The 57,671-nt window shown below is 35.1% G+C and carries 51 protein-coding genes (2 of these 51 cut by a window edge); 34 read left to right on the top strand and 17 right to left on the bottom strand.

Going from position 1 to position 57,671, the window contains the following annotated elements:
* A protein-coding gene (gene fahA / locus BUA03_RS11145; RefSeq protein ID WP_066076862.1) for a fumarylacetoacetase crosses the window boundary here: on the top strand, window positions 1-1,112 show its 3' portion. It extends 172 nt beyond the left edge of the window; only the last 1,112 of its 1,284 coding nucleotides appear in the window; the start codon falls outside the window, past its left edge; its stop codon occupies window positions 1,110-1,112.
* Window positions 1,113-1,217: 105 nt separating this feature from the next.
* Here fahA and BUA03_RS11150 read toward each other — a convergent pair whose 3' ends face one another.
* Window positions 1,218-1,565: an SdpI family protein gene (locus BUA03_RS11150; RefSeq protein ID WP_066076864.1), complete on the bottom strand. Its 348-nt coding sequence runs from the start codon at window positions 1,563-1,565 to the stop codon at window positions 1,218-1,220.
* 341 nt (window positions 1,566-1,906) lie between these two features.
* Between BUA03_RS11150 and BUA03_RS11155 the strand changes: the two genes are divergently transcribed.
* The 11 genes from BUA03_RS11155 (at window position 1,907) to argH (ending at window position 14,804) form a co-directional block, all read left to right on the top strand.
* The gene (locus BUA03_RS11155; protein WP_066076867.1) at window positions 1,907-3,091 is read left to right on the top strand and encodes a hypothetical protein; all 1,185 of its coding nucleotides are present in this window, start codon (window positions 1,907-1,909) and stop codon (window positions 3,089-3,091) included.
* 477 nt (window positions 3,092-3,568) lie between these two features.
* The gene (locus tag BUA03_RS11160) at window positions 3,569-4,186 is read left to right on the top strand and encodes a GNAT family N-acetyltransferase (protein WP_082854276.1); all 618 of its coding nucleotides are present in this window, start codon (window positions 3,569-3,571) and stop codon (window positions 4,184-4,186) included.
* A 139-nt stretch (window positions 4,187-4,325) separates the two neighbouring features.
* Window positions 4,326-5,519 carry an argininosuccinate synthase gene (locus tag BUA03_RS11165; protein WP_066076870.1) on the top strand — a complete coding sequence of 398 codons (1,194 nt, stop codon included), beginning with the start codon at window positions 4,326-4,328 and terminating at the stop codon, window positions 5,517-5,519.
* A 245-nt stretch (window positions 5,520-5,764) separates the two neighbouring features.
* The gene (gene argC, locus BUA03_RS11170; protein ID WP_066076874.1) at window positions 5,765-6,742 is read left to right on the top strand and encodes an N-acetyl-gamma-glutamyl-phosphate reductase; all 978 of its coding nucleotides are present in this window, start codon (window positions 5,765-5,767) and stop codon (window positions 6,740-6,742) included.
* 78 nt (window positions 6,743-6,820) lie between these two features.
* Entirely contained in the window at window positions 6,821-7,963 is a 1,143-nt protein-coding gene (locus BUA03_RS11175) for an aspartate aminotransferase family protein (RefSeq protein ID WP_066076876.1), read from the top strand.
* Window positions 7,964-8,109: 146 nt separating this feature from the next.
* On the top strand, window positions 8,110-9,306 hold the full coding sequence (locus BUA03_RS11180) for a glutamate-5-semialdehyde dehydrogenase (RefSeq protein ID WP_066076879.1): 1,197 nt from the start codon (window positions 8,110-8,112) through the stop codon (window positions 9,304-9,306).
* Between the two features lie 185 nt (window positions 9,307-9,491).
* Window positions 9,492-10,253 (top strand): glutamate 5-kinase, encoded by a 762-nt coding sequence (gene proB / locus BUA03_RS11185; RefSeq protein WP_066076882.1) that lies wholly within the window; start codon window positions 9,492-9,494, stop codon window positions 10,251-10,253.
* Between the two features lie 122 nt (window positions 10,254-10,375).
* Window positions 10,376-11,371: an N-acetylornithine carbamoyltransferase gene (locus tag BUA03_RS11190; RefSeq protein ID WP_066076885.1), complete on the top strand. Its 996-nt coding sequence runs from the start codon at window positions 10,376-10,378 to the stop codon at window positions 11,369-11,371.
* Complete coding sequence (gene argB / locus BUA03_RS11195; protein ID WP_082854277.1) at window positions 11,368-12,213, top strand: acetylglutamate kinase; 846 nt, start codon at window positions 11,368-11,370, stop codon at window positions 12,211-12,213. Before BUA03_RS11190 ends, argB begins: the two co-directional genes overlap by 4 nt.
* A 96-nt stretch (window positions 12,214-12,309) precedes the next feature.
* Window positions 12,310-13,380, top strand: a complete 1,071-nt coding sequence (locus BUA03_RS11200) for a M20 family metallo-hydrolase (protein ID WP_066076888.1) — start codon at window positions 12,310-12,312, stop codon at window positions 13,378-13,380.
* A gap of 143 nt (window positions 13,381-13,523) precedes the next feature.
* Window positions 13,524-14,804, top strand: a complete 1,281-nt coding sequence (argH, locus tag BUA03_RS11205) for an argininosuccinate lyase (protein WP_066076891.1) — start codon at window positions 13,524-13,526, stop codon at window positions 14,802-14,804.
* A gap of 246 nt (window positions 14,805-15,050) precedes the next feature.
* Here the strand turns inward: argH and BUA03_RS11210 are convergent, their stop codons facing one another.
* The 6 genes from BUA03_RS11210 to ytxJ all read right to left on the bottom strand — a co-directional run bounded on the left by BUA03_RS11210 (window position 15,051) and on the right by ytxJ (window position 21,237).
* On the bottom strand, window positions 15,051-16,043 hold the full coding sequence (locus BUA03_RS11210) for an L-histidine N(alpha)-methyltransferase (RefSeq protein ID WP_245792624.1): 993 nt from the start codon (window positions 16,041-16,043) through the stop codon (window positions 15,051-15,053).
* 48 nt (window positions 16,044-16,091) lie between these two features.
* On the bottom strand, window positions 16,092-17,585 hold the full coding sequence (locus BUA03_RS11215; protein WP_066076893.1) for a BCCT family transporter: 1,494 nt from the start codon (window positions 17,583-17,585) through the stop codon (window positions 16,092-16,094).
* 4 nt (window positions 17,586-17,589) lie between these two features.
* Window positions 17,590-18,957 carry a mercuric reductase gene (locus BUA03_RS11220; protein WP_066076896.1) on the bottom strand — a complete coding sequence of 456 codons (1,368 nt, stop codon included), beginning with the start codon at window positions 18,955-18,957 and terminating at the stop codon, window positions 17,590-17,592.
* Window positions 18,958-18,977: 20 nt separating this feature from the next.
* Window positions 18,978-19,259, bottom strand: a complete 282-nt coding sequence (locus BUA03_RS11225; protein WP_066076899.1) for a DUF427 domain-containing protein — start codon at window positions 19,257-19,259, stop codon at window positions 18,978-18,980.
* Window positions 19,260-19,274: 15 nt separating this feature from the next.
* Window positions 19,275-20,414, bottom strand: coding sequence for an ergothioneine biosynthesis protein EgtB (egtB, locus tag BUA03_RS11230; protein ID WP_066076902.1), 1,140 nt, complete (start codon window positions 20,412-20,414; stop codon window positions 19,275-19,277).
* A gap of 433 nt (window positions 20,415-20,847) precedes the next feature.
* Window positions 20,848-21,237, bottom strand: coding sequence for a bacillithiol system redox-active protein YtxJ (gene ytxJ / locus BUA03_RS11235; protein WP_066076905.1), 390 nt, complete (start codon window positions 21,235-21,237; stop codon window positions 20,848-20,850).
* Between the two features lie 143 nt (window positions 21,238-21,380).
* Between ytxJ and clpB the strand changes: the two genes are divergently transcribed.
* Window positions 21,381-23,984 carry an ATP-dependent chaperone ClpB gene (clpB, locus tag BUA03_RS11240; RefSeq protein WP_066076908.1) on the top strand — a complete coding sequence of 868 codons (2,604 nt, stop codon included), beginning with the start codon at window positions 21,381-21,383 and terminating at the stop codon, window positions 23,982-23,984.
* Between the two features lie 801 nt (window positions 23,985-24,785).
* On the top strand, window positions 24,786-25,655 hold the full coding sequence (locus BUA03_RS11245; protein WP_066076910.1) for a DUF808 domain-containing protein: 870 nt from the start codon (window positions 24,786-24,788) through the stop codon (window positions 25,653-25,655).
* 111 nt (window positions 25,656-25,766) lie between these two features.
* On the opposite strand, the gene BUA03_RS11250 is transcribed toward BUA03_RS11245, so the two are convergent.
* Both BUA03_RS11250 and BUA03_RS11255 read right to left on the bottom strand, forming a co-directional pair.
* Window positions 25,767-26,768, bottom strand: coding sequence for a PorP/SprF family type IX secretion system membrane protein (locus tag BUA03_RS11250; protein ID WP_066076913.1), 1,002 nt, complete (start codon window positions 26,766-26,768; stop codon window positions 25,767-25,769).
* 17 nt (window positions 26,769-26,785) lie between these two features.
* Window positions 26,786-31,171, bottom strand: a complete 4,386-nt coding sequence (locus tag BUA03_RS11255; RefSeq protein WP_082854279.1) for a PKD domain-containing protein — start codon at window positions 31,169-31,171, stop codon at window positions 26,786-26,788.
* A gap of 1,037 nt (window positions 31,172-32,208) precedes the next feature.
* On the opposite strand from BUA03_RS11255, the gene blaOXA reads away from it, so the two are divergent.
* The 3 genes from blaOXA to BUA03_RS11270 all read left to right on the top strand — a co-directional run bounded on the left by blaOXA (window position 32,209) and on the right by BUA03_RS11270 (window position 34,034).
* Window positions 32,209-33,030, top strand: a complete 822-nt coding sequence (blaOXA, locus tag BUA03_RS11260) for a class D beta-lactamase (protein ID WP_066076916.1) — start codon at window positions 32,209-32,211, stop codon at window positions 33,028-33,030.
* 306 nt (window positions 33,031-33,336) lie between these two features.
* The gene (locus BUA03_RS11265) at window positions 33,337-33,684 is read left to right on the top strand and encodes a DoxX family protein (protein WP_066076919.1); all 348 of its coding nucleotides are present in this window, start codon (window positions 33,337-33,339) and stop codon (window positions 33,682-33,684) included.
* Window positions 33,684-34,034, top strand: a complete 351-nt coding sequence (locus BUA03_RS11270; protein WP_066076922.1) for a DoxX family protein — start codon at window positions 33,684-33,686, stop codon at window positions 34,032-34,034. Before BUA03_RS11265 ends, BUA03_RS11270 begins: the two co-directional genes overlap by 1 nt.
* Before the next feature lie 433 nt (window positions 34,035-34,467).
* Here the strand turns inward: BUA03_RS11270 and BUA03_RS16950 are convergent, their stop codons facing one another.
* Window positions 34,468-34,875: a hypothetical protein gene (locus BUA03_RS16950; RefSeq protein ID WP_245792625.1), complete on the bottom strand. Its 408-nt coding sequence runs from the start codon at window positions 34,873-34,875 to the stop codon at window positions 34,468-34,470.
* A 182-nt stretch (window positions 34,876-35,057) separates the two neighbouring features.
* On the opposite strand from BUA03_RS16950, the gene BUA03_RS11280 reads away from it, so the two are divergent.
* On the top strand, window positions 35,058-35,990 hold the full coding sequence (locus BUA03_RS11280) for an NAD-dependent epimerase/dehydratase family protein (protein WP_066076925.1): 933 nt from the start codon (window positions 35,058-35,060) through the stop codon (window positions 35,988-35,990).
* Between the two features lie 252 nt (window positions 35,991-36,242).
* Here BUA03_RS11280 and BUA03_RS11285 read toward each other — a convergent pair whose 3' ends face one another.
* Window positions 36,243-36,875, bottom strand: coding sequence for an SDR family oxidoreductase (locus BUA03_RS11285; RefSeq protein WP_066076928.1), 633 nt, complete (start codon window positions 36,873-36,875; stop codon window positions 36,243-36,245).
* A gap of 206 nt (window positions 36,876-37,081) precedes the next feature.
* On the opposite strand from BUA03_RS11285, the gene BUA03_RS11290 reads away from it, so the two are divergent.
* Window positions 37,082-37,969, top strand: coding sequence for a carbon-nitrogen hydrolase (locus BUA03_RS11290; RefSeq protein WP_066076930.1), 888 nt, complete (start codon window positions 37,082-37,084; stop codon window positions 37,967-37,969).
* Window positions 37,969-39,015, top strand: a complete 1,047-nt coding sequence (locus tag BUA03_RS11295; RefSeq protein WP_245792626.1) for an agmatine deiminase family protein — start codon at window positions 37,969-37,971, stop codon at window positions 39,013-39,015. The genes BUA03_RS11290 and BUA03_RS11295 overlap by 1 nt, the downstream gene beginning before the upstream one ends.
* 80 nt (window positions 39,016-39,095) lie before the next feature.
* Here BUA03_RS11295 and BUA03_RS11300 read toward each other — a convergent pair whose 3' ends face one another.
* Window positions 39,096-41,366, bottom strand: a complete 2,271-nt coding sequence (locus BUA03_RS11300) for a M1 family metallopeptidase (RefSeq protein WP_066076934.1) — start codon at window positions 41,364-41,366, stop codon at window positions 39,096-39,098.
* Window positions 41,367-41,536: 170 nt separating this feature from the next.
* Between BUA03_RS11300 and BUA03_RS11305 the strand changes: the two genes are divergently transcribed.
* The 3 genes from BUA03_RS11305 to BUA03_RS11315 all read left to right on the top strand — a co-directional run bounded on the left by BUA03_RS11305 (window position 41,537) and on the right by BUA03_RS11315 (window position 43,639).
* Entirely contained in the window at window positions 41,537-42,388 is an 852-nt protein-coding gene (locus tag BUA03_RS11305; RefSeq protein WP_066076937.1) for an aldose 1-epimerase family protein, read from the top strand.
* 15 nt (window positions 42,389-42,403) lie between these two features.
* Entirely contained in the window at window positions 42,404-42,952 is a 549-nt protein-coding gene (locus BUA03_RS11310) for a GNAT family N-acetyltransferase (RefSeq protein WP_066076940.1), read from the top strand.
* A gap of 135 nt (window positions 42,953-43,087) precedes the next feature.
* Entirely contained in the window at window positions 43,088-43,639 is a 552-nt protein-coding gene (locus BUA03_RS11315) for a DUF3575 domain-containing protein (RefSeq protein WP_066076942.1), read from the top strand.
* Here the strand turns inward: BUA03_RS11315 and BUA03_RS11320 are convergent.
* Window positions 43,636-43,872 carry a VF530 family protein gene (locus BUA03_RS11320; protein ID WP_066076943.1) on the bottom strand — a complete coding sequence of 79 codons (237 nt, stop codon included), beginning with the start codon at window positions 43,870-43,872 and terminating at the stop codon, window positions 43,636-43,638. The two genes, BUA03_RS11315 and BUA03_RS11320, sit on opposite strands and share 4 nt — an antisense overlap.
* Before the next feature lie 50 nt (window positions 43,873-43,922).
* On the opposite strand from BUA03_RS11320, the gene BUA03_RS11325 reads away from it, so the two are divergent.
* The gene (locus tag BUA03_RS11325; protein WP_066077197.1) at window positions 43,923-44,408 is read left to right on the top strand and encodes a phosphoglycerate mutase family protein; all 486 of its coding nucleotides are present in this window, start codon (window positions 43,923-43,925) and stop codon (window positions 44,406-44,408) included.
* An 89-nt stretch (window positions 44,409-44,497) separates the two neighbouring features.
* Here the strand turns inward: BUA03_RS11325 and BUA03_RS11330 are convergent, their stop codons facing one another.
* Window positions 44,498-45,181, bottom strand: a complete 684-nt coding sequence (locus tag BUA03_RS11330) for an OmpW/AlkL family protein (protein ID WP_066076945.1) — start codon at window positions 45,179-45,181, stop codon at window positions 44,498-44,500.
* A gap of 145 nt (window positions 45,182-45,326) precedes the next feature.
* Here BUA03_RS11330 and smpB point away from each other — a divergent pair, with 145 nt between their 5' ends.
* Complete coding sequence (gene smpB / locus BUA03_RS11335) at window positions 45,327-45,779, top strand: SsrA-binding protein SmpB (RefSeq protein ID WP_066076948.1); 453 nt, start codon at window positions 45,327-45,329, stop codon at window positions 45,777-45,779.
* A 79-nt stretch (window positions 45,780-45,858) separates the two neighbouring features.
* Entirely contained in the window at window positions 45,859-46,908 is a 1,050-nt protein-coding gene (locus BUA03_RS11340; RefSeq protein ID WP_066076950.1) for a Fic family protein, read from the top strand.
* 49 nt (window positions 46,909-46,957) lie between these two features.
* Here the strand turns inward: BUA03_RS11340 and BUA03_RS11345 are convergent, their stop codons facing one another.
* Window positions 46,958-47,599: a protein-L-isoaspartate(D-aspartate) O-methyltransferase gene (locus BUA03_RS11345; RefSeq protein WP_066077200.1), complete on the bottom strand. Its 642-nt coding sequence runs from the start codon at window positions 47,597-47,599 to the stop codon at window positions 46,958-46,960.
* 155 nt (window positions 47,600-47,754) lie between these two features.
* Between BUA03_RS11345 and BUA03_RS11350 the strand changes: the two genes are divergently transcribed.
* From BUA03_RS11350 to BUA03_RS11385, 8 genes are all read left to right on the top strand, one after another.
* A complete protein-coding gene (locus BUA03_RS11350; RefSeq protein WP_066076953.1) occupies window positions 47,755-48,720 on the top strand; it encodes a Gfo/Idh/MocA family protein in 966 nt (321 codons plus the stop codon).
* A 76-nt stretch (window positions 48,721-48,796) separates the two neighbouring features.
* The gene (locus tag BUA03_RS11355; protein WP_066077202.1) at window positions 48,797-49,684 is read left to right on the top strand and encodes a 3-hydroxyacyl-CoA dehydrogenase family protein; all 888 of its coding nucleotides are present in this window, start codon (window positions 48,797-48,799) and stop codon (window positions 49,682-49,684) included.
* A 183-nt stretch (window positions 49,685-49,867) separates the two neighbouring features.
* Complete coding sequence (locus BUA03_RS11360) at window positions 49,868-51,088, top strand: DUF1015 domain-containing protein (RefSeq protein WP_066076956.1); 1,221 nt, start codon at window positions 49,868-49,870, stop codon at window positions 51,086-51,088.
* A gap of 37 nt (window positions 51,089-51,125) precedes the next feature.
* Window positions 51,126-51,779 (top strand): YggS family pyridoxal phosphate-dependent enzyme, encoded by a 654-nt coding sequence (locus BUA03_RS11365; RefSeq protein ID WP_066076961.1) that lies wholly within the window; start codon window positions 51,126-51,128, stop codon window positions 51,777-51,779.
* 101 nt (window positions 51,780-51,880) lie between these two features.
* On the top strand, window positions 51,881-53,242 hold the full coding sequence (locus tag BUA03_RS11370; protein ID WP_066076964.1) for an exonuclease domain-containing protein: 1,362 nt from the start codon (window positions 51,881-51,883) through the stop codon (window positions 53,240-53,242).
* Between the two features lie 24 nt (window positions 53,243-53,266).
* Window positions 53,267-54,097 (top strand): ion transporter, encoded by an 831-nt coding sequence (locus BUA03_RS11375; protein ID WP_066076967.1) that lies wholly within the window; start codon window positions 53,267-53,269, stop codon window positions 54,095-54,097.
* Between the two features lie 159 nt (window positions 54,098-54,256).
* Entirely contained in the window at window positions 54,257-55,174 is a 918-nt protein-coding gene (gene miaA / locus BUA03_RS11380; RefSeq protein ID WP_066076970.1) for a tRNA (adenosine(37)-N6)-dimethylallyltransferase MiaA, read from the top strand.
* Between the two features lie 51 nt (window positions 55,175-55,225).
* Entirely contained in the window at window positions 55,226-55,966 is a 741-nt protein-coding gene (locus tag BUA03_RS11385) for an acyl-[acyl-carrier-protein] thioesterase (RefSeq protein WP_066076973.1), read from the top strand.
* 186 nt (window positions 55,967-56,152) lie between these two features.
* Here the strand turns inward: BUA03_RS11385 and BUA03_RS11390 are convergent, their stop codons facing one another.
* Window positions 56,153-56,869 carry a response regulator transcription factor gene (locus BUA03_RS11390; RefSeq protein ID WP_066076978.1) on the bottom strand — a complete coding sequence of 239 codons (717 nt, stop codon included), beginning with the start codon at window positions 56,867-56,869 and terminating at the stop codon, window positions 56,153-56,155.
* A 3-nt stretch (window positions 56,870-56,872) separates the two neighbouring features.
* Window positions 56,873-57,671, bottom strand: the 3' portion of a protein-coding gene (locus BUA03_RS11395) for a sensor histidine kinase (RefSeq protein WP_066076981.1). The gene runs 785 nt beyond the window's last position; the window shows 799 of its 1,584 coding nt (coding positions 786-1,584); its start codon lies off the right edge, out of view; the stop codon is at window positions 56,873-56,875.

Here is a 57,671-nt window from a genome sequence, read left to right on the forward strand (position 1 = left end):
TAAATTATTTTGAAGGTATTGAATTGACCGATGATATGTTCATGCAGGATACTTTGAATGATTTTATTTCTGATGGCCAAAAAACATGGCGTTTGGTTCGAAACCGAATTGCGGAACTTTTTGATCTGACCAATCCGAAATTACGAGATAACGTAAAGCACAAAGACATTATCATTTTCAATTTAGAGGATGTTGAAATGCAGTTGCCTGTATTGATAGGCGATTACACTGATTTTTACTCCAGTAAAGAGCACGCGACTAATGTAGGGAAAATGTTTCGAGACCCAGAAAATGCGTTACTACCTAACTGGCTTCACATTCCTGTGGGATACCATGGTAGAAGTTCTACTATAGTTCCCTCTGGTATTCCGGTTCACCGCCCGATGGGACAAACCTTGCCAAATGGGGAAACTACACCCGTTTTTGGCTCTTCTCGTTTAGTAGATTTCGAATTAGAAACGGCCTTTATTACCACTGATGTCAATATAATGGGCGAAAATATAGCCGTAACAGAAGCGGAAGATTATATTTTTGGAATGGTGTTACTGAACGACTGGAGTGCGCGCGATATTCAAAAGTGGGAATATGTGCCACTAGGACCGTTCTTAGCTAAGAGTTTTGCAAGCTCCATTTCGCCGTGGATTGTGACAATGGATGCCTTGGAACCTTTTAGAACTAAAGGACCAAAACAAGAACCAACTCCACTGCCCTATTTACAACAAAAAGGAAAGCATTCTTTTGATATTAATTTAGAAGTAGCCATTCAGCCTGAAAAAGCAGAACCGACGGTGATTTCACGTTCAAATTTCAAATACATGTATTGGACAATGAGCCAGCAATTAGCACACCATACTTCTAATGGTTGTCGTGTGAATTCTGGTGATATGATGGGTTCAGGTACTATTTCAGGGCCTACTGAAGATAGTTTTGGTTCCATGCTAGAATTAACTTGGGGAGGAAAAAACCCAATTAAACTAAATGATGGGACAGAACGTAAGTTTATTAATGACAATGACACTGTTATTATGAAAGGTTTTTGTCAAAATGGCCATGTAAGAATTGGTTTTGGAGAAGTTTCCAGCAAACTACTGCCGCCGTTCGTTAGAAAATGAAATTCTAAAAAACTATAAACAAAACTCCGAATGTCTAGACTTTCGGAGTTTTTTATTTTAAAGTATGCGCCAAAACAAACTGCTAAAATCAATTGAATTTGGTATTTATTGCGTGCCAAATTTGTTATTGATCGCTCTTTCTACTCGTACTAAAAGCCCAATTACCGTCACAATCAAAAGACTTAGACCTACATTCCTATTTATCGTAGGATCAAAGTTTGTTACGAAACTAAAAACGCAGCAAGCACTCAATAGTAAACCCAGCTTAATCATTTCTTTAGACGAATAATTTTGAGCAAAATCCCATCTTTCTTGACTTTTCATTGCGTTTGCCGTTCGGTAACCATACAGAGAATTTATTTTCTTTGGTGGAAATTTAAGCATAATAAGACCCGCTACTGTAAAAGCCAGTCCTGCCATAAATGGAATTAAGAATAAAGGGTTTTCAAACATGTAGTACTAATTTTGTGTTTCTGGATAATTCACTGGCGACAATTCAAATGTACTGCTTTATTCATCATCTCAGAGCCCGGATAGAAGTGAAAAGCTTTATGCAGCAGCAGGTTAGTTTTTTGTTGTTGTAAAAGAGCGACCGTAGGAAGCTCCTTTTAGGGCTTACAAAAACAACCTGATGCCAATAAACTTGTAACGAATAGCTGGAAGCAGCTCCCTAAAAATTTGTATCGTTTTCACTATATTTTGACTAATAAAATTATCAGGTTTAATAATTTTCTTATTTTTGAAGCACTTTAAATAGTTACAAATTGATAGAAACTTGCTAAAAAGAAGTGCTTATGAAAAAAATTACGCTGTTATTATTCTTGTTTATCCTTGTTTCAGCATGCGGTGTCAAGCAAATCCAAAACTTATTAAGTTCTGGGAATTATGATCAGGCTATCGAAAATGCAGTGTCTAATTTGCGGACTAATAAAGATAAAAAAGGCAAACAAGAGTATGTCTATTTACTAGAAGAGGCTTTCGCCAAAGCAAAAGAACGGGATTTGAATTCCATAAATTTGCTTGCTAAAGACGCCAATCCCGCGCAATTGGAAAAAATGTACACGACGTATTTACAACTGAATCAACGTCAGGAAACCATTAAACCGTTGCTCCCGCTTAAGCTACTTAAAGAAGGCAGAAACGCTATTTTTCCGTTTGATAATTATAACGATCAGATTATAGATAGCAAAAATGCATTATCAGGGTATTTATATGCCAATGCTAAAAAATTAATGGCAACTACTGACAAGATGAACTTCAGGAAAGCGTATGATGACCTGGAGTATTTGAACCAAATAAATCCAAATTACAAAAACGTGATACAACTGCTGGAGGAAGCACAATTTAAAGGCTCTGATTATGTCTCGGTGTATACCAAAAATGAAACCAACATGATTATTCCTATTCGGCTTCAAAATGACCTATTGGACTTCAGCACATTGGGATTAAATGACAAATGGACTGTTTACCACAGCAAGAAACAAAAAGGAATTGAATATGATTATGGAATGGTAATCAATTTTCGCCAAATATTTATTTCGCCAGAGCAAATTAAAGAAAGGGAATTTGTGAAAGAACGTATCATAAAAGAGGGTGTCAAAAAACTGATTGACGCCAATGGAAAAGAAGTCGTTGACGAAAAAGGAAAAGTAGTTATGGTAGATAATCTTAAAACAGTGACGGCCAGGATTTATGAATTCAGACAATTTAAATCGTGCCAAATTACCGCTAAAATTGACTATTTGAATTTTAGAAGCAATCAATTGCTACACTCTTTTCCGATTAGCAGTGAGTTCATTTTTGAGAATATTTACGCAACGTACAAAGGAGACCGACGTGCTTCTGACGACAACTACTACTCTTATTTTGACAGAAATCCAGTTCCCTTTCCTAGTAGCGAACAGATGGTTTATGATACGGGAGAAGACTTGAAAGCTAAAATTAAAGACATTATAAGCCGCAACCGCTTTAGAAATTAGTCTCCAAAAATAAATACTCTTGTATCTAACTCCTTGATAAATAAATTGATCAAGGAGTTTTTTTTGTTTTTAATTAAATCAACAATTCATTAAAATTTTGTTAGAAAAATAAAAATAGGTGATGAGTTTTAAAAAATAGTGTACTTTTGTTTCAATGAATAATACCAATATAAATATAACTCCTATCTCACGGACAAACAGACCTGCTACTTCTCCCGAAGTACGGACACTATCAGTATAGTTTCCTCAAGTGCTCTGATATTTTTATTCCTATTTTATTCTTTCTCGTTTTGAAATCACATTTATTTCCCAGTTGGATAGTACATTCCAAGATGATTCCTTTATTTTTACTAATTAATTGTTATTCAATTTATTGGACCACAAACTCGTATTTTACTTTTAATTTTAGTGGGAGGAATAATGCGTTTCAAAACAAACTGATAACTCATTTTTTAACTCAAAAATTCAGCTCTTGAAATGAATATTTCTATCATAACAACTCAGGAAGAACATTATAAATATTCGCAAGAAATATGCGAAACAATAGAATTATCTGCCCTTTTGAGAGGTACTGGAATTGCTAAAAGAACTCCAGAATACATCAAAAAAAAGATGGAAAGTAAGGATGCTGTTATCGCCTTAGATAATGGAAAATTTGCCGGCTTTTGTTATATCGAAAGTTGGCAACACGGTAAATTTGTGGCCCATTCTGGACTGATTGTGCATCCAGATTATAGAAATTTAGGTTTAGCAAAAAAAATCAAATCATTTGTTTTTGATTATTCATTAGACAAGTATCCAGAAGCTAAAGTATTTGGAATCACGACAGGATTAGCAGTAATGAAAATCAATTCTGATTTAGGATACAAACCAGTTCCTTTTTCAGAATTAACGAATGATCCCAGTTTTTGGAAAGGGTGTCAAACCTGCACCAATTATGAAATTCTAAAAAGCAAAGAAAATAAAATGTGTTTGTGCACCGGAATGTTATATGATCCGAAAGAAAAACAGAAAGATCCTTCAAAGCATCCTTTTAATGTCCGGATCTGGAACCGGTTAAAAAAAATAAAACAAGCTATTTTCTTGGAAGATTAATCCCATCACTAACCCTCCCCGAAGAGAAGGGAGTCAAGAAAGAAAAAGCAACAAATAAATAGGAAGAACAAATAAAATTCCCCTCGCCTATTAAGGCTCGCCACTGCGGGAAAACTGGGAGGAAAAAAATAATATAATTATGAAAAAAGTAGTATTAGCATATAGTGGAGGATTAGATACCTCCTACTGCCTGAAATATTTGAAGAATGAGAAAGGTTATGAAGTTCATACCGTTCTTATCAATACAGGAGGATTTGACGAAGCCGAACTAGCAGCAATTGAAGAAAGAGCCTACGATTTAGGAAGTGCGCAACACACTACCCTTACCATTGTAGATAAATATTATGATAAGGCTATCAAATATTTAATTTATGGCAATGTGCTAAAAAACAATACATATCCGCTATCTGTGAGTGCTGAACGTGTGTTTCAAGCTATGGAAGCGATTAAATATGCCAAATCGGTTGGTGCTGATGCAATTGCTCACGGAAGCACTGGCGCAGGAAATGACCAAATCCGATTTGATTTAATTTTTCAAACCATCGCTCCCGAAATAGAGATCATCACTCCTATCCGTGATTTGAAATTATCAAGACAGGAAGAAGTGGCGTATTTGCAAGCAAATGGAGTAGAATATTCGTGGGAGAAAGCACAATATTCCATCAATAAAGGACTTTGGGGAACGAGTGTTGGCGGCAAAGAAACATTGACCTCAAACCTTCCGCTTCCAAGTGAAGCATATCCTTCGCAATTGCAAAGAGAGGGCGAAGAAAAAGTGACTTTGCACTTTGAAAAAGGAGAATTGGTAGGGATCAATAACAAAATGGATACGCCTGTAAAAAATATCATTTTACTGGAAAAACTCGCAAGCGCCTTTGCAATTGGCAGAGACATGCATGTTGGCGATACGATAATAGGAATAAAAGGGAGAGTTGGTTTTGAAGCTGCTGCGCCGTTAATTATTATCAAAGCACACCATTTACTGGAGAAACACACCCTTGGAAAATGGCAACAGCACTGGAAAGAACAGTTGGGAAACTGGTACGGAATGTTGTTTCATGAAGGCCAATTTCTGGATCCAGTGATGCGAAATATCGAAACTTTCCTTGAAGACACTCAAAAAACGGTAAATGGAACGGTGACAGTAGCGTTAAAACCGTATCATTTTACGTTGGACGGAATCGAGTCGGATAATGATTTGATGAACACTGGTTTTGGTCAATATGGCGAAATGAACAATGCGTGGACCGCTGACGATGCTAAAGGGTTTATCAAAATTTTAGGCAATGCGCAAAACATATTTTCATCTGTGAATAAGGAAACGTACGTGTAAAATAGTATGTTTTTTTAGGAGCAGAGATACTGTGTTTTTTAAGAAAATTTGTCCCGCTTTTCGTTGCAATCTTTTCCTTTTTTAAAATAAAAAGGAAAAGGATTTTCACTTCAATCGGGGCTAAAAATCAAGTTTTAGTTTTCAAAAGAAATTTGGATAATCTTTTAAAAAATTATGAATTTTTTACTAAAGGTGACTTGATTCCTTACTTGTTCAAACAATAAAAATATTTAAAAAAAGAGATAATGATACATGTTGGAATAATAGGTGGATCCGGTTATACAGCGGGAGAACTGATTAGAATATTGATGTTTCATCCCAATGCCACAATTGATTTTGTTTTCAGCACTACCAATGCTGGAAAACCACTATCAGTGGCACACCAAGATTTACTTGGGGATATTGAAATGAATTTTACCAACACTATTAATCCTAATGTAAATGTGGTATTCCTCTGTTTGGGACACGGAAAATCCAAAGCATTTTTAGCACAAAATCAATTTGCAGCGCACACTAAAATTATCGATTTAGGAAATGATTTCCGTTTGACAAAAGACGCAGTATTTCAAGGAAAATCGTTTGTTTATGGTTTACCAGAAATAAATAAAGCGACCATAAAAAACGCTCAGTTTATTGCCAATCCAGGTTGTTTTGCTACTGCAATTCAGTTGGCACTGCTGCCTTTGGCACAAGCTGGAATGCTAACTACGGACGTTCATATCAATGCTACAACAGGAAGCACTGGCGCTGGAGTTACCCCTTCAGAAACGACACATTTTAGTTGGAGATCCAATAATATGTCGCATTACAAAGCTTTTGAACACCAACATTTGGGCGAAATAAACCAAAGCGTAAAGCAATTGCAAGCCGATTATACTAATGAATTAATATTTATACCGAACAAAGGAGATTTTGCCAGAGGAATTTTCGCCACATTGTATACAACCATCGAAGAAAGTTTAGAAGAAATAGTGTCAGAATATGAAACTTTCTATGCCGATCAGCCCTTTGTAACCGTTACGACCACCGCCATCAATATGAAGCAAGTACTTCAAACGAACAAATGCATTATTAGTTTACTAAAAAAAGGAAATCGGTTGTTGATCACCTCCGTAATTGATAATTTGACAAAAGGTGCTTCAGGACAAGCAATTCAAAACATGAATTTGATGTTTGGATTGGATGAAACGACAGGATTGAAATTGAAACCAAGTGGATTTTAGAAAAGTTTATTCGGTTAATCGATTAACTGCTTAATATATTAATCAGATAACTAAACAATTAAACAAAAATAAATAACAATGAACTTATTCAACGTTTACCCCTTATTTGATGTAACCCCAGTAAAAGGACTGGATTGTATCATTACAGATGATAAAGGAATAGAATATTTAGACCTTTACGGTGGCCATGCCGTCATTTCGGTAGGTCATACGCATCCAGAATATGTGGCAAAACTAAAAGATCAATTGGATCATTTGGCCTTTTATTCCAATGCGATTCAAAATCCAATTCAAGAGGAATTAGCAACTAAGCTCGGAAAACTTTCCGACTGCGAAGAGTATGATTTATTCTTGTGTAGTTCTGGAGCTGAAGCCAATGAAAATGCGTTGAAACTAGCTTCTTTTGTGAATGGCAAATCAAGAGTGATTGCTTTTAAGAATTCGTTTCATGGAAGAACTTCTGCAGCGGTTGCTGTAACCGACAATGAAAAAATTAATGCGCCTTTAAACAAGCAGCAAAAAGTTACATTCTTGCCGTTTGACGATGTTGTTGCCTTAGAAAACGAATTAAAAAAAGGAGATGTTTCCTCTGTTATAATCGAATCCATTCAAGGTGTAGGCGGTTTAGACCAAGCTTCGACAGCCTTTTTTCAAGCCTTAGAGCACTTGTGTAAAACGTACGATGTAGTTTTGATTTTAGACGAAGTGCAGGCTGGTTATGGCAGAACGGGTAAGTTTTTTGGTTTTCAACACCATAACATCAAACCGGATATTATTACGATTGCAAAAGGAATGGGAAATGGATTTCCTATTGGAGGCGTTTTAATAGGCAATCATATTGCAGCCGTATACGGAATGTTAGGAACTACTTTTGGTGGAAACCACTTATCATGCGCTGCTGGAATAGCGGTTTTAGATATTATCGAAAAAGAGAAATTGATGGATAATGCCATAGCTATTTCTGCCTATTTTCAGGAACAAATAAAAAGTGTTCCTGAAGTTGTCCAAGTAAAAGGAAGAGGTTTAATGCTGGGAGTAGAATTTGATTTTGATGTAAGTGCCTTACGAAAAAAACTAATTCTTGAAAAATATATTTTTACAGGAAGCGCCAGTAATAAACACTTATTAAGAATCCTTCCGCCATTGACAATCAAGAAAGAAGCAATAGACACTTTTATTAAAGCTTTAAAAGAAAGTTTAGCCGAATTAAGATACTATTAGCGTGCGTGAGGGATAGTAGTGGAGCTCTTTTTATAATTAGCTTTTTAGCTAATCATAAAAAAGCGGGAACGAATAGCCCGACCCCAAGTGGAGAGGAGGAACGACGAAGCAACTTGGGGTCACGCCCAAATAAAAAATAGAAGAAAATGAAAACAATATTATCTGTAACCAAAAGAAATTCAGTTTTAAGCAAAATGGCAGCACTTCTTGAGCAAGAAAGAGCCAATCTAAAAGCAGTGAATCAGCAGGATTTAAACAATTATTCTGGTGACGACTTGGCTATGGAAAAAAGGTTGCTGGTTGATGACGCTAAGATTGATGGAATGATTTTGTCGCTGCAACAATTGACAATTCAGGAAGATCCTGTAGGGAAAGTAAGATTTGATTTTACTCACGAAAACGGATTAAAGATTTACAATAAAACAGCTGCTTTTGGAACTATAATGATTATTTACGAATCCAGACCTGACGTAACTGTTGAAGCGGGTGGAATTGCTTTTAAATCAGGAAATAAAATTCTTTTAAAAGGCGGTAAAGAATCTTTACTGTCCAATTTAAAAATTGTCGAATTATGGCAACAAGCGTTAAAAGACAATGAAGTTGCTGCTGACTGGGTAGAATATTTGAATTACAACCGAGAAGAAACGCAAGCATTCTTAGAGCAACCAACACAAAAGGTCGATTTAATTGTACCTCGCGGAGGTGAAAAATTAATTGCTTTTGTCAAAAAACACGCTACTTGCCCGGTGATCGTAAGTGGTCGCGGAAATAATTTTGTATACGTGAACGCAGAAGCTGATTTAGACCAAGCACTTGCTATTATAATTAACGGAAAGACCTCAAATATATCAGTTTGTAATGCTTTAGATAAAGTATTGATTGATACTAATCTGGAGAATTGGGAAGCATTCACCAAGAAATTAATCACCGAACTGCAACAAAGAAACGTCATTGTTTTAGGCGATATAAGTATTTCAAAAATAGCTAATGTACCAGAGATTGAGTCAGATTTGATTTGGTATGAAGAATTTTTAGATTACAAAATTGTAATTGGAATTGCCAATTCAAATCAAGAGGCGATTGACAAAATTAACAAGTATTGCGGCGGACATTCGGCTTCCATAATCACAAAAAATGATTTCATTGCGCAAGAGTTTATGGACAATGTGGATACTGCGGCCGTGTATCAAAACGCTTCCACCCGCTTTACGGATGGCGGACAATTTGGTCTTGGAGGCGAACTGGCAATAAGTACTGATAAACTGCATCAACGTGGACCAATAGGTTTGCAACATTTAGTTACTAATAAGTGGTATATTTATGGAGATGGGCAAATCCGATAAAAGATTTTTGATTGCAGATTAACGATTTTAGAATGCAGATTTAGAATGTAGATTTTTCTTGTCAGTTCGAAGCAGTCGAGAACAAATTAAGTATATTACAGTAGTAGTTAAACACCAATAAAACTTTTATGAACTTCGAGTTTATAAAGGAAAAATAAAACTTTTTACCCTTTGTGGTTAAAATTATGGCTAAAAAAAGAATTTTATTAAAGTTAGGTAGCAATACCTTAACCAAGGAAACCAATCATATTTCGAGAGGAAAAATTGAGGATATAGGTATACAAATCGCTGCTTTACAGGAGGAGTATGAGTTTATCATTGTAAGTTCAGGTGCGATTGCTGCAGCCAAACAATTTGTAAAACTAGAAAATCAAGACAAAGATGTGTTTGTCAAACAAGCGCTAGCTTCAATTGGTCAGCCTCACTTGATGCGGATTTATCATGAAAGTTTCAGTGATTTAGGATTACTGATTTCGCAGTGTTTACTTTCGTATTCGGATTTTGAGAAGGAACAATCCAAGGTCAACATTGTGAACACGATAAATGTATTGGTAAAAAACAGTTACATACCAATTATCAACGAAAATGATACGGTGGCAACTGACGAAATTCAGTTTGGTGATAATGATAAATTAGCGGCGTTAACAGCCGTTTTATTGAAGGTTGACATTCTGATTATTGCTACAAATACGAATGGGATTTACACCAAAGCATCTTTAAACAATACCGTTCCAGAAACTATTTCGTTAGTAACTGATTTAAAAGTGTTGGAAAATGAAATTGGGGATTCGAAATCCTCTCACGGAACTGGCGGCATGCAATCTAAAATTGAAGCTGCAGCAATTGCTAAGGCAGGTAATGTTGAGACTTGGATTGTCAATGGATTAGAAGATAACTTTATTTTGAACGCATTAAAAAACGAAATTCCTTTTACACAAATAATATAATTTCCCCAACCCCAAGAAGGAGTTGAGCAATAAACTTAAAAGTATAAACAAAATTCTCCTTAGCCCGTTTCGGCTCCCTCTCCTTCGGAGAGGGCTGGGGAGAAAATAAAACAAATAACACAATGAACTACATATCGATACAAAACATAGATTCACTTGAAAAATGGGTAAAGGAAGCCTTGAAAATCAAGAAAAAACCACTTAAAAATAAAACCCTAGGAAAGAACAAAACCCTAGGAATGTTGTTTTTCAATTCTAGTTTAAGAACACGTCTGAGTACCCAAAAAGCAGCTCTGAATTTAGGAATGAACATTATGGTAATGAATTTTACCAATGAGGGCTGGACATTAGAATTTGAAGACGGTGCTGTCATGGACTCAGGTGCATCAGAACATATTAAGGAAGCCGCTGCAGTCGTTTCTCAATATTGCGATATTATTGCTATTAGAGCCTTTGCAGGTTTGATAGATAGGGAAAAAGACAATGCCGAAACCGTCCTTTCTGGATTCTTAAAGTACGCTACAGTACCAATTATAAATATGGAAAGTGCCACAGGACATCCTTTGCAGTCCTTAGCGGATGCGATTACGATGGCCGAGCACACGACGGCACACCGACCAAAAGTGGTTTTGACTTGGGCGCCTCATCCTAAAGCTTTGCCTCAAGCAGTTGCTAATTCGTTTGTGGAAATGATGCAGTTACAAGAGGCTGATTTTGTAATTACACATCCTGAAGGTTATGAATTGAATCGAGAAATTACCAAAAATTCAAAAATTGAATACGACCAAAATAAAGCGTTTGAAAATGCTGATTTTATCTATGCCAAAAACTGGAGTAATTATACCGATTATGGGCTAATTACTAATTCCGATCCCAATTGGACTGTAACTACTGATAAAATGAAACTGACAAATAATGCTAAATTCATGCACTGCTTGCCCGTAAGGCGTAACGTAATTGTGATGGATGAAGTTTTAGATAGTGAAAATTCAATTGTTATCGAGCAAGCCACTAATAGAACGTATGCTGTGCAATTAGTGTTACAAAAAATATTGGAAAGCCCCCCAACACCCCAAGGGGGAACGAAAACTGAAAAGTCTAAAAAAATTAAAAAATGACAATTCCATCTCAAAACTCCAGTATTCCAGTTTCAGCTCCCTCTCCTTCAAAGGGTCCCGACAATTCGGGAGAGGTGAGGATCATAAAAATAGGCGGTAACATCATTGATAATCAGCGTGAATTATCTCAGTGTTTAGCTGATTTTTCAAAAATTAAGGGTTCTAAAATTTTAGTTCATGGAGGCGGAAAATCAGCTACTAAAATGGCCGAAAGCATTGGTTTAATTCCCCAAATGATTGAGGGAAGACGCATCACCGATGCCGCTATGCTAGAAGTTGTTGTAATGATTTATGCCGGACAAATTAACAAAAATATCGTTGCGCAATTACAGGCAAATTCAACAAATGCAATGGGGTTTTCAGGAGCTGATGGGAATTTAATCCAATCCGAAAAGAGGAACCATCCTAGCATCGATTATGGTTTTGTAGGAGATGTCAAAAAAGTAAATATTGATTTGCTGACCAACTTACTTTCGAGCGGAATCGTTCCTGTCTTTTGTGCCATAACACACGATGGGAAAGGACAATTATTAAATACAAATGCTGATACGATTGCCAGCGAATTAGCAATTGCTTTATCGGATTTTTTTGATGTAACTTTGAATTATTGCTTTGAGAAACCCGGTGTTTTATTTGATGCAGAAGACGATTCTTCCGTTATTTTGACCATCAATCAAGAATTATATTCCAAATTAAAAGCCGAGAAAGCGATACACTCCGGCATGATTCCTAAGTTAGACAACTGTTTCAACAGCCTGTCTAAAGGAGTTCAAAAAATAAAAATTGGGCATCACAGCATGTTGCAAAATGACGATTCAATTTGCACAACGATAGAATTATAAAATGTTAAACACAAATTTCACAATTTCACACATATTAAAAACTTGTGCCCTTGTGTCTTCGTGGCAAAAAAATAGCGCCCTTGTGGCAAATAAAACATGAAAAAAGTCGAAACTCTAAAACAAGAAGCCATTGCGTTATTAAAATCGCTAATTGAAACTCCCTCCTTTTCAAGTGAAGAAGATCAAACGGCACTTTTAATCGAAAATTGGTTTACTCAAAATAGCATCCCTTTCGAAAGAGAGAATAATAATATTTGGGCTTTCAATAAATATTTTGACAAGACAAAGCCAACGGTTTTACTCAATTCACACCACGATACGGTAAAACCCAATCAGGGCTACAGTAACAATCCCTTTGAAGCTATTGTTAAAGACGGTAAATTGTTCGGCCTAGGAAGTAATGATGCTGGTGGCTGCTTAGTTTCTTTGTTAGCAACTTTTACCTACTTTTATTCTGATGAAAATTTGCCTTACAATATTGTTATGGTCGCTTCTGCAGAGGAGGAAAGCAGTGGCAAAAAAGGATTAAACAGCGTGTTAAAACATTTACCACCATTGGATTGCGCCATTGTAGGCGAACCCACATTAATGCAATTGGCCATTGCTGAAAAAGGACTGTTAGTTCTCGATGTTACCGTCAAAGGAACACCAAGTCATGCCGCACATCAAAATGATGACAATGCACTTTACAAAGCAATTCCGGTAATGGAGTGGTTCAAAAACTATACTTTCGATAAAATTTCAGAACAATTAGGTCCTGTAAAAATGACTGTCACGCAAATCAACGCCGGGAAACAACACAACGTAGTTCCATCAGAATGTGATTTAGTTGTAGACATTCGTGTCAACGATTGCTACTCAAACCATGAAATATTACAAATTGTAAAAGAATATGTTCCTGCCATAGTTACGCCACGTTCCATGCATTTAAACGCATCCTCAATCCCTACAACTCATGGATTAGTGCAAGCTGGAATTTCATTAGGAAGAACAACCTATGGCTCTCCTACCCTTTCGGATCAATCTGTTTTGAGCTGTAAATCTTTAAAATTAGGTCCCGGCGATACACTGCGGTCCCACTCTGCCAATGAATTTATATATTTGAAGGAAATCGAAGAAGGAATTGATTTGTATATTAAAATTTTGACAGATTTTTTTAAGCACTAAAATAAATTGGAGCTCCTTCCCGCTATCCGTTGCAATCTTTTTATTTTTAAAGAAAAAATAAAAAGGATTTTCACTGCTATCGGGGCTAAAAACAATCAGCAAGAACAATTTACGAATCGTTCTTACAACAAAAAAATAAAACTATGAAACTTTGGGAAAAAGGAATACCAACCGATAAACAAATTGAGCACTTCACTGTCGGAAACGACAGAGACCTGGATTTAGTTCTTGCCAAATACGATGCATTAGGCTCGATCGCTCATGCAAAAATGCTAGGCCAAATTGGACTTTTAACAGCATCAGAGACCGAATCGCTAGTCTTAGCTTTACAAGAAATCATCGCAGATGTCGAAAAAGGCAATTTCATAATCGAGGATAGTTTTGAAGACGTACATTCTAAAATCGAATATTTATTGACAGTAAAACTAGGTGATGCTGGGAAAAAAATTCACACCGCCCGTTCTCGTAACGACCAAGTTTTAGTGGACGTAAATTTGTACCTTAAAGATGTTGTTATAGATTTTAAAAGTCAAGTAAAAAGCCTTTTTGATTTGCTCATGGAATTGGCTGAAAAGCATCAAAATGTGCTTTTGCCAGGATACACGCATTTACAAATTGCAATGCCATCTTCTTTTGGAATGTGGTTTTCCGCTTATGCTGAGACATTGATTGATGATATCACAATGTTGAATGCCGCATTAAAAATTGTGGATCAAAATCCATTAGGTTCAGCAGCAGGTTACGGAAGCTCCTTTCCCATCAACAGAGCTTTCACCACAAAAGAATTGGGATTTGAAACTTTAAAATTCAATTCAGTTGCTGCGCAAATGAGTCGTGGAAAATCAGAGAAAATAGTCGCTTTTGCCATGAGCAGCGTCGCAGCAACTTTGTCTAAATTCTCTATGGATGTTTGTTTGTATATGAGTCAAAATTTTGATTTTATCGCTTTGCCTTCGCATCTTACGACGGGTTCAAGTATTATGCCTCACAAAAAAAATCCTGATGTTTTTGAATTGATACGTGGGAAATGCAACAAAATCCAAGCCTTACCATACGAAATCACTTTGATTACGAATAATCTTCCAAGTGGCTATCACAGAGATTTACAATTACTGAAAGAAGGTTTGTTTCCAGCCATTCAAAACCTGAAAGCGTGTTTAGATATCGCAATTTTTGCGATCAAAGACATCAAAGTTAAAGACAACATTCTGGCCGATAAAAAATACGATTATTTGTTTACCGTAGATTCCTTAAACGAAATGGTTGTGGCGGGAATACCTTTCAGAGATGCTTACAAGGCAGTCGCGGAACAACTGGAAAACGGCACCTTTGAAGCCCCTAAAGAAACCAGACACACGCACGAAGGAAGTATCAATAATTTATGTTTAACAGAAATAAAAGAAAAGATGAAGATAGCCTACTAGATGTAATAACCTCATCATATCAAAAAGCACTATAAATAACAGTACTTTTTTCATTTATAACTTCAAAACGAAACTAAATTTTACGAGGGCTATTTATAGAAACGAAATCAAAATATATAGCTTGAAAACTTTTTTGGTTAAGCAAACAAAATCAACTTTAAAAAAGTAAAACTAGATTCCATTTAAACTAAAAAAAGAGCTTTTAAACTTGCAAGAATAACAACTGAATTTATCCAATATTTCATTTTATTTCCGCTCTAAAATATAATTAGCAAAATACGCTTTGCTATCTGTTATTTTACCTTTGATTGTAAAATCAGTTTTGCTTAAAATGGAGTTTAGAATGCTATCATTATACTTTCTGGATATTTCCATCAATATCTTTTCGCCTTCGAAAAAATCAAAACTTTTATTGATTTTAGCAATGTAAACCTGTTGCGCTTTGGTACTAACTAAATAACTTTTAGCAATTCCGTCGCTCTCTTTATACTCAGGTTGATGTTTAAAAAATTGTAAATCAAAATTGGCTTCTAACTCCCTGTTTATTCTATCTAGCAAATTTAGGTTAAAAGCCGCTGTAATTCCTTGGCTATCATTGTAAGCAGGAAGCACTATGGAGGCCGGTTTAATTAAATCCACTCCTAAAAATAACTTATCCTTTTTTTGTAAATTATCACTTAATTTCGACAAAAAATCAGTAGCAACGGCATCAGACATATTTCCAATATTCGAACCTAAAAACAGAATCACTTTTGGATGCTTATTTTCTTTTAATAATTCTAAAACCTCAAAATAATCACCGTGTTTTTTCTGTATTGATAGGCTAGGTAATTCCTTGTTTAGATCCACTTTTAAGTTGTCTAGAGCGCTTTGCGAAATATCTACTGGCATGTAATCGAACCTATAGTTTAATCGGTCTAGTTCTCTCAAAAGTTCTTTAGTTTTTAAACCATCTCCCGCGCCAAGTTCTATTAGGTCAAAATAGATATCAGGGTCGAGTTGTAAAGATTTTATAATTGCGTAGGTTTGTGTTTTAAAAATTTCATGCTCCGCTCTTGTTACATAGTACTCTGGTAAATTCATGATTTTTACAAATAGAGCATCTCCTGATTTATCATAAAAATACTTTGAAGGCAAGAATTTTTCTACAGTGCTTAATCCTTGATCAACTTCTTTTTTAAGTTGGTCAATCATAGTACTAGTATTTTCTATTTTGTTTACAGTGTTTGTCTCTTTCATCTGGTTTTGATATCAATGGTTTAAAATGAGAAATGCTTAAGTACGAACTCAAGACTTGTATCTATCACTGAGCGCTTCTTTCTTTACAATAGTATTTTTAAAAAACATAAAAACGATATAGCCATATAAAAAGCTAAAAGGCAGAGCCATAATGACCAATAAATTGCTAATCCCATTAAGGAGCTCAGTAGTTCCAATAGCGGTAAGTCCAAGTGCGGTAGCTGTAATTATAAATCCCCATCCCAGTTTATGCTTTTTAGAAGGGTTTTCGTTTCCTTTATCGCTGAACATTCCTAATACGAATATGGCCGAATCAACAGAATTTATTATGGAAATAAGCACCAATAATCCAGCGATAAAAAAGGTAATATAATGAAATGGAAAATGCTCTAAAAAAACAAATAATGAACTGAAAACATCATTAAATTGTGTATTGTCATCTGTGGTAATTATATCGAAAGCCGAATTTGCAAATACGGAAAACCATATTACGGTAGCTAGTGTTGGAATAAAAATAGTGGTGATTAAAAACTCTTTTATCGTTCTACCTTTAGATATTCTAGCGATAAAAATTCCAGTGAATGGAACCCAAGCTAACCAAAAAGCCCAATAAAAAACGGTCCATTCTTGTGTAAAGCTTGGGGCAGTTTTATAACTTCCAAATGACAAGCTCATTTCAAAAAAATGAATTACATAATTATAAAAAGCTAAAGCAGTTTGATACAAAAAAGTGTTAAAATTCAGAAAAAAACCAATAAACAGCATAAGTATAATTGAAAATGTAAAATCGAAATCAGCTAAAAATTTGATCACCTTGTTTATTCCTGTCAATGCCGAATAGGTTGCTACAATTCCAATAAAAACAACCATTAACAATAAAAAATTAGTTCCATAAGTGACTTTAAAAGCATATTCAATGCCATTTACAACTTGTGCAGTTCCTAATCCTAATGAAGCTATAACACCCGTTATTGTAATCAATATAATGAATATTGAGGCAATGTATTTTACGGTTTTACTTTTAGCATAAGGCACAATGGCATCTAATAGAGTAGGCACTTTTTTTACATAGAGATTGTAAGCCACAATCAAACCAAATAAACTGTACATAGCCCAAGGTGTGAAACCCCAATGAAAAAAAGTGTATTGTAAAGCCGTGACCTTACTATTAGCGGTGGCAACCGGAGGATTGTTTAGATAATAAGTTGGCTCTTGAACTGCTCGTAACAACAATCCCGAACCCATGCCAGTACTATACAAAAGGGCAACCCAACTGAAATAAGAAAAAGCGGGTTTTTCATCTCCTAAACGCTGCTTGCGCAAAGGCAGAAACAAAATAACCACAGCTGCAATAACGGTGATCAAGCCAACCCATAAATAATAGGTGCTAAAGACAGTTAATAAATTTTGGTTTACCTTATTCAACACTTGCGTTAAAAATGCTGGTGCAAATAAACCAGTCAGAAAGAAAAAAAAACTAAAAATTGACCCATAAAATAATAAGCTATTGGGTCGAATATAACCATACAATTTTGTAATCAAAATATTATTCTTTAGTGGTTGGTTGTAGGTCTTCTAACATGGTAGGTATAAGTTCGCTAACTGTAGGATGAATATGAATTGCATCTCTAAAGATTGTGTAAGGCTGTTTTGCATACATTAGATTAGTGATTCCACTGATGATTTCGTCACCACCAACACCTAAAACGCAAGCTCCTAAAAACTGATTTGTTTTAGCATCAATAATCGCCTCCATAAACCCTTTTGTCTCTCCCTTTTCTTTGGCGCGACCTACTTTATCCATTGGCCTTTGCCCAATTAAAATGGAGAAACCTTTCTCCGTAGCTTCGGCTTTTGTCATCCCTACTCTTCCTAATGGTGGATCAATAAACAATCCGTATGTAGTAATTCTGTCACTAATTTTTCTTTTTTTATCTCCAAGGATGTACTCCTCTACAATTTGGAAATCATTGTAAGAGGTATGCGTAAACGCACCTTTTCCGTTACAGTCGCCTATCGCAAAAATACCTGCTATGTTCGTTTTGCAATAATCATCTACGGTAATATATCCTTCCTCATCATACATAATCGAGGTGTTTTCTAACTGTAATGTATCGGTATTTGGTGCCCGACCTACAGCTAGCAGTAAATGAGTACCCGTAATTTCTTTATCGGCTCCATTTATTTTTACTAGAATTTCAGTACCATCCTGCGTCACATTTATTTCTTTCGCATTAAACTCTATTGCTATATTTTCCTCCTGTAAAATTTCGGCAATTGCGTCGCTTACATTTTCATCTTCCTTACTAATGAGTCGATCCCCGCTTTCAATAATTGTTACTTTGCTACCAAAACGCTTAAACATTTGACCAAATTCCAATCCAATATAGCTACCGCCAATAATTATTAAATGCTCAGGTAATTTTGTCAACTCTAAAATATCGACATTGGTTAAATAATCTACCTTCGAAAACTCTTTGGGAATAATTGCTCTTGCTCCCACATTTATAAAGATTTGCTTTGCAGTAATTTTATCATCGTTAATCGCAATTTCATAATTGGAAATAAAATGAGCTTCACCTCTAAAAAGCGTAATTTTATCATTGCTGGAAATACTTTTCTCAATTCCTTCTCGGGAACCTTTTACTAACGTATCTTTTCGAGCTTTTATTTTTTCAAGATTAGCTTTTGCACCAGCTGGAATCTCGATTCCCATTTCTTCACCATGCAAGCTATCCCACATTCTGCGTGCACTGGCCAAATACGCTTTTGTAGGAACGCAGCCATTGTTGACGCAAGTTCCACCTAAAAAACTTTTTTCAATAAGTGCTACAGTTCCCTTTTTTGATAGGCTAAATGCCAAAGGTACTCCCGCTTGCCCGCTACCGATAATTATAAAATCAAACTTTTTCATCTGCATTATAAATTAGAAATCTATTCCTTAACCGACACGTTTTTCCAGAATGCTACATGATTCTTTATTTCCTTAGCCGCGTCTTTTGGATTTTTATAAGACCAGGCTGCATTTTCACTAATTTCATCATTAACTTTTACAGTGTAATAAGAAGCTTCTCCTTTCCAGGGGCAGGTGGAATGATGACTCGTTTCGCTCAAATAATCACTATTGACACTTTCTAACGGAAAATAATAATTCCCTTCTATGACCACAGGATGCTCACTTTGAGCAATCACGACATTATTAAATATTGCTTTCATACTATTAATTTTTAATTATTTTGCTAGTCGTAAGCCGCTAAATTGCCAACGCATATCTGGAGGAAAAAAGTTGCGATATGTTTTTCGACTATGTCCTTCAGGAGTTGCTACCGATCCACCTCGAAGAATCATTTGATTGACCATAAACTTACCGTTGTATTCTCCTAGCGCGCCGGGTGATTTACTGAATCCTGGATAAGCTAAGTAGGCACTATTTGTCCATTCCCAAAGTTGTCCCCACTGGAATTTATCACTTGCAATTTCCCACTCAAATTCGGTTGGTAAACGGCAACCTTTCCATTCGCTATAGGCAAAAGCTTCATAAAAACTAATATGCATAACAGGCACATCAGGAACTACTTTCTCTAAACCATTCAAAGTATAATTCCACCATTCACCATCGATTTTGTACCAGTATAACGGCGCTTCAATTTTATTGCTATTTATCCAACTCCAGCCGTCATCATGCCAAAAATTGAAATTTTGATAGCCTCCAGCCAAAATAAAATCAAAATATTCTTGATTGGTTACTAGCGTATTACGAATTTCAAAATCATTTACATATACTTTGTGACTCTCTAACTCATTATCAAAACAAAAACCCTGTTCTTGATGCCCTATTTCATATAAACCAGCGTCAATCTTGAAAAAATCAGCTGCGTGAGTTTCAACTTTAGTTTTAAAACGATCTTGATATGCCGGAAAAGTAGGTTGGTTTCCTAAGATATATTTAATGTCGTAAACCAAAAGTTCTTGATGTTGTTCCTCATGATTGATTCCAATTTCTACTACAGCTAAAATAGCTTTACTTGGATTTGTATTTAAAAAAGTAATTACAGCATCAGTGACATACTTTCTATAGCTGTAAACTTCTGCAACCGAAGGTCTAGACATTAAACCCCGTGCAGGACGCAAAACACGTTTACCGACATTATTATAATAGCTGTTGAATAAAAAATGAAAATCCTCATCGTAAAGAACATAATTTTCGTCATATTTTGTCAATACAAATTCTTCCCAAAACCAAGTAGAATGAGCTAAATGCCACTTTGGAGGAGATACAAATTCACTCGCTTGAAGCGAATAATCCTCGATAAGTAAAGGTTTGCAAAGCTGTTCTGAATTTTGTCTTATTCTTAAAAAACGATCAATCATAAGATCCCATATTACATATTAACTTAATTAGATGTAAGTTAACACAATAACTCTCCTTTAAAATTACATTTTTAAGAGTATTATTTATATAATTACGATTTAATTTCCTGACTATTTAACTCTGAAAAGGTGTATAAAATTTGTTTTTAGGAATTTTGGTGAGCAAAGATTTTAGAATAATGAAGATACATGCATTTGATTAATTTATTGCCTGTAAAAATTTGATTATCCTTTTAAAGCTACCTAAAAATAGCTATACAATTTATAGAAGCAAAAGAACATGCGTAAACGCACAAAAAACCTTTTTAAAAAAGGATTTAAGCTGCGAAATAATAACTGAAGTTTATTAAAATTTTAATCTAAAAAGCCACGAATTCACTAATTAAATTAATAATTAATGAACTCGTGGCTTACAAGCTACAGTTTTTAAAAACTATACTTTACCCTTCAAAGCCTCTGCATCAATATCGCTATGGGAAACATGATAAATGGCTTTTCCTTCTTTAATCAAAATCAATTGTGGAGATTGATGCGGTACGCCAAAACGATTTGCAATTTCATTAGAAATATCACGATGCGCTATTAAGTCTAAAAAATAAGGCGTAACTTTATCTGAGCTATTAAACTCATTTTCAAATTGTTTCAGCGCCATCCTACTTACGCTGCATCGCGTACTGTGTTTAAAAATCGCTACCGCTTTTTCATTCGAAATGGCACTAATTTCATTCAGTTGCCCTATATCGGTTAGTTCTTTCCAGTCGATTTTTTTTTCATTTGAATCGTTGTCGTCTGAACTATTAAAAATATTTTTAAAGAAACTCATAATTGTCTTGTTTTAAGACATTTTGACTTTAAAACATGATAAAAATCATGAAATTTCCGTCAATTTGTCTGTATTATTGTATTGGAATATAAATTGAATGTTGGATTGCAAAGTTAGACAAATAACATAAACAATATAAAGTGATGAACATAAATAAATTTACCATCAAATCTCAGGAGGCCATTCAGCTTTCGCAACAATTGGCACAAAGCCAAGGACAACAACAAATAGAAAACGAGCATATTTTTAAGGCAATTTTTGAAGTCGATGAAAATGTAGCTCCTTTTATTTTAAAAAAACTCAATGTAAATGTCCCCTTATTTCTCCAAATATTGGATAGTACGATACAGAGTTTTCCTAAAGTTTCTGGTGGCGAAATAATGCTTTCCAGAACAGCAAACACCACGCTAAATGAGGCGGAAATTATTGCCAAAAAAATGAACGATGAATTCGTATCAATAGAGCATTTAATTTTAGCCATTTTTGATTCCAAAACAAAGGCTGCCCAAATCCTAAAAGACCAAGGCGTAACTGGAAAAGGATTGAAAGCTGCTATCGAAGAATTGCGAAAAGGCGAACGGGTAACTTCTGCCTCTGCCGAAGAAACCTATAATTCATTAAATAAATACGCCAAAAACCTCAACGAACTCGCACGCTCAGGGAAATTAGATCCCGTTATTGGTCGGGATGAAGAAATTAGACGAGTCCTACAAATTCTAACGCGTAGAACCAAAAATAACCCAATGTTAGTGGGAGAACCTGGAGTGGGGAAAACTGCCATTGCAGAAGGATTAGCACACCGCATTGTTGATGGAGATGTTCCTGATAATTTAAAAGACAAAATTGTATATTCTCTTGATATGGGAGCGCTAATTGCAGGTGCAAAATACAAAGGAGAATTTGAAGAACGATTAAAATCTGTGGTAAAAGAGGTGACTTCTGCCGAAGGTGACATCGTTTTATTCATTGACGAAATCCATACGCTAGTAGGCGCTGGAGGTGGTGAAGGCGCTATGGACGCCGCAAATATTCTGAAACCTGCTCTAGCTCGTGGCGAACTTCGTGCTATTGGAGCCACAACATTAGATGAATACCAAAAATATTTTGAAAAAGACAAAGCACTTGAAAGACGATTCCAAAAAATAGTAGTTGAGGAGCCAGATACTGAAAGTGCTATTTCGATCCTGCGTGGGATCAAAGAAAAATATGAAACCCATCATAAAGTCCAAATAAAAGATGACGCGATTATTGCCGCCGTAGAATTATCGCAACGGTATATCACCAATCGTTTTCTTCCTGATAAAGCCATCGATTTAATGGACGAAGCGGCCTCAAAACTGCGTATGGAAATCAATTCTAAACCCGAAGAACTCGATGTTTTGGATCGAAAAATCATGCAATTAGAAATTGAAATTGAAGCTATTAAACGAGAAAAAGACGAAAGCAAACTCAAAATTTTAGGAATGGATTTGGCAAATCTTAAAGAAGATCGCAACGAAATTTACGCCAAATGGAAATCTGAGAAAGATGTAGTTGATAATATTCAAGCCGTAAAAACAGAAATTGAGGACTTCAAATACGAAGCAGAACGTGCGGAGCGCGAAGGTGATTACGGAAAAGTAGCCGAAATTCGGTATGGAAAAATCAAAGAAGCACAAGAACGTCTAGACGCATTAATCAAAGAATTGCAAGAAAACCAGTCTGGAACATCCTTGATTAAAGAAGAAGTTACCCGAGAGGATATTGCTGAAGTTGTTGCCAAATGGACAGGGATTCCCGTAATGAAAATGCTTCAAGGAGAACGTGAAAAGCTATTGAAACTGGAAGATGAATTGCATTTCAGAGTCGTAGGTCAAGAAGAAGCTATTGAAGCCGTGAGCGATGCCGTTCGAAGAAGCCGAGCTGGATTGCAGGACATGAAAAAACCAGTAGGAACATTCCTTTTCCTTGGCACAACTGGTGTTGGAAAAACGGAATTGGCAAAAGCCTTAGCCGAATATTTATTTGATGATGAAAATGCCATGACACGTATTGATATGAGTGAATATCAAGAACGCCACAGTGTGAGCCGTTTAGTTGGTGCGCCTCCAGGATATGTGGGTTATGATGAAGGCGGACAATTGACTGAAGCCGTACGTAGAAAACCCTATTCAGTGATTTTGCTTGATGAGATTGAAAAAGCGCATCCTGATACGTTCAATATCTTGTTACAAGTATTAGACGAAGGCCGTTTGACAGACAATAAAGGTCGACTCGCCGATTTTAAAAATACGATTATCATTATGACTTCTAACATGGGAAGTCAGATTATTCAAGATAAATTTGATAATTTAAAGGGAGGTGTGGAAGCCGCAACAGAAGCCGCAAAAATCGAAGTGTTGGCATTATTGAAACAAACCGTACGACCTGAATTTATCAATCGAATCGATGAAATTGTCATGTTCACGCCACTTACCACGGAAAATATTGCAAAAATTGTGGGACTCCAACTGAAAAGTGTCACCAAAATGCTAGCACTTCAAGGCATTACTATGGACGCCACTCCAGAAGCCATTGCTTATTTGTCAGAGAAAGGATATGATCCACAATTTGGTGCTAGACCGGTGAAAAGAGTCATTCAAAGAGAGGTGCTCAATGAATTATCAAAGGAAATTCTATCTGGTAAAATAACCACTGAAAGCATCGTTTTGATTGATGCCTTTGATGGGAAATTGGTATTTAGGAATGAAAGTGAGTTGGCGCAATAAACGATTATTCTTTACTTGAAAAATCTTTGCACAAGTTGGGAACTTTGGCAAAACGCATACCAAGCACCAGTTGAAAAGCTGGTGTTTTTTTTTATGATTTTTTGTATCTGGAGCAGAAGTCCATATTTCCAGAAACAGCGATACTTCCTGCTTTCCACTGTATCTTTATGGTCTCGTTTTGAGAACGAGAACATAAAGGATGCCGTTTCTATCAGGGCTATTTAGTTCGGCTGGTTTTCATAATTTCGTTATGTACTCGTACCGTAGGTTCCTGCGTTGCTGTAAGCATTTAACGTAGTAAAGAAGAAACTTTGATAGCTATAGCAAAAAGGTCAGAAGATATTTATGTTTACTGGAAAATGGGTATTAGGAACACTTTTTTCCCAAAGACCTAAAAATTCCATAATGCAATAGAATAGACCTTATGTAGAAATGTACGTTTAAGTTGAATTAGAAATACAGTAATTTTGAAAATTCACAAAATTAAAAATTTAAAGGTAGAAGAACTGCAGCTCCTAACGAAAATGGGTTGTGTTTATCCCAAATAATTGTTACCCTAGCTCTGGAAAAAAGACGAATTAAGTACCAAGTACGACGTCCAACAGTCTGAAAAAATAGTACGTGCTACTAAATACATAAAAATCAAATTGTAGCATAATTCTAAAAAATTTCAAGAAGCTAGCATGTCACTTTTTTTTGCAGTAAAAAAGTTTTAGCTTCGCACTAGTAAATAATCAAAACGGACAAAGACTTTTTTGGTAAACAGAAACCAAAGTCAGTACCGCTTCTAAAACAATAAAAATGGCATCAGGTTTTTTCGCATTATTAGATGATATCGCTGCAATGATGGATGATGTTGCAGTTATGAGTAAAATTGCAGCAAAAAAAACAGCTGGAATTCTAGGCGATGATTTAGCCGTAAACGCAGAGAAAGCTTCCGGTTTTATATCATCCAGAGAACTTCCTGTTTTATGGGCTATTTCAAAGGGTTCATTACTCAACAAAGTAATTATTTTACCCGCAGCTTTTTTGCTGAGTGCTTTTGCACCTGTGGCGGTTATCGTTATTTTGGTTCTTGGCGGACTTTATTTAGCCTATGAAGGTGCCGAAAAAATATACGAGTACTTTTTTCCACACGCCCATGCTAAAACTGAAATTTCAGAGCAAGAATGGACAGAAGAAGAAGTTCTAGCATTCGAAAAAGAAAAAATCAAATCGGCTATCATAACGGATTTTATACTCTCTGTAGAAATAGTGATTATTGCGTTGGGAACTGTAATTGGTAAACCTATTTCATCTCAAATCATGGTTGTTTCTATTATTGCACTTATAGCTACCGTGGGCGTTTATGGAATCGTAGCCCTTATTGTAAGAATGGACGAGGCAGGTTTAAAATTGATGCAGCTCAACAAGCGCGAAGGGAGTTTTACTACTAGACTCGGAAATATATTAGTGCAAGCATTGCCTAAAGTCATCAAGAGTTTATCCGTTATCGGTACTATCGCTTTGTTATTAGTAGCTGGTGGTATCTTTGTCCACGAGATCTATTTTTTACACGATTTACTGCCGCAAGTACCGGCTATAATTACAGAATTTTTTATCGGTCTTGTGGCTGGCGGACTTGTTTTAGTTATCGTAAACTTGTTCAAGAAGATTTTTAATAAAAAGTAAGTCGCAGAAAATAAATACGCTTTGCGAAGCGCAGTACTTATTAAACAGTATCTAAACACCAGTCGAACATCTGGTGTTTTTTTTTTAGAAATACTTTAAATTGCTTTTACTTTACCTTCCCGTATAGTTCGGACAACCAAAACATTTTTTATCTAAATTAAACTGATACGTTAACGACAATTCATAAATACCACCCGTTTTTCCAATTTTAGAGGTATTTAAATCATAAGAGATTCCTAATCGCAGGTGATCGTACTGCAATCCTGTAAAAAGGTTTACTGATGTTAGCAAATGACTGTTGACTCCATTTTTAGCAAGATTCGTTACAGCAGTAGCGCCAAAAAACATTTTCTCGAATAAGATCGATGTTCCTATATCCAAGCGATTATAACGCGCTTGTTGCATATAATTAGCAGTTACAAACATTTTAGTCGCATACGGAAAGAATTGTACATCGATATAATTAGCCAATAAAAATTCATATCCCGTACTTAAAGAGAAAAAGGTATTCAAAGGTACATTTCCATCTTGAGTGAAGGAAATATTTGGTTTATTCAAGTGTTTCATAGACAAGCCAATCCACATGTTTTCAGTATTAAAAACCATTCCTGCTGTAGCATCAAAAAAGCTAACTTTATCGTTTAATAGAAGTGGATCTATAGAACTTGTATTTATAATTCCTGATCTAATATTAATCTGATCTTCTAATAGTAGATTTTGAAATGCAAATGATTTTAGCCCAAACCCAACTTCTATAGCAGGTCTAAATTCCCAATCATCACTAATTCTTACTCGGTATGCATAATTCGCATTGACTTGCGAAAAATTATAATTAGTAACATTTTCTCTTTGATTTAAAACACTAATACCAAAACCACTATTCATATTTTCGTTCCAAGTATTGATAAAAGCATAGTCTGTAGTAATTTTTAAATCTAAATCCGGCCACTGTTCTCGATGGATTATACCGGTGTACGTGGTTTCCATGAAGCCTGAAAAACCTGGATTTAAGGTTTCAGGAATTAGAAAATATTGTGTAAAAACGGGATCTTGCGCTCTCAATGTTGAGTAAAAGAAGCACGAAATAAGGATAATAAATAGTTTAATTTTCATTAGTTGATTCGTTACTTTTATTTAATTAATGTGAAAGCACCATCTTCGATTATGGTGTGGTTGTAAAATGTTTTGGCGCTAAGCTTAAAAAAGTAATTACCATTTTCGGCATCTAAACCAATAACCTTTCCGTTCCATCCTTTTATAGTTTGACCAGTTTCGCTGTATATAACACTTCCCCATGAGTCAAAAACCTCTAAAGTCATTTCTATAAACCCCAAGAATACAGGAGCAAATGAATCGTTTGTGCCGTCATCATTAGGCGTAAATGCATTAGGCATTATAAGGCTGTAGCCCTTTTCAACAAGCACTGTAGCGGTATGCACATATTGACAGCCAAAAGGATACGTAACCGTTTGCTTAATAGTGTAAGTTCCTACTCTAGTATAAACATGTTTTGGATTTTCCTCATCTGAAAAATTACCATCACCAAAATCCCATGAAATTTTTGTAAAATCTCCCGTGGCTAGGGTACTGAATAGTATAGGATCAAAAATTGAATACAAACCGTAAACATTATTTCCATACGAACTGCTTTCGAAATTAGCTTTCCCTAATACTGGTGTATCGACATTATAGGTAATATCCGCAGTACAGCCAAAACTATCCGTGACACTAAAAATGATCAAGCCGTTATTATTTGTGTTCATTATTTCATTATTTACACCAGTAACGACACCATCAGACCAACGTAATTGGTAAGGAGGAACGCCTCCTTTTACTTTTCCAATAAACGTTTGTTTTACATATTTCGTAGCACAATCAAAATCGGTAAGCACTTCAATGGCGGGTGTCAGTTGTTCGAATCGAATAATCTTCCAAGATTCTGATTTTCTACAACCATTCGCATCCGTTACCGCTACAGTATAATTTCCAGGTGGAAGATTCTGTAAATCCTCGGTTGTAGCACCATTAGACCAAAAATATGAAAATGGAGGCGCACCGCCAGTTACAACCAAGTTGATTGATCCTGTATTAGCATCCAAACAACTTAAAGGATTTGAAACATCAGCCCGTAATTCTAGTAGTAAAGGTTCAACAATGAGGAAAGTTTCTTTAATTTTACAAAATTTACCATCTGTAATGGTTACGGTATATTTTCCCGGTCCTATGTTATTTCGATCTATGCCAGCGGTTGGATCGTCCTCCCACACTAAGGTAACAGGCGCTTTCCCTCCAATAAGATTCAATCGAATGTAAGCGTCTTTTGCTCCAAAGCAGGAAATCTGTTTTACAGTTGGATTTATGGTAAAAACTGGTGCATTGTCAATGGTTACAGTAAAAGCTTTTTCACAGTTTAAGGCGTCTGTAATTGTGATGGTATAAGTACCCGCTGATAAATTATTTTGTACACGTCCCGTTCCTAAAGTACTCCATTTTATAAGGTAAGGATTGCCTGATACAAAAGGAATTCCTCCTGTGATATTAGTAATCGTGATCGAAGCATTTGCATCGTTATAACAAGCTATCTCTGTTTTTAAAAACTCCAAACGTATTTCATTGTTTTGCAGTAAAATCACTTGCAAGTTATCTGAACAGCCCGAATTATCCGTAACCGTTAAATTGTACGTTCCGGCTGCTACATTTCGTAAATTCTGATTTGTGCTGCTGTATCCATTTGGTCCCGTCCAATTATATCTATAATTAAAAACACCAGGTGTAACTTCAACTGCTCTACCACCTGTTGTACCTATATTAATTTCACCCGTAAAATCGCCAAAGCATAAAATATTCACTTGACTAACAAGTTTTACCTCTAACAGAGGCGGCTCAATAATGGTGTAAATTTCGGATAAAGTATCGCAATTATTTTTTTCTGTAACAGTAACTTTGTATATTCCTGCAGACAAATTAGTGAGATCCTCCGTCGTAGCAAGAGGGCTTCCATTTCTAGTCCATACATAGGCATAAGGCAAAGTTCCCCCTGTCGTGGTCAAAGAAACCTTTCCATCATTCAGTCCAAAACATGTTATATCATTTTTAAATCCAGAAAAACTAAATTTATCTGGCTCTCTAACCGTATAACTTCTTGTAAAAGGACACGAACCATTATCAATAACTCTTAGATTATAAATACCGGGTTTCAGACCAGAAATAGCTTGATTAGTACTAGTAAAGCCAGTAGGTCCTGTCCATGAAAAAAGATAGGATGGCCCTGTTGCAAAGGGGATACCGCCAGCTACAGCAATGCTGATAGCGCCATCATCAGATCCAAAACAAGTTGCATTTTTAATGGTTTCAGCCACATTTATCAATGGATTGACCGTTACGGTAACCGTAAAATTAGGACCAGAACAGCTTCCTGCTATGGGTGAAACGGTATAAGTTACTGTTGCTGGGTTATTCGTAGTATTGGTTAATGTGTGACTAATGCTCGTTATGGGTGATGATTGTGAAGATGCACCACTTACTGAACCTGAAGGAGTCACGACAGGGTTTGACCAAGTATAAGTAGTATTAGATGGGACATTATCAGTGCCATTAGTAGTAGGCCGAATTAAAAATGATCCACCGCTACAAATTTCGGCTGATTTTGGCGATATAATAGGAGATAATACCGTATTTACCGAGAAATTTCTTGTTTGAGTTGTCGTTCCACAGCTATTGGAAACACTAAAAATAGCTTGATAATTTCCACTTACAGCATAATTAATTGATCCCGGATTGAGCACTGTTGAGGACGACGGCGTTCCACCAGGAAAACTCCAAAGATAGGTCAGTTCAGAACTTGGAGCACAACTTTCTACCACCGTGCCTACAGGGTTAATTGTTGCCGAATTACAAAAATCTGAAATGGGATTTAAAGTAGTAACTGGCTTTTTCTTCACCTCAATTACTTCCGTTTTATATTGGTCGATACCGCAGGAATTTCGGCTTCTTAATCTAAGATAATACGTTCCTGGCGTAACAAAATTAATAACTGGATTTTTTGAAAAGGAACTGGTGTTATTTGTAAAAAACCATTGCTCAGGTCTTTTACCACAAAAGCCTTCAAAATAATTAGTGATTTCCCAATAATAACTTTCCGTTCCACAACTTTGACGCGTATCTGTGGTATTGGTGATCTGTATATCTGTTCCTGCACATGCTCTTGCAAAAGTAAAAGTCGGTTGTAAAATAGGTTCTACACAAATTGTTCTGGTAACCGTTCTTCCTATTCCACACGGTGTTTCTGCAAACAATGAAATTGTGTAAGTTCCCGGTGTTGTGTATACATGACTAGGATTAACCGCTCTTGAAATTGGAGTTCCATCACCAAAATTCCAAGTGTACACATTAAAAGTACTACAGTCATTGGTATATCCCGCAATCGTATTATTATTAAAAAAAACTGGTGTATTGGCACAAGCAATGCTAGTAACGCTAAAATCTACACGAGGCACATCTAAAATAATGATAGGACCAGCAGTTAGAAAAGTACTACCGCAGGAGGTCGTTATAGTTAATCTAACAGTATTGCCAGATGGACAGTTAAAACGTGTAAAAGTATGCGGAATAGGGAAGTTTTGTGAAGCAGACGGATTGCCAGTATTGTAATAAATAGAACTTTCAAGTTGGCCTTGAGTATAACTTCGTATGGTACCATCTCCATAATTAACAGTATAATTGGTATCTGAAGGATTGAGTGCCCACGAACCTATAGCAAAATCCATTGGAGCAACTGGAATACAAAAATTAGTAGTATTACCAGGAGCTATGAGTGCTCCTATTGGATTGTTTGAGTTTTTAACTACATACGTAATTGCATTAGTACAGCCATTTGCACCTACTCCTGTTATAACCATGTTAAATGATCCTAAACGCAAATAGGTATGCGTTCTGGGAAAGACAACATTTGTTTCAACAATCCCATCTCCCCATTCTATATTATAGGAGGCAATACAAGAATTTGAATTGGAAGAATTACCTACATTGATTGTATATTTTGGATCTGAATTATTATCCCCACATTTTTCGAAAGGAGCACCTGTGCCTGACGAAGCATTTAAATTAAAAAATTTCAAATCTGGCTTTTGCTTTACCAAAACAACTTTTGTAAGGGACGTACTCACTCCGTTGCGATCAGTAACAATTAGTTTTACATTAAAATTTTGAGTTCCACAACCAACAGCTGTGAAAATATGAGTTGGATTAGCACTAGTAGATATTCCTCCATCTTCAAAATCCCATTGGTACGTATAAGGAGCATCGCCAAGTATACTTGAAGTAAAGGTAATTGGAGTACCAGAACAACTACCATCGTTATTATAAGTAAAAGAAACCACAGGAGCTACTAATTCGATTTTATAATTGCTATGGACTACTGTTTTAGCATGGCTTTTTTCAGCTGTTTTAGTATTGGCAAAAACCGAAACAGCGGCTAATAAAAAAAAGATAGATGCTAGAAGATAAAGATTCCTCATGTAATAAAATTCGTTAATTTATGGGGTAAAAGTATCTATTTTTTTTCGAATTTATAAGGATTTAAATTCATTTTATTTTGTTTTATTTTATAAGTCATATCTTATAAGTAAAAAATAGAGCAACACCCACACTTTTATCCAAACACCGAAATAACAAAACCATTAAAGGACACTTGCTATACTCTAAACTTATAGGTGTACATTATATTTGTTCTGAATTTCTAGTGACTTTATCCTTGTCTTCAATTCAATAAGCTATTTAGTTTTTAAATTTCACCAAATGAGCGGCTTAAAAATCCAAAAATAGTGCACGCTATATTCTATTCTTTAGAAAAATTCCAAAAATGAGCCTACGTACAATGAAAAAAAGTTATTCTAATTATTGTATTTTTACTTCAGGATTTGCACTTGAGTGTGTGGATTTTAAACCAAAAAAAAAAATTAACTACGCACTTTAAATTAGATGTTTTAAGTCCAAACAACCAATAAACTAGAACGACTATTGCAATACGTTTTTGGAGCAGGACGCTATTTTTTCAAAACAATTCCGCTCCTGCTATTCACTCTATCTTTATGGCCTTAAAGAAAGGACATAAAGGATGCCGTTACTATCAGGTCTATCAAGAACATCAAATTTTCATTAGAACAAGTACTCCTCCTCTAAGCTAGGGCATGCGCCTTTAATTATGAACAATTGCGTCCCTTGTATATAACGGTAACAAATCAACTATTATTTATTAAAGTCGTTTGCGCCTCACGTTTAATTGAGAATAGTTGCACCTTGTGAAATAGAGTACTTTAAAAAAAACAGACTTAAAACAACCGATTTGCGTGTATAAGTGTACCGCATGGCTTCATTAAATAAAAATCCATTTGATGATTTGTAAAGAATTATTTATATATTCGTTGAAGAGATAAGTGTGACGTTTATCAGACTTATTTAACGATAATAAGGCAGATACGTTTGATACTTTTAGACCTGCATAAAAGTTGTGTCATCTTAGGACAACAGAAACTTAGAACAAAAATAAATCAAAATGAGAAAGCTACTTGTCCTTTTTAACCTACTATTGTTTGTAAACTTTAGTGGGAATTGCCAAACTAAAAATTTAAAACCAAAAGAAATTGTACAATCTGAATTTGGAAATATTTTAGATAGTTTAAAAGTAAAGGGCTCAATATTAATTTATGATGTGAAAAATAAAACTTATTATTCTAACGACTTTGAATGGGCAAAAACAGGGATAATCCCAGCATCAACTTTCAAAATTCCAAATTCAATTATTGCTTTAGAATCCGGAATAATTAAAAACGATGCTACAATTTTTAAATGGAACGGAGAAAAGCGTAAATTTAAAAAATGGGAAGAAGATTTGACTTTCAAAAAAGCTTTTCAAGTTTCTTGTGTTCCTTGTTATCAAGAAATCGCCGGAAAGGTAGGTGTAAAAAGAATGAAATCGTATTTAAAAAAATTAAACTATAACGGAATGGTTTTCGATTCTTTAACAATTGACAATTTTTGGCTAGAAGGAAAATCGACGTTTTCTCAAATGCATCAAATTGAATTTTTAGAAAGATTGTATTTCTCACAATTACCGATTTCAAAAAGAACCGAAAAAATAATGAAAGACATAATGCAGCTTGAGAAAACGGAAAATTATGTTTTGAGTGGAAAAGCAGGCTGGGGAATGAGAAATGAGATAAATAATGGCTGGTTAGTTGGGTATATAGAAACGAATAATTCTGTTTATTTCTTTGCAACAAATGTGGAAAAGCAAGAAACAAATATGGAAGAATTTCCAATTATTCGCTTAAATTCAACCAAAGAAGCATTAAAAAAGTTAAAACTAATTAAATAGATAAGACGAACGCTCCATGCTTTGATTTAGGGTGCGACTCAGGAACATTACCGTTCCGAATCATGTTTTTCGTTTAGCCAAAAATTAGAGGTTACGAAGCACACGCCATCTCAAAATGATCGAAAGTCACCACTTATTTATCTTAATTTCTTACTCTTTTGGGATCTTTAAAACAATCGAAAAATTGTAAATTTATTGTGAAACTGAACGAAACAAGCAGTATAAAAGTGAAGACCAGAACTCACTATAAAATAACGGGGCAGCACCTGAAAAGCCAAAAGAGTAAGAAAATTAAAAAAAACTAAAATGATAAATTTATCCGTGATTGCACAACTCATTGTTGCTATTTCTGTTATTATTGTATGGGTGTTTCGTTTTGATAATATCGTAAAAGAATTTAAGCAGTATGGACTGAGCGATCTGACACGAACATTTGTTGGCGCAACTAAAATAGCATTGGCAACATTGCTTATAACAGGTATCTGGTTTCCTTCGCTCGTGCTAATTCCAGCACTTTTAATGGCTTTTTTGATGTTCAGCGCGCAATATTTTCACTTTAAAGTGAATAATCCTTGGCAAAAGCGAATGCCATCATTGTTTCTAATGCTACTAAGTCTGTATATTGCTGCCGTAACCCTTAATTTAATTGCCTAATGCGTTTACTAGAAGTTTTAATTATTTTTTCGAGTCTCTCTTTCTTAGCCTATGGAATAGCTTATTTTACAAATCCAAAAATGAAAAGTGAATTTGTCCGCTTTGGATTGAGCAAATTTGGAACGCTTACTGCAATTTTAGAGATTGTAGGAGCTTTAGGTCTTCTAATTGGCTTATTGTACGACTCTGTTTTAGTACTCTCCTCAGGAGGTCTAGCTTTATTGATGTTTTTAGGAGTAGTTGTACGACTAAAAATTAAAGACGGTTTGTGGGCTTCGTCGCCTGCTTTATTTTATTTTGGGCTTAACTTATATATCTTCATTGAAACCATAAAAATCTTCTTGAATTAAAATCTGCAATAGGTTGAATAGGAACTACAATTAAAAAAATTATACTCTTGAATACAAAAAACCAGCCTGATAAGACTGGTTTTTTTAGTGATTGCAAAAGCAAATAAAGAAGGTAGTTTTTATAGCTCCGTAAAAATAGAAGGGTCAAAATTTGTTTTAACAATCACATTTTTTGGTCCTACATCTTCATTCGGCCTGTCAAAAGACAGTAAAATAGTACCCGTTTTTTGATAATTATTCCATGGTTTTAAAAACTTTGGCTCGGTATCATTAAAATTTTTATAGTAGGCCCATTGCGTAATTAAATGCTCTTTTTTATCTACATACAGCCAATACTTATTTTCAGGGGTTATACGCCAACCGCAGTGAAGGTAAGTTGCAAAACATCTACCGTTTTACCATTTGGTAAGTGGTCTGTTTTGATATAAGTAAGTTATACTCCTGGATCTTGTAATTTCCAAGGCATCACTAACCAATACGAATCATTGATCCACCAGTTTTTAGCTTTTTCAAGTAGGTCTTTGGTCTTGGTATCATCATTCACTAGCAGACCATTCTCATAGGCCTTACCTTTTAAAGTAGTAATGTTTACTAAAATCACTTGCTTTGCTGCTGGATTCTCTATGCGAACATCTCCCGTCCATTTATCCCAAAATATTTTTCTGCTCACAAAATCCCATTGAATGAAACGGGTCTCATTGTAATTTTTGATGCCGCCCATCGCCGTTAGCATTTCTTGAACAATCGAATTTGCTTTTTTATCTTCAGACTGAGCTACTACCGCAGTGCTACAAAAAAGTACCGTAAAAATAAGTAAAGCTGCTTTATAAATAGTTTTCATAATCCTGTGTTAAAGTAATTCCAAGAAACAAAAATAGTCTCTTTTGTGTTTCTTTTGGATTTAAATTTCATTATCTAAACTTCTCTCCTGATTATTAGAACCTATTACCCTTTTTTGCATTGAAAAATTCCCTAAAAATTATTCTTATATTAGCATTTGAACAGACTAGAAAAAGATAAAAAATGCAAACAATATTAGGAGCAAACGGAATAATAGGAGAAGGATTGGCTCGTGAGCTGCGGAAAAATTATACCCACCAAATTAAATTGGTGGGCCGCAGTCCCGAAAAAGTGCATCCAGACGATGAACTTTTTAAAGCAGACCTACTCGATGCAGAAAGTGTTGTAAAAGCTCTGGAAAATACTCAAATAGCGTACTTGACCGTTGGACTTCCATATGATTCCAAAATTTGGCTTCAAGATTGGGTTATTGTAATGCAAAATACAATCAATGCCTGTAGAAAGAACCACTGCAAACTTGTCTATTTTGATAATACCTATGCCTATCCGCAAGACAGCAAAATCCAAACGGAAGATACTCCTTTGACCTCCAATGGGGAAAAAGGAAAGGGAAAGAAACGAGCTGCTGAACTGCTTTTAAAAGCCATTGCAAATCAGGAAATTGAAGCGGTAATTTGCAGAGCCCCGGAGTTCTATGGCCCCGGTAAAACCAAAGGACTGACCAATAGTTTAATCTTCGAAAATCTAAAAAAAGGCAAAGAACCGAAAGTGTTCTTAAAAGATAATGTCTTACGAACGCTGATCTTTACTCCAGATGCAAGTAAAGCCATGGCACTAATTGGTAATACGAGTGATGCGTATGGGCAAACCTGGCACTTGCCGTGCGACGACAATAGAGTAACGTACAAGCAATTTATTGCTGAAATCGGCAACCAATTGGGACGAGAAGTAAAATACAAAGTATTGCCTTGGATTGTTTTAAAAATTGGTTCCTTTTGTGACAAAAACCTTAAAGAAACACAGGAATTACTGCCTCGTTACGCGATTGATAACATTTTTGAATCTTCGAAATTCAAAACTAGATTTCCCGATTTTAATGTAACAACGTACGCTGAAGGAATAAAATTAATCATCAACGACTATAAGATAAAGTAGGAATTTATCTAGATTGATTCCTTAAGTTTAAATGATATCTCATTTTAAATAAAGATGTGAGAATGGATTAATTTCATTATTATTTGCGATTTAGAACTTCTCCAACACCAAGAATTCTAAACTAAAAAAGAAGAAACAGATTGTGACGAAAAATTAATTGCCACATCAAATCTTCAAATTTCAAGCGACTGTATTAATTTGACGGCCACTTTTAACTTTAACCCTAGAGGTATTTAATCATTATTATTTACTCTAACTCACTTTTTCTAGTGCTTTGCGTATCAAAGTTTCTCCTTTAATAATTTCAAAAGTCGCCTTTCTTGCTACCGTATCATCTAAAGTTTGCACCAAGGTTTGCGCCACATCTTCCCGACTAATTTCGCCTCGTTTATTTAATTTAGCTTCCAGCTCAATAGTAGTTAACGCTTCTTCATTAGTTAAAGAACCAGGTCTAACAATACTAAAATTTAAACCACTTGTTTTTAAATATTCATCGGCGTTGTGCTTTGCTTTCAAGTACTCTTGCAATTGTGTCGCTTCCTCCGGTTTGTCAGCTCCCATAGAACTTAACATAATAAACTTCTTAATATTTGCTTTTTTGGAGGCATCAATTAGTTTTTTTGCTCCTTCTTGATCAACTCCAATAACATTTTTTCCAGCAGAGCCAGCAGCGAAGACTACTTTATCAATCGGTCGATTAAAAACAAGAGAAAGATCACCTTCTAAATCACCTAAAACAGTTTCAATATTTTGCCCTTTGAAATAAGCTTGTTGCTCCTCTTTTCTGACCATCGCTATTGGATGAAAATTGTCGGATTCATTTAAAATGGCTACTATCTTTTTTCCTGTGGTGCCATTTGCACCTGCTACTAATATGTTTTCCATACCTAAAAGTAGCCAAACATTGTAACTTACACCAACCTAATTTACTGTTTAACTTTAGATTAGGACTTATTAACATTTTTTATAGAAAGAAAAAAGTTAAAATTATTATTGTAAAGTAGCCTCTACTTATTTTTCATTTCATTTTCAATTTTACAATTTTCTACTCTTTATAAAATTCACTATTTTTGCAGTCTAAAAATTAGAGTATGCTAAATAAAAAATATAAAATTGCAGTTATTCAGCTGAATCTTAACGATGTTGCCGAAAACAACCTAAAAAAGTGTATTAGTTGGGTTCGTGATGCTGCGAGTCAAGGCGCTGAGGTAATCTCTTTACCGGAATTGTACAGCAGTCATTATTTTTGTCAAAGTGAAGATGTAGATAATTTTGCTTTGGCAGAACCACTTTACAGTACTTCTTTTATTGCGTTTAGCGCTTTGGCAAAAGAATTAGGAGTTGTAATCATTGTTCCTTTCTTCGAAAAAAGAATGGCTGGAATTTACCATAACAGTGCCTATATTATTGACACGGATGGATCAGAAGCGGGCTTGTATCGCAAAATGCACATTCCAGATGACCCTCATTTTTATGAAAAATTCTATTTTACCCCAGGTGATTTAGGGTTCAAAACGATTCCAACCAAAAAAGGAAAAATAGGAACCTTAATTTGTTGGGATCAATGGTATCCGGAAGCGGCACGTTTAACGGCTTTACAAGGGGCAGAAGTGTTGTTTTACCCAACGGCAATTGGATGGCATCCAGGAGAAAAAGAGGAATATGGTGTAAACCAACATGGCGCATGGATGAGTGTGATGAAAGGACATGCAGTGGCAAACGGAGTTTATGTAGCAGCGGCTAACCGAATTGGTTTAGAACAATATTTGCCTAATACGGCGGGAATCCAGTTTTGGGGATCTTCGTTCATAGCGGGACCACAAGGCGAAATTTTGGCGCAAGCCTCGCACGATAAAGAAGAAATCCTAATTGCCGAAGTCGATTTAGACTTACAGGAAAATGTACGTCAGAACTGGCCGTTTTTTAGAGATAGAAGAATCGACGCTTTTGGTGATATTACTAAAAGAGCAATCGACTAATGATGAGCACAACCAATACTAGAAGATTTCCAGCCGAATGGGAAAAACAGCAAGGTATCTTACTTTGTTTCCCTCACAATGGAAAAGACTGGCCCGGAAAATACGAAGCTGTGCAATGGGCTTTTGTGGAATTTATCAAAAAAGTGGCTACTTATGAAACCGTTTTCTTAGTAGTTGCCGATGAAATTCAAAAAGAAAAAGTCAATACAATGCTGGAAACAGCTCATGTTAAACTTGCCAATGTTTCTTACATCATTCATAAAACCAATAGAAGTTGGATGCGAGATTCGGGTCCAATAGTAGTGAAAAACGGTGGTATTAGAGAAGCATTGAATTTTAATTTTAATGGTTGGGCCAAATATAAAAATATTCAGCTCGACAAATTTGTCCCTGCCAAAGTAGGCGAATTTTTGAATATTCCTGTAACCCAAGTCGTTTACAAAGGAAAACCGGTCATCGTTGAAGGTGGTGCGATTGACACCAACGGACGCGGTACTTTATTAACTTCAGAGGAATGCTTGATGCATCCTAATATTCAGGTTCGGAATCCCAATTTTACCAAAGCAGATTACGAAGCCGTTTTTAAGGAATATCTCGGCATCACCAATGTAATTTGGTTGGGAGACGGAATCGAAGGGGATGATACGCACGGTCACATTGATGATTTATGCCGCTTTGTAAATGACGATACAATTGTAACGATTGTCGAAATGGATCCAACGGATAGTAACTACAAACCTTTGCAAGACAATTTGAAACGCTTACAAAATGCCAAATTAGAAAACGGAAAAGCACCTGTAATTGTAGTTTTACCTATGCCAAAAAAATTAGAATTTGATGGCTTACGATTGCCCGCTAGTTATGCTAATTTCTTAATTTTAAATCACTGTGTTTTGGTTCCTACTTTTAACGACCGTAATGATAGAGTCGCTTTAAACATCCTTTCAGAATGTTTTCCGGATAGAGAAGTCATCGGCATTAGTGCTACGGATTTTATTTGGGGATTTGGAACATTACATTGTTTGAGTCAACAAATTCCAGCGTAATTTTAGACTACCAAATAGAATAAAAAAAGACTTGAAGAATAATTACTTCAAGTCTTTTTTATTTCTATTAAATAAAAACACTATTTATCTTTAGTAAATGGTATTTTTTGTCCATCAGGGGTCAACATTTCAAATCCATTTAAGCTATCATTAAATTCAAATTTAAGTCCTGCCAATTTAGATTCAAAAGTATTTTTCCCAATGGGTTCGACTGAAAAGCTTGGATAATTAGTTATCAAAACATTTAGCACGCCATTTTTCTCTGAAAAAGTAATTTTCAAAGGAGCCATTTTAGTGGAGTAAACCCCTAAATAACCATCCAAAATTATGTCTTTTTCAATCAAACTTTTACCTGAAGTCCAAATGTTATTGGTTGTATTGCTGTCTGGTAAAACATGATCTGGATCTAGCGTAATACTTTCTATTTCTTCGGTCGAATTATGTTTAAAAGACCATGCCTTGTTTTTTTGCCAAACTTCAACTGGTAATTTAACACGAGTTAGTTTTCCGCTTTTTGTTTTTACGTCTAAACTTACTGGCATTGCCATTTTTTCGAAGTTTTCAATTGATATAACAACGCCTAATTTTGGATCATTTTTTACATATTTAATTGAATTTATTCCTTGATCTAATCGCCAGTTGTATTGGAACCAACCTCTCCAAAACCAACTCAAATCTTCGCCAGCTACATTTTCAATTGTTCTAAAGAAATCATCTGGTTGTGGGTGTTTGTACGCCCAACGCTCAATATACGTTTTCAAAGCCAAGTCAAACCGTTCTTTACCAAGAACTTGTTCCCGTAAAATAACTAATCCGGAGCTAGGTTTAGAATAGGCCAAAAGACCAATATTAGCTTCTTTCATATTATCTGGAGAACTCATTATGGTCTCAAGATTAGGACTAGTGTACATTTCCGCTCTTTGATGCAAATCTGCCTTCGCTTCTTTGTATTCACCATTGTTAAAATCAGCTGAACTTAATGAATTAATAAAAGTATTAAAACCTTCGTCCATCCAAGCAAACAATCTTTCGTTAGAACCCACAATCATAGGAAACCAAATGTGGCCAAATTCATGATCCGTAACACCCCATAAATCAGCTCCTTTTGACTCCCAACTGCAAAAAACAATACCTGGATATTCCATTCCGCCCTCATTCCCCGCAACATTTGTAGCTGCTGGATACGGATATTCCAACCATCTTTTAGAATAGTTTTCAATCGATGCTTTTGTATATTCAGTGGAACGTCCCCATGCGTCATTTCCAGCACTTTCAACTGGATAAACGGAAATAGCTACTGATTTTTTTCCACTTGGTAAATTGATTTTTGCAGCATCTAAAATAAACGAGGCAGACGAAGACCAAGAAAAATCACGTGAATTTTTAATTTTATAATTCCAAGTTTTAGTCGTTGTAGCAGCAGTTTTAGATAAACTTGCCACTTCTTCAGCGGTACGAATAAAAACTGTTTTGTCACTTTGTTTGGCTTGAGCTAATCTACTTTGTTCCACCGTTGAATAAACAGCCGTAGGATTTAGTAATTCTCCAGAAGCAACCACAATATGATTAGAAGGCGCAGTAATACTCACATCAAAATCACCGTATTCCAAGTAAAATTCAGCAGCTCCTAGATACGGATTTGTATTCCAGCCTCTTACATCATCATAGACACACATGCGAGGATACCATTGTGCTATAGTAAATATTTTGCCGTTTTTAGTTTCTAAAACTCCCATTCGGTCAGAACCTTCAAAGGGCGCTATAAATGAAAAGTCGATTTTAATTTTAACAGAACCGCCTTTAGCATTTAATCCTTGTGGAAGAAAAACCTGCATTCTGGTATCAGTGATTACGTACTTTGCCTCTGTTTCGGTTGCTTTTCCTTTCAAGGTAGTAATTACTTTTACCGATTTTATTTTATGCCCACCTTCAAAAATTTGGCCTTGAGCCCCATTTCTACTTCCAGTCATAGGAACTATAGCACTTCCGCGGGAATCTGCTTTGAATAAATTTTGGTCTAAGTTCATCCAAACAAAAGCCATTTTATCCGGACTGTTGTTGGTATAGGTAATGATTCCCGTTCCAGTAATCTCGTTGTTTTTTTCATCCAACTTAGCCGTTAATTTGTAATCCGCACTATTTTGCCAATATTCAGCGCCTGGCTGACCACTTGCAGAACGCGTAGTTGTTCCATTTTTGGAGTAAAAAAACGGTGCAAAAGCATCATGATAATCGTACTTAGAAGTAGCAGTACCAGATGCATTTCCGGGAGTTTGTTGTGCCGATAAAGAGCTAACTCCCAATAAGAATAAAGTCAAGTGGAGTACGACTCCGACGCGGATATTTTTCATTTTCTTATAATTTATATCACAAATTAATGAAAAAAAAGAGAATTTTAAACTATTAAACCAAATTCATTCTGCTTTGAGACGTAAAATCATGGATTAAGCCAACAAGAATTAAAAATTATAAAATATATTTACACCAGAAACCTATTTTTAAATTAAACTGGAACAAAATTTTGACAACGACAATCCAAAACGCGACCCTTTCTGCTGAAATTAAACACTTTGGTGCTGAATTAATTTCGCTCAAAACGAATCAGAATAAAGAATATATTTGGGAAGGAAACCCTAAATTTTGGGGTAAGCATGCTCCTATTTTATTTCCAATTGTAGGGACTTTAAAAAACAATTCTTTTCAATACGAAGGAACTGATTATTCCTTATCCAGACACGGATTCGCAAGAGATATGGCATTCGAATTAATCCATTCGACCCAGAGCAGTGCTACTTTCGCTCTACAATCCTCTGCAGAGACCTTAAAAGGATATCCATTTGAATTTGAACTACAAATCAGTTATACTTTAGAAGAAAACAACTTAGCTGTTGCATATCATGTAAGAAACAAGGGAAAATCTAAAATGCCATTTGCTATTGGGGCGCATCCTGCCTTTGCCTTGCCAAATGAATTCGACAATTATGCGATTGCTTTCGAAAAAGAGGAATCTTTGGAATATTATATTTTAGAAGATGATTTGGTTTCAAATAAAACTAAAAAACTTAAAGTCGATGACACCATCATTCCTCTGAATTATGAACTATTTAAAAATGATGCTTTAATTTTCAAAACATTAGAATCCAATTCATTGACGATTTTAGAAAATAAAAACCCAGTATTGAAAGTACATTTTGAAGGTTTTCCGAGTTTAGGAATTTGGACTAAGATGAATGCACCCTTCATTTGTATCGAACCGTGGTTTGGCTATTCTGACACTACCGAAAGTACCGGTGATTTATTCGAAAAAGAAGGCATTCAAATTTTAGAATCCAACGACGCATTCCAATCAAAGTATAGCATTGAACTACTTTAATTAAAAAAATTTAACATGCTCACAATCTCTTTTACCCCATTTCCAAATTTAGAAACCGAACGTTTGCTTTTAAGAAGAGTGGTACCTGCTGATGTAAAGGAAATTTTCGCTTTGCGATCTAATCCGGAAACGATGAAATACATTCCAAGACCTTTATTAAAAAGCGATGAAGATGCCTTAGAACATGTTGCAATGATTGACAGTAAAATAGACACTAATGAAGGAATCAATTGGGCGATTACATTAAAAGACGATCCAAAACTAATTGGAATAATTGGTCACTATAGAATAAAACCTGAGCATTTTCGCGCCGAAATTGGTTACATGCTGCTTCCCGACTATTATGGAAAAGGAATAATTTCTGAAGCGGTCAAAGAAACGTTACGTTATGGTTTTCGAGTGATGAAATTGCATTCGATCGAAGCTGTTATTGACCCTGATAATCTAGCTTCAGCGAAGGTTTTAGAGAAAAATGGGTTTGTTAAAGAAGCTCATTTTAAAGAAAATGAATATTATGATGGCCGTTTTTGGGATAGTGTGGTTTATTCTCTGCTAGATACGTAGCATTCTAATTAGAGAGTATTGGTAAGGATACCTATTAAATTAATTTCAACAAAAAATAAACTATACAATTAATATTTATCTTTGCTTTGCTTAGTCCCCTACTCAATTAGTTCCCGTTGATATAAAATTCTCTTTATGAAAAAAATATTAGTAGTCTCTTTTCTCTTTATCTCTGTACTATCCCAAAGTCAAACTTACGTAAAAGCAAATGCTGTAACGACTTTATTGACGGTTCCAAATGTGGGTATTGAAACTAGTATTGGAAAAAAATCGACTTTCCAATTTGATATTACAGCGTCTTTTTGGAAATCAATAAATGGCAAGCCTGCACAATTTTATATTTTTATACCCGAATACCGCTACCATTTCAAAGAAAAATATAATGGTTTTTATGTAGGAGCACATGTTGGAGGCACCCTATACAATTTTCAAAAATGGAATTATTTCAATACAGACAACTATGAAAAAGGGGTTGGATACATGGTTGGTGCTACTGTAGGATATCAAAAAAAGATTAAAGAGCACTTTCTATTGGATTTTTTTATTGGTGGTGGAAACCATCAAGGCTTTTATAAAGGGTACCTTATTTCCACAAACGAACGTGTGGATAGTGCCAAAAAATACAATAAAAGCGGTGAATGGTTGCCTTATCGAGGTGGCATTATGATTTCTTACCAATTAGACTAAACTTTATTTTCAAATTTTAGCAAGGATTGAACGTATAAATCTTCCACTTGTTTTCTAGCCCAATCCGTTTTTCGTAGAAAATTCAAACTAGATTTGATACTTGGATTATCCGTAAAACACTTTACTTTTATGAGTTCTCCCAGGGTATCAAATCCATAGTGATCTACTAATTGTTCTACTATTTTTTGAAGTGTAATTCCGTGAAGCGGATCTTTTGATTTTAAGTTTTCCATTTTGCAAATATATAAAAACAGCAATTACTAAATTTTTTAAATTCATTCTAATGAAAAAATTTCTATTACTATTTACATTTTTATTTTTAAACATCAGTTTTGGACAAAAAATAACAACAACATATTACTTTATACGTCATGCTGAAAAAGTAGATAACTCTAAAAATCCAGATTTATCAATGAAAGGTATGGAAAGAGCAAATCATTGGAACAAAATATTCGCAGAAGTAGATTTTGATCTAGTGTACGCTACCGATTTTAAAAGAACGGTTCAAACGGCAAGTCCAACTGCTACAGCTAAAAAGCATACAATTAAAATTTATGATCCTAAAAACATAGCAATTGAATCCTTCAAAAAGGAAACTTTAGGAAAAAAGATTTTGATTGTTGGCCACAGTAACACCATACCACATTTTGTAAATCAATTTATCAATCAAAAAACATACGCTGACATTGAAGATTCAACTTTTGGCAATCTGTATATTGTGACACTAATAGGAGATGATATAAGTCATCAAATATTGAAATTAGAATAAGCTGAGCTAAAGCATAAAATACAACCACAAAAAAGTCACTATCAAATAATAGTGACTTTCTTAGATTTATCCAAATTCTGAATAAAAGCTTAAAACTTCATTCCAATACCCATTCCCATGATTAATGGATTAATAGTTACAGCAGCAGGCATCGCTAATCCAGTTGCTAAATTAGAAGCATCAACAGTAACATCTGTTTTTAAAAATAATTTTTTGACATCGGCATTAATAAAAAAAGTATCGTTTAGCATCAAATCAAAGCCTACTTGGAAAGCATAGCCGAAATTATTTTTATGCCTTACCTTTTTAACTGCATTTCCATCTTCTACATTATAGAAAATAGTGTAATTGACCCCCGCTCCCACGTAAGGTTTAAATACCTTTTCAGCCAAGGGATAAAAGTGATACTGCGCCGTTAACGTTGGCGGCAATAACCAAACGCTTCCTAAATCTATATTGGCATTATTGGGTCCGCCAATGGCTGAAATATCAGAACCAACGGTATGAACCTCATGCTTAGTAGTTGCTAAAATTAACTCCGTCGCAAAATGTTTGGTAAAAAAATAAGTAAAGTCTAATTCTGGAACAAATGTATTTGAAAGGGCAACATCACCTCCAATAACACCAATTTTGGCGCTCTCGTATGGGATAACAGCAATTCCTCTAACGCGGGCCTGCCACTTTTTGAAATCAGGAGTTTTGTTTTCTTCTTTTGTTTGTGCATTTAATGTCAAAAAGGACACTGCCATAAAGGCTAAGATAATTTTTTTCATTTTAACTATGGTTTAAATTGTTAGTCAAATGTATGCTTGAGAATTTCCTTTTTCACTGATATAAATCATAGTTTGAAGAATATTTATACTTATTTTAGCACGCAATACTGCATAAATTTTCAATTTTAGTATACCTTTGCGTCCTATGTTAAAAACAATAAATATATTCAACAAAAGGGCGAAATTCGATTACGAAATAATCGAAACATTTACCGCAGGAATCGTTTTGGCTGGCACCGAAATCAAATCCATTCGATTAGGAAAAGCGAACATAACCGAAAGTTTTTGCGAATTTAGCAATAACGAACTTTTTGCAATCAATACTTATATTGAAGAATATACCTTTGGGAATCAATTCAACCACAAAGCCAGAAGCGAGCGTAAATTACTTTTGAATAAGAAAGAATTAAAAGGTTTATTGAAAAGCGTGCAAGCCAAAGGATTAACAATAGTCCCCTTGAAATTGTTTACCAATGAAAAAGGAATGGCCAAACTACAAATAGGCCTATGTAAAGGAAAGAAAACCTACGACAAACGGGAATCCCTTAAAGAACAGGACACCAAACGCGATCTTGACAGAATAAAAAAATCATTTTAAATTAAAATAAAATTGAAAAAAAATATTCTACCTATAAAAAATGACTAAATTTGTCAAGACAATTTAAAACATTTTTAAAATGAAAACACTACTCAAAAATGCAAGAGAACAAAAAGGACTCAAAACTAGAGAAGTGGCACAACTTTTAGGAATTGATCAAGCCTTAATCAGTAAGTTTGAAAGTGGAACCAGAAAACCCACAAGAGACCAAGTTATAAAATTAGCGTCTTTACTACAAATAGATTTAGAAACCATCATGGTCGCCTGGCTTAAAGAAAAAATTCTTTATGAAATTGGTCAGGATGAGTTTGCTTTAAAAGCATTATTGGTGGCGGAGCAAGAAATTAGATATCAAAGTAATCCTTCAAAGAAAAAACTATCTAGTACACTGCAAAAAATTTTAGATGAAATAGACATTCTCAAGATAAAACTGGATGGGTTTCGTCAGTTTGATAGTTATCGCATTGCACAAGCTTTAGAGCTGGAATATACTTTTGAAAGTAACCGTATCGAAGGCAATACAATGACTTTGCGTGAAACTGATTTAGTTATCAATGAAGGCCTAACTATTTCCGGAAAAAGTATGCGAGAACATCTTGAAGTTATTAATCATCAAGAAGCCATTGCGTTCATTAAAGATTTAATGCAAAGAAATAGTTCCATAAATGAACGAGAAGTATTGTCTATTCATAATCTTATTTTGAGAGGAATTCAACCTGAAGATGCGGGTCGTTATAGAAAAGTTCAAGTGATGATTCAAGGAAGTAGCCACATGCCTCCACAACCTTTTCTGGTGGCCAAAGAAATGGAAGATTTTTTTATTTGGTATGAAACCAATAAATCAAGTCTTCATCCAATAGTTTTGGCTGCTGAAATGCACGAACGCTTGGTTACTATCCATCCATTTATTGATGGAAACGGCAGAACTTCACGCTTGGTAATGAATTTAATTTTATTGCAAAATGGCTACATTATTGCTAATATAAAAGGGGATTATGAAAGTAGGATGCACTATTATCAAACACTTGAAACAGCCCAAACTAAAAACAATAAAGAGGATTTTTTGTTGTTCATTGCACTAATAGAAAAAGAAAGCTTAGAGCGGTATATAAATATTATTGGTCAATAAAAATATTTCTTCAGCTCCTTTTTCCATGGGAAGGGTTGGGGATGGGATTTTAGTTTTTATCTTCTAATAATGGGACAAATCGAAACTCCCCAAATTCATGTTTCTCAAATTGAGTTTCGTTTTTTCTGATTAACAAAGTCATAATTTGCACCTCTTCGCCTAGCGGAATAACAAGTCTCCCTCCTATCTTTAATTGTGACATCAATGGTTGAGGAATAAACGGAGCACCCGCAGTTACAATTATACTGTCAAAGGGCGCATAGCTTGGTAATCCCTTATAACCATCTCCAAAAGAAAGATGTTTGGGTCGGATATTTAGTTTTGGGAATAAATTAGAGGTTTTCTTAAACAATTCATTTTGTCGTTCTACACTATAGACTTTAGCGCCCATACTACATAAAACAGCCGTTTGATAACCAGAACCAGTTCCTATTTCTAATATTTTATGTTCTTTTTTTACTTCTAATAATTGGGATTGAAAGGCAACAGTGTAAGGTTGCGAAATTGTTTGCCCTGCGCCAATAGGAAAGGCCTTGTCTTGATAGGCATAAGCTTCAAAACTGGAATTCAGGAACAAGTGACGTGGAATTTTTTTTATCGCAGCCAAAACGTTTTTATCAGTAATTCCTTTTTGCTCTAAAATGCTTACTAATTGATTCCGAAGTCCTTGATGTTTCGCTTTATCTTCCAAAATTTGATATTTAATTTTGACAAAAATAGAGGGAAAAATGCCAAAAACCAAATCCCACATTTTAAATCGATTTATTATTTTTCTGACTGGAATTTGGGATTTTAAAAATTGAATTTTAACCATTTTATTGCTATTTTTGTATAAATTAAATCATTATGCTGAAAATTGGAGTATTAGGTGCTGGTCATCTAGGAAAAATACATTTGCGTTTATTACAACAATCTGAAAAGTATGAATTAGTTGGTTTTTACGATCCAAACCAGGAAAATGCTGAGAAGGTTTCTAAAGAATTTGGTTACAAACATTTTAGTACAATCGCTACGCTTATTCATGCTGTCGATGTAATTGATATCGTTACGCCTACCCTTTCCCATTATAAATGTGCCAAAGTTGCTATCAAATCTGGCAAACATGTTTTCATAGAAAAACCAATTTCAAATACCGTTGAAGAAGCCGAAGAAATTATAGCTCTGGCAAATGAATATAAGGTCAAAGGTCAGGTTGGTCATGTAGAACGTTTTAATCCTGCATTCATCGCGACCAAAAACATGATTGAAAACCCTATGTTTATAGAAGCCCATCGTCTTGCTGAATTCAATCCCCGTGGAACTGATGTTCCCGTAGTTTTGGATTTGATGATTCATGATATTGATGCAATTCTAAGTGTGGTCCAATCAAAAGTTAAAAATATTAGTGCAAGCGGTGTTTCTGTCATCAGTGACACTCCTGATATTGCTAATGCGCGCATCGAATTTGAAAATGGATGTGTGGCTAATTTAACAGCCAGCAGAATTTCGATGAAAAACATGCGTAAATCACGATTTTTCCAGAAAGATGCCTACATCTCTGTCGATTTCTTAGAGAAGAAATGTGAAGTGGTTAAAATGAAAGATGCTCCCGAAGTTCCTGGTGATTTTGACATGATTTTACAAAATGCAGAAGGTGTTAAAAAACAAATCTATTTCTCTAATCCTGATGTAGAACAAAACAATGCAATTCTGGACGAATTGGAGTCTTTTGCTCATGCCATAAACACAAATACAACCCCGGTAGTAACCTTAGAGCAAGCTACGGAAGCACTTCGAGTAGCTTATCAAATAATCGATTGTTTTAAAAAATAGGCGAATAATTCAGCTTTCAATTTCAAGCTATTTGATGATCCAACTTGAAATATCAAACATTAAACAAAAAAACAGAATGAAAACAATAGCAGTAATCGGAGCAGGAACAATGGGTAATGGAATTGCTCATACATTTGCCCAAAGCGGTTTTACCGTAAAATTAATCGACGTTTCCGAAAAATCACTAGATAAAGGAATGGCAACTATTGCGACCAATTTAGACAGAATGGTTTCAAAAGGAACTATAACAGAGGAAGACAAAGCAAAAACCATTACCAATATAATCACGTACACTGATATTAAAGACGGCGTTGTTGGCGTTGATTTAGTTATTGAAGCGGCTACTGAAAATGTAGAATTAAAACTCAGTATATTCAAACAATTAAACGAAGCGTGTTCACACGATACAATTTTAGCAACTAACACCTCTTCAATATCTATCACACAAATAGGAGCCGTGGTAGCACATCCTGAGCGTGTTATAGGGATGCATTTTATGAATCCAGTGCCCATTATGAAGCTTGTCGAAATCATTCGCGGCTACACCACATCAGACGAGGTGACCAAAATCATTATGGAGTTGTCTCAAAAATTAGGAAAAACTCCCGTTGAAGTAAATGATTACCCTGGATTTGTAGCTAATCGCATTTTGATGCCTATGATCAATGAAGCAATCGAAACTTTATACAACAAAGTAGCAGGTGTTTATGAAATTGACACCGTGATGAAATTAGGGATGGGACACCCAATGGGACCTTTGCAATTAGCTGATTTTATTGGACTTGACGTGTGTTTAGCTATTTTAAATGTAATGTATGATGGTTTCAAAAATCCAAAATACGCGCCTTGTCCACTATTAGTTAACATGGTGCGGGCAGGAAAAATAGGCGTCAAATCTGGTGAAGGCTTCTATGATTATTCTGAAAGTAAAAAAGCGGAGAAGATTGCTAAACAATTTGTTTAATTTTTTCTGAAGCAATTTACTTGTTTCCATAACCATTTTTGTCCCGCTTTCCGTTGCAATCTTTTTGTTCTTAAAGAAAGAACAAAAAAGGATTTCCACTTTAATCGGGGCTAATGATCAATTTTTGAATTCCATACTAGTTGGTTCAAAAAAGCAAATCCTTAAACATTAAACTAAAATAGTTTGGCTAAAATAGTTCCTTTCAAAGCAGTTCGTCCCACTCGCGATAAAGTTTGTCTTGTTACATGTCGCTCCTACGAAGAATATGTAAATGCTGAATTAGCGGCGCAATTGGACTTCAATCCATTGTCTTTTTTACATATTCTGAAACCCGCTTATACGAATCAGGAAACCGTTTCTTTTGAAAAACGATACCGTCAAGTTCATCAAAAATATGAGGATTTCAAAAATGAAATTATTTTAGTAAAAGACAAAAAGCCAGCTATATACATTCATAAAATTGTAACCAAGACGCAATCTTTTACCGGAATTATCGTTGGTACGAGTGTAGCTGACTACTGCAATAATATCATTAAAAAACACGAAGATATTATTGCATTTAGGGTCCGATTACTCAAAGATTACATGAAATATTCTGAGTTTAATACGGAACCGGTTTTGATGACTTATCCCGATAATAAAACCATTGAAAACTGGATATTTAACTGCATCCAAAAGTTAGCCGATTTTGAATTTTCGACTACAAAAAAAGAGATTCACTACCTGTGGAAAATTGAAGATGCCTTGGAAATAAATTGGCTTCAGAATATTTTCGAAAAAACGCAAAGCCTTTACATCGCTGACGGTCATCATCGAACTGAAGCGCTTAAATTATTATCCGAAGAAAATGATAATCCACAAAATACGGCTAAAAATCATATCCTTAGTTATTTAATTTCTGAAAATAACATCAAAATATACGAATTCAATCGTTTGGTAAAGGATTTGAACGGATTTACTAAGGAAGCATTTTTACAAGAGCTACAGAAGGAATTTATTATAGAAGATAAATTGCAACAAGCATTTCAACCTTCCCGAAAACATGAATTCGGAATGTATTTAGACCATTCGTTTTATAGCTTAAATTTGCGAAATGAAAACGAAATTTTCGAGACTTCTTTGGATCGTTTAGACACACAAATTTTGTACAAAAAAGTGTTATTACCTATTTTAGCCATTGAAGATTTACGCGATGATGAACGAATAGAATACCTTTCAGGAAAACAATCCATACTAGAATTACAAAATAAAATTGATCAAGAGGAATTTGAAATTGGTTTTATTCTATTTCCGTCAAATATTGAAGAAATAAAAGCGTTGGCTGACGCTGATCTCATCATGCCGCCTAAAAGTACGTATATTGAACCTAAATTCAGAAGCGGATTAGTTGTGTATGAACTTTAGGTCAAATTAAATGTTTAAGAATCAAAAAAATTAAAAAATGTCAATAGCCCAAAATTTACTTTCTATACAATCCGCTTTACCAGCGCAAGTAACCTTAGTAGCCGTTTCTAAAACCAAACCCATTTCAGATCTTATGGAAGCCTATGAAGCAGGCCAACGTATTTTTGGAGAAAATAAAATTCAGGAAATGGCAGAAAAATGGGAAGCAATGCCCAAAGACATTCAATGGCACATGATTGGGCACGTACAAACCAATAAAGTCAAATTTATGGCGCCATTTGTGAGCTTGATTCATGGAGTAGATAGTTTAAAGTTAGTACAGGAAATCAATAAACAAGCCGTAAAAGCGAATAGAGTTATCGATTGCTTATTACAAATACACATTGCGGAAGAAGAAACTAAATTTGGTCTTGACCAGCAAGAACTTACTTCACTACTATCATCAAGTGCATTTCAAGAAATGAGGAACATACGTATTGTTGGTTTAATGGGAATGGCAACCTTTACTGACAATAAAGACCAAATAAAAAAAGAATTAACCCATTTGAAATCGATTTTTGATTCATTTGCAGTTCGCAACCCACAATTTACAATTCTTTCCATGGGAATGTCCGGAGATTACCAACTCGCAATCGAATGTGGAAGCACAATGGTTCGAATAGGAAGTAGTATCTTTGGAGGAAGAAATTGATTTTCAATTTTTGCTTAACGATTTTTGACCCGAGCGATAGCGAACTGGCGAAGCATTTCAGACACTTCATAATTTGTAAGATTAAACATTAAATAAAAAATTTGTACGCAATATTAGACATAGAAACTACCGGAGGACAATTCAACGAAGAAGGAATTACTGAAATCGCTATCTATAAATTTGATGGTCATGAGGTGGTAGATCAATTCATCAGTTTGGTAAATCCTGAAATCCCTATTCAACCGTTTGTTGTCAAACTTACTGGTATCAATAATGCCATGTTGCGCTCGGCTCCCAAGTTTTTTGAAGTCGCTAAACGCATTATCGAAATGACAGCTGATTGTGTTATCGTGGCTCATAATGCGTCCTTTGATTACAGAATCCTAAGAACTGAATTTCGACGTTTAGGTTACGATTTTGAATCCCAAACACTTTGCACGGTTGAATTATCGAAAAAATTGCTACCGGAGCAACCTTCCCACAGTCTTGGAAAGCTTGTTCGTGCGCTTGGAATCCCAATGGCAGACCGTCACCGAGCGAGTGGTGATGCTTTAGCAACGGTTAAACTATTTAAAATTTTGCTGGAAAAAGATGTGGAAAAAGAAATCGTAAAAGATTTTATTAAACTGGAAATCCAAAAAGGAATTGCACCAAAATTATTAGACATTGTCTCTAAATTACCGGCTAAAACGGGCGTTTACTACATTCATAATGAAAAAGGAAATCTAATATACATTGGCAAAAGCCGAAATATAAAAAAACGAATCAACCAGCATTTTACAGGAACATCCAGTAAATGTAAAAAAATTCAAGCCGAAGTTTTCACCGTAACGTATGATGAAACCGGAAGTGAGCTCGTTGCTTTATTAAAAGAAAGCGAAGAAATAAAAGTCAACAAACCCATCTATAACAGAGCACAACGAAAAAGTATTTTCCAGCTGGCTTTGTACGCCGAAAAAGATGAAAAAGGATACATCAACTTAAAACTACAAAAAGCCGACGGTCGAAAAAAAGAAATCACCTCTTTCACTTCCATTCAAGAAGGAAAAAATGCCTTGTTTAGAATCACCTCTCACTACAATTTATGCCAAAAATTAACGGGATTGTATAGCACTAAAACAAACTGTTTTCAATACAGCATAAAAGAATGTGACGGAGCGTGCTTAGGTGCTATTTCTCCAGAAGAATACAATGCAAGAGTTCAAGGATTTATCGAAAAAAATAGTTTCGAAAATCAAAATATGGTATTGATTGATAAAGGAAGATCGATCAGCGAAAGATCAGCAGTATTGATAGAAAACGGCATTTATAAAGGCTATGCTTTTTATGACTTGAACTATCAAATCCACAATATTGATATTCTGAGAAACATCATAATCCCAATGCAAAATAACCGAGATACCAAAAGCATTATCCAGGGGCACGTCAGAAAAAACAAAACGTTAAAGACAATACAATTCTAAACGCATATTAATCCCTATTTAAGGATGCAAAGAATAAAGTCAAAATTTGACTCCTTCAGACAAAAAACAAATATCATAATTTACGGCACAAATACTGCTTCAGGGCGTTTATTTGATCTGGTTCTTCTAGGCGTAATACTGACAAGCGTCATCATCGTAATGCTGGAGACAGTCAAAGGTTTTGATCTAAAATACCATCAAGAACTCATTGTTCTAGAATGGATTATCACCATTTTCTTTACCCTAGAATACTTGCTTCGCATTATTTCCATAAATAAACCTTTAAAATATATTTTTAGTTTTTATGGAGTTGTTGATTTGATTGCGACATTACCCATGTATTTGTCGCTATTTTTTGTAGGAACCAGTGTTTTGACGATATTTCGAGCTTTTAGACTTTTACGACTATTTAAGATACTAAAACATCCTCAATTCTCTAGCCAATCCGTTCATTTAAGGGAGGCCTTAATTGCCAGCAAAGGTAAAATTCTTATTTTCATCTACTTCATGCTAATTAGTAGCATTATAATAGGTTCAATCATGTATGTAGTCGAAGGAAAAGAAGGTGGCTTCACCAGTATTCCCATCAGTATTTACTGGACTATAGTAACGCTAACAACGGTTGGATATGGTGATATTTCACCTATTACACCGCTAGGACAAGCCATAGCCTCCCTAGTGATGATTATGGGATACGGAATAATCGCCGTCCCTACTGGCATCGTTTCTGCTGAATTTGCAAACACCAATCGTAAAAAAGCATTGGTCCAAAGGGTTAATCCATGCTCAAGTTGCGGAACCGAAGGCCATGAATCTAATGCCAAATACTGTTTTCATTGTGGAACTGAACTATAATTTATTAACTTGAAGCCAATCCAGCTGTGCACTGCAACTCCTCGTTATTCCAGTTGTTTTTCTAAAGCATAAAAGGAGCTTCCGTTGGTCGCTCTTTTACACCTAGAAAAATAACTTCCTTAACTCCGGGGTTTCCGCTACCATCTGGGCTAAAAAAATATGAAATACCTAATCACCATTATTGGACCTACCGCAATAGGAAAAACCTCCTTAAGCATCGTATTGGCAAATTACTTTAAATGCGACATAATTTCTTGTGACAGCCGACAGTTTTTTAAGGAGATGACCATTGGGACCGCGGTTCCCAGCAAATTAGAACGGGCTGCAGCCAACCACCATTTTATCCAAAACAAATCTATTTTAGAAAATTATACCGTAGGCGATTTCGAAAAAGAAGCTATTGCCAAACTGGCGGAGCTCTTTTTAACCAACGATTACGCCATTTTAGTAGGTGGATCCGGATTGTATGTTGATGCTATTCTAAAGGGTTTTGATCAGTTTCCCGAAATTGAACCTGCGGTTCGTTCCGATGTAAATGCGAAGTATGAAAAACTTGGAATTGGATACTTACAACAAAAACTCGAAGTTTTAGATCCCGATTATTACAAAACAATAATGGAAGAAAATCCGCAAACTTTACAAAATCCGCAACGCATGATGCGTTTTGTAGAGGTTTGTGCGGGCTCTGGAAAACCTTATTCCTCTTTTTTAAACCAAAAACAAAATAGCCGCCAGTTCACTCCTATTTTAATTGGTCTAGAAGCCGAAAGGAAAATCATTTACAACCGCATTAATCAACGTGTGGACATCATGATCAACGAAGGACTTCTGGCTGAGGCCAAAGATTTGTTTGCACACAAAGAATTGAATGCATTACAAACTGTGGGATATCGGGAATTATTCAGTTATTTTAATCGAGAAATCTCATTGGATTTTGCCATCGAAGAAATAAAGAAAAACACCAGACGATTCTCCAAACGCCAACTGACATGGTTCAAAAGAAATGAAAATACCAAATGGTTTGATTTTGAAACGCCTTACGAGAAAATAATTGAATACCTAAATTCTAAGAAATAGTGCAGGTCAAGTGCATCATATAATATAAAAATAATACGATCTAAATTACCTATGTCTATATCTCCACACTTTACATCTGTTCTCAGCAAAGACTGGGAAATCAATTTTACGCAATGCGCTCCAAATGGCTTTTTAAAGTATACTGATTTATGCAACATTCTACAATTAACCGCTGCAGCACATTCTGAAGTTGGCGGAATCAGTTTTACGGACATGCAGGAGTTCGATCAAGCTTGGGTTTTAAGTCGGATGCGTGTTGAAATCTCTAAATTACCAAAATGGGGAGATACAGTTACGGTAAAAACATGGATCAATTCACTGGAAAACTCCCGTTCTGTAAGGGCGTTAGAAATGCATGTGAACGGAGAAAAAATTGTAGGTTCTGAAACTTTTTGGGCTGTTTTCAATACTAAAAAGCGTCGACCTGAAGGTTTAGCTTTACCGTTTGATCATTTTGAACTATATCCAAATACTAAAGCTACAGCACATGGATTTTCAAAAATTAATTTGGATTATGACAAAGAAATAGTCTTTGAAAAAACAGTATTCTTATCTGATCTAGACATTGTGAATCATGTTAATAATGTCAAATATTTAGAATGGTGCTTGGATTTAGCAGACGAACATTTGATCCTTAAACAAGGAATTGAAAGTTTTGAAATGAATTTCTTAAAAGAATTATCTTTGAAGGATAGGGTACAAATACACGAAACTAGTTCCGAGAGTAAAACGGTGTTTAGCATTATCAAGGATGATAAAACAAGTTTTGCTTTGCAACTGAATTGGAAATAACGCGTATTTGGTCCCATTTTTAGAAAAATTTTCCGATGTAAAACAAAGACATCTATCATTCTAAACCCTAGCCCTGATAGCAATGGAAATCCTTTATTCTCGTTTCTTTAACGAGAATAAAGATTGTAATGGATAGCAGGAATTAGCTCCAAAAAAAAGGCTCCAATTTCTTGAAGCCTCTTTACTTTATTGTACTACTTTATTTTTGACAACTAATCTAAATCCTTCTCCGTGGATGTTTAAAATTTCAACATTTTCATCCAGTTTTAAGTATTTTCTAAGTTTAGCGATGTACACATCCATACTTCTTGAAGTAAAATAGTTATCATCTCTCCAGATTTTTGTCAAGGCTAATTCTCTTGGCATTAAATCATTTTCATGAAGAATCAGCATTTTCAATAATTCATTTTCTTTTGGAGATAATTTTATTGGCTCTTCATTATTAAACGTTAGAAAACGAAGCTTAGAATTCAGATGAAATTTACCAATATTGAACTCAAACTGTATTTGTTCTGCTTTTGTATCCGAAGATTTTCTTTGTATTATCGCTTTGATTTTCATCAATAACACTTCAGAATCAAAAGGTTTATTCAAGTAATCATCAGCACCAGCTTTATATCCTTTGAGTACATCTTCTTTCATTGATTTGGCTGTCAAGAAAATAATAGGCACTTCGTTATTTTTTTCTCTGATTTCCTTAGCTAAAGTATAACCATCTTTATAAGGCATCATGACGTCTAGAATACATAAGTCGAAAGTATCTTTTTTGAATTTTTCAAATCCTTCCATTCCGTTCTTAGCTAGAGTTACGTCAAAATCATTTAACATTAAATAATCTTTTAAAACCGCTCCAAAATTAAGGTCATCTTCAACTAAAAGTATTTTTTTATTTACATTTTCCATATTCTAATTTATTAATGGTAATTTTATTATGAAGGTACTCCCTTTTCCCTTTTCACTTTCTACATAAACTTGACCGTTATGGTCGTCCACAATTCTCTTTACATACGCTAGACCTAATCCATGACCTTTTACGTTATGGATGTCACCTGTATGTTCTCTATAAAACTTCTCAAAAATTCTTTTTTGAGCAATTTTACTCATACCTAAACCTTTATCTTTTATTTTGATAATGATCATGTCCTTGATATTTTCTGTAAAAACCTCAATTTCTGGCACATTTGGAGAATATTTTATGGCGTTCTCTAAAATATTTACAATTACATTGGTAAAATGAACATCATTGATTAACACCGTAGTTCGTAGCGCATTAAAATGACTAACGATCGTCCCTTCCCTATCTTCTAATATTAAATTAACGTGTTCTATTGCGTCATTTATAATATCATGAATGTTATGTGATTCTTTGATAATATTTAATTCTTTCTTTTCTAATTTTGATATGCGCAATACATTTTCTACTTGCGCATGCATCCTTTTATTTTCGTCTTTTATCATTTGGAGGTACCGAAGAACCTTCTCTTTATCATCAATTATTTTTGGGTTCCTAATGGCATCCAACGCTAAATTAATTGTGGCAATTGGCGTTTTAAACTCATGCGTCATGTTATTGATAAAATCATTTTTAATTTCAGAGATCTGACGTTGGCGAATTAATTGATTCAAAGCGCTAGAGTATGCAATTAAAATAATAAGTGTGAAAATTATAGAAAGTACGGTAACACTAACCAATTCAGACAATAAA

Origin of the sequence: Flavobacterium fryxellicola (genome assembly GCF_900143245.1) — a bacterium.
Classification (GTDB): Bacteria; Bacteroidota; Bacteroidia; order Flavobacteriales; family Flavobacteriaceae; genus Flavobacterium; species Flavobacterium fryxellicola.

Bases quoted from the DNA above. Each gene is read 5' to 3' on its own strand.
- BUA03_RS11150 (WP_066076864.1), bottom strand. From the start codon at position 1,565: ATGTTTGAAAACCCTTTATTCTTAATTCCATTTATGGCAGGACTGGCT.
- BUA03_RS11155 (WP_066076867.1), top strand. From the start codon at position 1,907: ATGAAAAAAATTACGCTGTTATTATTCTTGTTTATCCTTGTTTCAGCA.
- BUA03_RS11160 (WP_082854276.1), top strand. From the start codon at position 3,569: ATGAATATTTCTATCATAACAACTCAGGAAGAACATTATAAATATTCG.
- BUA03_RS11165 (WP_066076870.1), top strand. From the start codon at position 4,326: ATGAAAAAAGTAGTATTAGCATATAGTGGAGGATTAGATACCTCCTAC.
- argC (WP_066076874.1), top strand. From the start codon at position 5,765: ATGATACATGTTGGAATAATAGGTGGATCCGGTTATACAGCGGGAGAA.
- BUA03_RS11175 (WP_066076876.1), top strand. From the start codon at position 6,821: ATGAACTTATTCAACGTTTACCCCTTATTTGATGTAACCCCAGTAAAA.
- BUA03_RS11180 (WP_066076879.1), top strand. From the start codon at position 8,110: ATGAAAACAATATTATCTGTAACCAAAAGAAATTCAGTTTTAAGCAAA.
- proB (WP_066076882.1), top strand. From the start codon at position 9,492: ATGGCTAAAAAAAGAATTTTATTAAAGTTAGGTAGCAATACCTTAACC.
- BUA03_RS11190 (WP_066076885.1), top strand. From the start codon at position 10,376: ATGAACTACATATCGATACAAAACATAGATTCACTTGAAAAATGGGTA.
- argB (WP_082854277.1), top strand. From the start codon at position 11,368: ATGACAATTCCATCTCAAAACTCCAGTATTCCAGTTTCAGCTCCCTCT.
- BUA03_RS11200 (WP_066076888.1), top strand. From the start codon at position 12,310: ATGAAAAAAGTCGAAACTCTAAAACAAGAAGCCATTGCGTTATTAAAA.
- argH (WP_066076891.1), top strand. From the start codon at position 13,524: ATGAAACTTTGGGAAAAAGGAATACCAACCGATAAACAAATTGAGCAC.
- BUA03_RS11210 (WP_245792624.1), bottom strand. From the start codon at position 16,043: ATGAAAGAGACAAACACTGTAAACAAAATAGAAAATACTAGTACTATG.
- BUA03_RS11220 (WP_066076896.1), bottom strand. From the start codon at position 18,957: ATGAAAAAGTTTGATTTTATAATTATCGGTAGCGGGCAAGCGGGAGTA.
- BUA03_RS11225 (WP_066076899.1), bottom strand. From the start codon at position 19,259: ATGAAAGCAATATTTAATAATGTCGTGATTGCTCAAAGTGAGCATCCT.
- egtB (WP_066076902.1), bottom strand. From the start codon at position 20,414: ATGATTGATCGTTTTTTAAGAATAAGACAAAATTCAGAACAGCTTTGC.
- ytxJ (WP_066076905.1), bottom strand. From the start codon at position 21,237: ATGAGTTTCTTTAAAAATATTTTTAATAGTTCAGACGACAACGATTCA.
- clpB (WP_066076908.1), top strand. From the start codon at position 21,381: ATGAACATAAATAAATTTACCATCAAATCTCAGGAGGCCATTCAGCTT.
- BUA03_RS11245 (WP_066076910.1), top strand. From the start codon at position 24,786: ATGGCATCAGGTTTTTTCGCATTATTAGATGATATCGCTGCAATGATG.
- BUA03_RS11250 (WP_066076913.1), bottom strand. From the start codon at position 26,768: ATGAAAATTAAACTATTTATTATCCTTATTTCGTGCTTCTTTTACTCA.
- BUA03_RS11255 (WP_082854279.1), bottom strand. From the start codon at position 31,171: ATGAGGAATCTTTATCTTCTAGCATCTATCTTTTTTTTATTAGCCGCT.
- blaOXA (WP_066076916.1), top strand. From the start codon at position 32,209: ATGAGAAAGCTACTTGTCCTTTTTAACCTACTATTGTTTGTAAACTTT.
- BUA03_RS11265 (WP_066076919.1), top strand. From the start codon at position 33,337: ATGATAAATTTATCCGTGATTGCACAACTCATTGTTGCTATTTCTGTT.
- BUA03_RS11270 (WP_066076922.1), top strand. From the start codon at position 33,684: ATGCGTTTACTAGAAGTTTTAATTATTTTTTCGAGTCTCTCTTTCTTA.
- BUA03_RS16950 (WP_245792625.1), bottom strand. From the start codon at position 34,875: ATGAAAACTATTTATAAAGCAGCTTTACTTATTTTTACGGTACTTTTT.
- BUA03_RS11280 (WP_066076925.1), top strand. From the start codon at position 35,058: ATGCAAACAATATTAGGAGCAAACGGAATAATAGGAGAAGGATTGGCT.
- BUA03_RS11285 (WP_066076928.1), bottom strand. From the start codon at position 36,875: ATGGAAAACATATTAGTAGCAGGTGCAAATGGCACCACAGGAAAAAAG.
- BUA03_RS11290 (WP_066076930.1), top strand. From the start codon at position 37,082: ATGCTAAATAAAAAATATAAAATTGCAGTTATTCAGCTGAATCTTAAC.
- BUA03_RS11295 (WP_245792626.1), top strand. From the start codon at position 37,969: ATGATGAGCACAACCAATACTAGAAGATTTCCAGCCGAATGGGAAAAA.
- BUA03_RS11300 (WP_066076934.1), bottom strand. From the start codon at position 41,366: ATGAAAAATATCCGCGTCGGAGTCGTACTCCACTTGACTTTATTCTTA.
- BUA03_RS11310 (WP_066076940.1), top strand. From the start codon at position 42,404: ATGCTCACAATCTCTTTTACCCCATTTCCAAATTTAGAAACCGAACGT.
- BUA03_RS11315 (WP_066076942.1), top strand. From the start codon at position 43,088: ATGAAAAAAATATTAGTAGTCTCTTTTCTCTTTATCTCTGTACTATCC.
- BUA03_RS11320 (WP_066076943.1), bottom strand. From the start codon at position 43,872: ATGGAAAACTTAAAATCAAAAGATCCGCTTCACGGAATTACACTTCAA.
- BUA03_RS11325 (WP_066077197.1), top strand. From the start codon at position 43,923: ATGAAAAAATTTCTATTACTATTTACATTTTTATTTTTAAACATCAGT.
- BUA03_RS11330 (WP_066076945.1), bottom strand. From the start codon at position 45,181: ATGAAAAAAATTATCTTAGCCTTTATGGCAGTGTCCTTTTTGACATTA.
- smpB (WP_066076948.1), top strand. From the start codon at position 45,327: ATGTTAAAAACAATAAATATATTCAACAAAAGGGCGAAATTCGATTAC.
- BUA03_RS11340 (WP_066076950.1), top strand. From the start codon at position 45,859: ATGAAAACACTACTCAAAAATGCAAGAGAACAAAAAGGACTCAAAACT.
- BUA03_RS11350 (WP_066076953.1), top strand. From the start codon at position 47,755: ATGCTGAAAATTGGAGTATTAGGTGCTGGTCATCTAGGAAAAATACAT.
- BUA03_RS11355 (WP_066077202.1), top strand. From the start codon at position 48,797: ATGAAAACAATAGCAGTAATCGGAGCAGGAACAATGGGTAATGGAATT.
- BUA03_RS11365 (WP_066076961.1), top strand. From the start codon at position 51,126: ATGTCAATAGCCCAAAATTTACTTTCTATACAATCCGCTTTACCAGCG.
- BUA03_RS11375 (WP_066076967.1), top strand. From the start codon at position 53,267: ATGCAAAGAATAAAGTCAAAATTTGACTCCTTCAGACAAAAAACAAAT.
- miaA (WP_066076970.1), top strand. From the start codon at position 54,257: ATGAAATACCTAATCACCATTATTGGACCTACCGCAATAGGAAAAACC.
- BUA03_RS11385 (WP_066076973.1), top strand. From the start codon at position 55,226: ATGTCTATATCTCCACACTTTACATCTGTTCTCAGCAAAGACTGGGAA.
- BUA03_RS11390 (WP_066076978.1), bottom strand. From the start codon at position 56,869: ATGGAAAATGTAAATAAAAAAATACTTTTAGTTGAAGATGACCTTAAT.